The sequence below is a fragment of the Corynebacterium sp. KPL1814 genome, from assembly GCF_000478175.1.
GTDB lineage: Bacteria > Actinomycetota > Actinomycetes > Mycobacteriales > Mycobacteriaceae > Corynebacterium.
Genome location: NZ_KI515774.1, coordinates 360,407 through 416,852 on the forward strand (window position 1 = coordinate 360,407; position 56,446 = coordinate 416,852).

The window sequence follows — 56,446 nt, forward strand, 5'->3', positions numbered from 1 at the left end:
ATCGCTGACCGCATCGCCACCCGCGTGCAGGACGCAGAACTGCAGGCAGGAAAGAAGGATAAGTAAATGACCGATCCCGCACAGTACGATCTCAGCCGCGTCCACCTCATCGGCATTGGTGGTTCCGGCATGTCGGGTCTTGCCCGCATCCTCGCCGCCCGCGGCGCCGTCGTGACCGGCTCCGATGTGAAGGACTCCACCCCGGTGGAGGTATTGCGCTCGATGGGCGCCAAGGTAGCCATCGGCCACGCTGCGGACAACCTCAAGCTTTCTGGCGAGCTGCCCACCACCGTCGTCACCTCCTTCGCGGCGATTCCGCAGGATAACCCGGAGCTCGTCGCAGCGCGGGGTAATAATATCCCGCTCATTCGCCGCTCGGATCTGCTCGCCGCGCTGATGGAGGGCCACACCCAGGTGCTGTTGGCCGGCACGCACGGCAAGACCTCGACAACCTCGATGGCCGTGAGCGCCATGCAGCACGCGGGGCTGGATCCCTCCTTTGCCATCGGCGGCCAGCTCAACCGCGCCGGCACCAACGCGCACGGCGGCACCGGCGAGGCCTTCGTTGCCGAGGCCGATGAGTCCGATGCCTCGCTCTTGCGCTATAGCCCCGATATCGCCGTCATCACCAACGCGGAGCCGGACCACCTCGATTATTTCCACTCCGCGGATGCCTATTTCAAGGTCTTTGCGGACTTCGCGGACCTGGTCACCCCGGATACCGGTTACCTCGTCGTGTGCGCGGAGGACGAGCACGCGGCCGAGATCGGTGAGCAGGCACTTAGCCGCGGCATCAACGTCATCGGCTATGGCGGCGCGGAAAAGGCCCGCACCACCTCCGTTCCGCTCGCCGCGACGCTGACCGCGGAGGAAACCACCGCCGCCGGCATGGCGTGCACCGTGCAGCTGTCCCTGCCCGGCGTGGAGGAATCCGTGAGCTACCAGCTGCAGATTCCCGGCCACCACATGGTGCTCAACTCCATGGCGGCGCTGATCGCCGGCGTGCTATCGGGTGGCGAGCCCAGCACCATCGCGGAGGGGCTTGCGGATTTCAGCGGCGTGCGCCGCCGCTTTGAGTACCGGGGCAGCGTGGACTGGCAGGGCGGCAGCGTCCGCGTCTTCGACGATTATGCCCACCATCCCACCGAGGTCGCCGCGGTGCTGCGGGCCGCGCGCGCCAAGGTCGCGGCCGAGGGCAATGGCGGGCGCGTCATCGCCTGCTTCCAGCCTCACCTGTACTCGCGCACCATGGAATTCGACGCTGAGTTTGCCCAGGCGCTTGCGCTTGCCGATGCCGCCGTTGTACTCGACATCTACGGCGCCCGCGAGCAACCCGTGGAAGGCATTACCTCGCGCATTATCACCAATAAGATGCCAGAAGAGATGGAGGTTATCTTCGAGCCAGACTTTTCCGCCGCAGCCAAGGACGTGGTCTCCATCGCGCAGCCGGGCGATATCATCTTGACTATTGGCGCCGGTTCCATCACCCTCGTGGCCGCGGAAATCCTCGATGAATTGCGGGCCCACTAGTGCGGGTGTCGAAGAAACTCATTTTCGGCATCATCGGCGGCCTGCTCGCCCTCGTGCTGGTGGTGGGCGCCGCGGTATGGGCACTGCCCATCTTCAAGGTGAAAAACTTTGAGGTGGAGGGCGTGCACCAGCTCGATGCCGCCCAGGTACAGGAGGCCGCGGGCGTGCCCGAGGGCGAAAACCTCTTGCGGGTGGACGCGCACGAGGCCGCCAGTGGCGTTGCGAGCCTGGACTGGGCGGATTCGGTGACGGTCTCGCGCGATCTGCCCTCGACCTTGACCATTTCCGTGCAGGAACACAAGCCCGTCGCCTTCGTGAAGCGAGACGACACCACCTACCTCATCGACGACAAGGGCGAGGAATTTACTTCCGCAGAGCCGCCTGAAGGTGCGGTGGAACTTACCGGGGACATCGACAGTGGCTCCTCCGAGGCCCAAGACGCGGTGGCTGCCATTGCCGCACTGTCTGATGACGTGCGCCACCAAGTTGCCACCCTCGAGGTCACCGATTCCTACTCCTTGCAGTTCACCACTAAGGATGATCGCCGCATTTTCTGGGGTGCGAGCGATAAAAATAACGACGATAAGGCCCGCGCCTTCGCCACCGTGCTGAAGATGGAGGGCCAAGAATGGAATATTTCTAACCCCGAACTGGTCACTACCCGCGGATAGGGTAGATACCTCGGTGGAGGCCTCGATAGACCCGAAAGTTTCCCCGCCGCGCCGCGCCCGAAGCGTATGCGCTGCAGGGTCTTTTATTTTCTCTTTTAGGTGGTGTCAATGGTGCGGAAGTGGCGGACAAAACCGCAGGCCAGCAACCCTAAAGTGGTACTTGAGAGTCCCGACACGCGTAAAATGAGCATGAAAATTACAGGTGTGTCGTTAAAGATGGAGGGGAACGCGATTCACGCTCGTGAAGCGCATACAATCCTCGTTTAATGCACGTGCAGACTTAAAGTAGCGAAAGGTGAGACCTGCTCACATGATCTCTTCCAACAACAATCTCGCGGATATCAAGGTCGTCGGCGTCGGCGGCGGCGGCGTCAACGCCGTGAACCGCATGATCGAAGAAGGCCTCAAGGGCGTCCAATTCGTCGCCATAAACACCGACTCTCAGGCGCTGATTTTCTCTGATGCCGATACCAAGCTCGACATCGGCCGCGAGGCCACCCGCGGATTGGGGGCTGGCGCCAACCCTGAGGTGGGCAAGACCTCTGCGGAAGACCACAAGTCCGAAATCGAGGATGCCCTGCAGGGCTCCGATATGGTCTTCGTTACCGCCGGAGAGGGTGGCGGTACTGGTACAGGTGCCGCCCCCGTTGTGGCTTCCATTGCGAAGAAGATGGGCGCGCTGACCGTGGGCGTTGTCACCCGCCCCTTCAAGTTCGAGGGCGCGCGCCGTACCCGCCAGGCCATGGCCGGCATCGAGGAGCTGCGCGAGGTTTGCGATACCCTCATCGTTATTCCGAATGACCGCCTGATGCAGCTCGGTGGGGAAGAGCTTTCCATCGTGGAAGCCTTCCGCGCGGCCGATGAGGTTCTGCACAATGGTGTCCAGGGTATTACCAACCTGATCACCATCCCGGGCATGATCAACGTCGACTTTGCTGACGTTCGCTCCGTCATGTCTGATGCCGGCTCCGCGCTGATGGGCATCGGCTCCGCACGGGGCGATAACCGCGCCATGACCGCCGCCGAGCAGGCCATCAACTCGCCGCTATTGGAATCCACGATGGAAGGCGCCAAGGGCGTGCTCCTGTCCATCGCCGGCGGCTCCGACCTGGGCCTGCACGAGGTTAACTCCGCGGCCTCCATGGTCGAAGAGCGTGCCGACGAAGACGTCAACCTCATCTTCGGCACCATCATCGATGACACCTTGGGCGATGAAATCCGCATCACCATCATCGCCACCGGTTTCGACGCCGAGGCCAATGCCGCCCAGGAAGCTTCCGCACAGCGCGCCCCCGAGCAGCGCAAGCCCGGCTCGCTCTTTGATAACCGCGACCGCGAGTCCGGCAACTCCGCCACCCCGGCACCTGCCCAGCCCGCTGCCGATGACTACGCACCGCGCCACTCCTATGAGCCGCGCGCCGGCCAGGGTGGCGTGGAGGACCGCCGCGCTGATGAGCGCCGCGTAGACGATCGCCGGTACGACGACCGCCGCGTGGAAGAACGCCGCCCCGAGGAGCGCCGCAGCGAGTCCACCGGCCTGTTTACCAACTCCGATCGCTTCCGCGAGGAGCGCCGCGAAGACTACCGCCTTTCCCGGCCAAGCCAGCGCCGCGATGATGATGGCGACGACGATCTCGATGTGCCGTCCTTCATGCGCTAAGCGCAAACCGCTACGCTGGTGTGCATGCCAGTAAACGAGGAACATCGCACCAGCCGCCCCGTCCGCATGGTTTTTACCAGCCGTGCAGGCGGGGCGTCTGCATATCCCTATGAGTCTTTTAATCTTGGCGGCCACGTCGGCGACGATCCCGCCAACGTGGCGGCTAACCGCGAGCGCCTCTTGCGCGTTACCGGGCTCGAGAACATCGTGTGGATGGAACAGCTGCACACCAATACGGTCACCGTCATCGATGGCCCGCAAGAGTCCCCGGTGCCAGCAACAGATGCGATTGTCACCACGCAGCGCCGGCTTGGCCTTGGTGTTCTCGTCGCGGATTGCACGCCCGTGCTGCTTGTCGATGTCCCCGCCGGCGTCATCGCCGCCATCCACGCCGGCCGGCTCGGTGCCCGCAACGGCATCGTGGTCAATACCGTGCGCGAGATGCAGAAACTTGGCGCCCAACCGGAGAGAATCCAGGCGGTCATGGGGCCTGCCGCATCCGGGAAAAACTACGAGGTGCCGGAAGACATGGCCAACGATGTCGAACGGCGCCTTCCCGGTTCGAAATGTAGGACCGAAAAGGGGACGTGGGGCATCGACGTGCGCGCGGGGCTTATCCGCCAATTGATGGGCCTGGGTATTACTAATATCGATTCGGATCCGCGCTGCACCATTGAGGACACGGATTTCTTTTCTTATCGCCGCGAAGGAACCACGGGCCGCCAGGCCGGTGTGATTTGGTTGGAGGCTAATCATGAGTAACCGGAAACAAGAACTGGCAGATAATCTCGCCGCAACGAGGGAACACATCAGCGCCATTGCAGCTGAGCATGACCGACCGGCACCGCAGCTATTGGTCGTGACCAAGTTCCATCCCGCAGAGGATATTGCCCTTCTAGCGGAGCTCGGGGTAGAGGACGTGGCGGAAAACCGCGAGCAAGAAGCCCGGGCAAAGGCGCAGGAGCTAGAGCAGCTGCGCTTCCACATGATTGGCCAGATTCAAACCAAGAAGGCCAACCACGTCGCGCGGTGGGCCGCCAGCGTGCATTCTGTGGATTCGGTGAAGCTGGCCAAGGCACTGGACCGCGGCGTGGGCCTCGCGCACGAGCGCGGTGAGCGAGACACTAACCTTCCGGTATTTATTCAGGTCTCCGCCGATGGCGATACCTCCCGCGGTGGAGTAGTCCGCGAGGAGCTGGATGAGGTCATCGAGGCTGTCGAAGCGGCGGATCACCTAGAATTCGCCGGGCTCATGGTGGTTCCTCCCCTTGATGCCGATGCGCAGGAGGTATTTTCTACGGTGCGCGCAGACGTGGATCGCCTGTCCGAGCGCCTCGGCCGGCAGCTTAAACTATCGGCCGGGATGAGCGCGGATATGGATGCGGCGATTGCCGCGGGCACGGATATTGTGCGTGTCGGAACCAGCATCATGGGAAAGCGCCCAGTAGGTTAAAAATATCGCAAAAGCGCATTTCACAGCGTAAATCACATGAGTCACATCATTCACATTTGCGCGCTTGAACTTGAACAAATTTAGGTCAGAGGGAGACCCAAAAATGTCATTCATTGATAGGACGAAGAATTTCTTCGGGCTTGGTCCGATGGATTTCGAAGAAGACGACGCCTACTACAACGACGAGCCGCGCTACGCGGGCAACGGAGCTGCCACTTCTGCGGCCTACGCCCCGCGCCGCGCCCCGCAGGCTTACGAGTCGGCCCCAGCGCCAGCGCCCGTCGAGGAAAAGTTCGTTCCGACTATCGTGGCAATCTCCCTGACCTCGTTCAACGACGCCGCCAAGGTGGGCGAGCCCTTCCGCGACGGCGATGCAGTGGTCTTTGAGCTTACCGATGCCGAGCGCGGCACCGCCAAGCGCTTCATCGACTTCGCCGCAGGCCTCTGCTTCGGCCTGGAAGGCCGCATGCTCAACCTGTCGAAGGGCATGGACACCCAGCGCAAGGTATTCGCCGTCGTGCCTAAGTCCGCCGATATTGCCAAGCCTGAACTAGAGCGCGCCGCCGGCCTGCGCTAGGACCGCGGGCTAGCTACAACGACGCACATCCCATTAACCCCGTACGGTGCGCAATGCGCACGTGCGGGGGACTATTCGATAGGCTGAGTAATCGTGACTGAAATTGGAATTATTCTCATCTTCTTGGTGAGGGTTTATACATGGGTATTGATCGCCCGGATTATTATCGAGATGATCCAATCCTTCTCGCGGCAATTCAATCCCCCGCGCTGGTTCATGATCATCGCTGAACCCCTTTTCGCCATCACGGACCCACCGGTCAAAGCGCTGCGCCGGGTTATTCCTCCGCTGCAGATGGGTGGAATCGCGCTGGACGTTTCCGTCTTGGTGCTATTTTTTATCCTCTCGTTCCTGACAATTTTCCTGCAGGCCATTTTCTTGTAGGACAACCCCGCATCACCCCGTAACCTGTGGTAGACATTGAGAGTCAGCGTTACGTCCATTATTGTGGACTTTCGGTTACAATAAAATGCGATAACCCGTATTATGAACCACATATAACTTTGTGGGGAAGGTTTAGATAAACTGGAACCGCAGCTCCTAAGGCCCTGGAACCTCCGGGGTTGTATCAACTCGAAGGGGAAGACAAGTCATGCCACTGTCACCAGCTGATGTACACAACGTCGCGTTCAGCAAGCCGCCGATTGGCAAGCGTGGCTACAACGAGGATGAGGTAGATCAGTTCCTCGACCTCGTTGAGGATGCCCTTGCCCAATTGCAGGATGAAAATGAAGACCTGCAGGCGCAGGTGAGCGATCTTAGCTCCGGGTCCAAGGCCGGCGGAGCAGGGGCTGGTGCCGCAGCCGCCGCAACCTCTGGCGCAGATGAAGAAGCTCTGCGTAAGGAGATTGAGGCCAAGCTGCGCGCTGAGTATGAAACCAAGTTGGCAGATTCCAAGTCCGAGGTCTCTCGCGCCAAGGAAGAAACCAAGAAAGCCCAGGAGCAGGTCAAGGCCGCCCAGGCCGAGGCCGCAAAGGCCAAGGAGAGCGGTGCCGATGCCCCGGCAGCTGGCGCCACCGCCGCCGCTAATACCGCCGAGCTCAAGGCGGCTCGCGATGAGGCTGCGAAGGCTAAGAAGGAAGCCGAGGAGGCTCGCACCGAGGCCAAGCAGGCCAAGAAGGAGCTGGAGTCTTCCCAGCGCGAGAACGAGAGCCTGAAGAAGTCCGCTTCCGCCGCTGGCTCCTCGAACTCGGCTGCCTCCAACGCCGCAGCGGCCGCTGCAGGTGCTGGTGTAGCACAGGGCGCAGACGGCCTGGCTACCCCTGATACGCACATGCAGGCAGCCCGCGTGCTGAGCTTGGCCCAGGAGATGGCGGACCGCCTGACCTCTGAGGCTCGCGCCGAGTCTGAGTCCATGCTGTCTGAGGCCCGCACGGCTGCAGAAAAGCAGCTTTCCGATGCTGACTCTCGTTCCAAGGCACAGCTTGCCGAGGCGCAGAAGAAGTACGACACTCAGGTGCAGGACGCAGAAACCCGCTCCAAGAAGCTGGTTTCGGAGGCAGAGTCCAAGGCTCAGCAGACCGAGTCCGATGCTTCCTCCCGTGCCGAGGCCCAGATTCGCCAGGCAGAGGAGAAGGCCGCATCGCTGCAGGCCGATGCCGAGAAGAAGCACACTGAAGTGATGAACACGGTCAAGCAGCAGCAGACCGCTTTGGAGGCACGCATTTCCGAGCTGCGCACCTTCGAGCGCGAGTACCGCACCCGCTTGAAGACCCTCCTCGAGTCCCAGCTGGAAGAGCTCGAGACCCGCGGAACCGCCGCACCAAATGGCGATGCCGGCAAGAACTAAGAAAGCTGGTTGGCAGTAACTAAGCCAAATTAGTTACCCGTAGCGCCCACGCCTCTAGGGGAGTGGGCGCTATTGTGGTTTTATCCCCGCTATGATTGTTCCCATCGCTTCTTTTTAATCCCTGAGAGGAACTGCCATGCTCGTTGCCGCCCTCGTCCTTGCCCTTGTGGCCTTCGTGGCTTTGGTGACGTATGTCTTAAATACCGCCGACTGGGCGTTGTACCTCGTCTTTATCGCAGCGGGTTCCGGCATCGTTTTGTTTATCATCGACTGGGCGCGCAAGCACCGCGCGGATAATAGCGCCCTTGACGAAGACCTGTCCCATGGATGGAAGCAGAACTAGGGCCCCTTCGTCGCTCACATCCGTCTCTGCCCGCTCAGTTTCGGTGTGGTTTGGTTGATGCGGTCAAAGTGAGCGGCCAGAAAGAATCTCCACGCAATTACGGCATGCCAAAGTAGGCGCACGCCTGCGCCTCAACTGACTGGGGTCCGAGCCTCAGTAGCAATTGCGTCACCAGCAACCTCTGCGGTTTATGGGATTGCGGTTTTCTCGGATCGGTCGTCGAATCCCCAAATGGACCCCCAAACGGATCCTCAGGCGGACTCCCAGGCGGACCCCAGCCGGGAATTCGTGACGAGCTCTCAGATGCTCCTGCCTAATCCGGAGGTTCCCACCGGATGGTCCCATTCCTGCGGACCAGGTGTCCGCGCAGTGGTGGGGCATTGGGGTCATCGTCGTTGACCCCGTTGTGGTAGGCGCAGGCTGTGGATAAGTTACCTATGTTGGTCAATCCACCGTGCAACCACGGTTCCAAATGATGGATTTGGCATTCGTCTGCGGGCTTACTGCACCGCGGCCACGGGCAAATGGGATTCTCTGCTGCGGCCATAAGGCGTTGTTTCGCATTGGCAAAGCGCTCCGTGCGGTACAGATTGACCGCTCCCTCAAAGGGGCTAATGAGGGTAATGAGCCCTCTTTCCTTGAGGGCGCGCTCTAGGTACTCGGTGCCAGTAAGAGTTGCGCCGTTGGTCATCTGCAGCTGGATTTCTTCGCCATCGCCATTGATGATGCGTACGTAGTCATCCAGGTTGACCAGGACATTGGTCATGACCGTGGTTCTAACGGCGGTGCCGCCGCCGAAGAATGTCTGTTCCACCGCCTCCAGCGGCTCTTTTCCGCTCTCCTTCAGCGCGGCATGAAGGTCTGCAATGAGCGAGGACCGCGCATCGATGGCCAGCGTCCACGGCGCATTCTTGCGGCGAATGATGCGCACCCCAGGCTTAACTCTTTTCTTTTTCGCAGGTAGCTTGGATTTTGCCAGCTTTTCTAAGTCCCCAGTGCTGGCATTGGTGGTGCAGAGCTGCTCGCGGAGAAGCCAGGCATCGAAAAGCGTGGGCATCTTGCGGGCGTACTTTTCTATGATGGACAACGCCACAATGGAATGACCGTTGCGGCGGGCACCTTCCATGGCGCGCCGGCGCCGACCGGTGAATTTTGTATTCCCGCAATAAGCCTCTTTGAGCAGGATAAGTTCCCGTGCCGTGTGTTCTGTTGCGCCGTGCGCCCGAAGATCGTCCTCAGACATGCCAGCGCACCCGGCGACGATATCCATCCCCGGGGCCACAGATGCTAAGTAATTCTCGAGCGCGTTCATGCTTCATAATCTATGGCTGCACGCAACCGCGTACAACAGTAAATTTTCTACCTGTGGATAACTTTTGTGCACAGCGTTCTTGTGGCGCTATACTGGCGGGCACATGCGATGATCCGGCCATCACCGGGGGAGCAATTCAGAAGAACGGCCAGAAGGCTCAGTAGAACTGAACGGGTGGGACCGTTATCTCCTTCACCGAAACGAAGCGGAGCTTTTAGCTCAAGCAGGGTGGTACCGCGAGCCATTGGCCCGTCCCTGCATCAAGTTACAGCGTGAAGGAAGATAATGGTGAAAAAGATTTATCCCAAGGTCGATATGACCGGCGGCTCAAGCCGTTTCCCGGATATGGAAGAAGAAGTCCAGAAGTACTGGAAGCAGGACGATACGTTCCAGGCTTCTTTGGAAAAGACCAAGGACTGCCCCGAATACATCTTTTATGATGGCCCTCCCTTTGCCAATGGCCTGCCGCACTACGGCCACCTGCTGACCGGTTACGTCAAGGATATCGTGCCGCGCTATCGCACGATGGCCGGAAATTACGTCCCCCGCGTCTTTGGCTGGGATACCCACGGCCTGCCAGCGGAGCTGGAGGCGGAAAAGCAGCTCGGGATCACCGATAAAGCCCAGATCGAGGACATGGGCCTGGACAAGTTCAACGAGTACTGCGCAAAGTCGGTGCTGGAATACACCGATGAGTGGGAAGACTACGTCAACCGCCAGGCCCGCTGGGTGGACTTTGACAATGGCTACAAGACCATGGATATCAACTTCATGGAATCGGTCATGTGGGCGTTCAAGGAGCTCTATGACAAGGGCCTGATCTACAAGGGTTTCCGCGTGCTGCCTTACTCCTGGGCGGAGCATACCTCCCTGTCCAACCAGGAAACGCGCTTGGATGATTCCTATAAGATGCGCCAGGATCCCACTTTGACGGTGACCTTCCCGGTCGCAGGCGCTCGCGAGGGCACCGCGGCGGAAAAGACGTTGGCGGATTACCCCGCGCTTGCCGATGCCTCCTTCCTCGCCTGGACCACCACCCCCTGGACCTTGCCGTCCAACGAGGCGCTGGCGGTTCACCCGGAGGTCTCTTACGCACTGTTTAAGGCCACCGACGGCGAGTTCGCCGGCCGCACGTTCATCATGGCCGAAAACCTGCTGGGCACCCTGGAAAAGGAACTAGGTGAGGCCGAGGTGCTAGACACCTTCACTGGCGCGCAGCTCGAGGGCTTTAAGTATGAGCCGATCTTCGGCTTCTTCCCAGACTTGCGTAATGCCTACCAGGTGCTATTGGCAGACTACGTCACCACCGAAGACGGTACGGGTGTTGTCCACCAGTCACCTGCCTTTGGTGAAGACGATATGAATACCACCAACGAGTATGACATCGAGTTGGTGGTCCCGGTGGATGAGGACGGTAAGTTCACCTCCCAGGTCCCGCCGTACGAGGGCCAGCTGGTCTTCGATGCGAATAAATCCATCATCAAGGATCTCAAGGCCGCTGGGCGAGTGGTGCGCCACGTGACCATCGAGCACTCCTACCCACACTCTTGGCGCTCGGGCGAGCCGCTTATCTACATGGCGCTGCCCGCTTGGTTTGTGAAGGTCACCGAATTCCGTGATCGCATGGTGGAGCTCAACCACAACGAGATCGAGTGGTTGCCAGGGCACATCCGCGATGGCCAATTTGGCAAGTGGCTGGAAGGTGCCCGCGACTGGAATATCTCGCGCACCCGCTACTGGGGCGCGCCCATCCCGGTGTGGATGTCCGATAATGACGAGTACCCGCGCATGGACGTCTACGGCTCTTTGGATGAGCTGGAGAGGGACTTCGGCAAGCGCCCGGAGTCGCTGCACCGCCCGCACATCGATGAGCTGACCCGCCCCAACCCGGACGATCCCACCGGTAAGTCCACCATGCGCCGCGTGCCGGACGTGCTGGACTGCTGGTTCGAATCCGGTTCCATGCCGTTTGCGCAAAAGCACTACCCGTTTGAAAACAAGGAGTGGTTTGAAACCCATTCGCCGGCGGACTTCATCGTGGAGTACTCCGGGCAAACCCGCGGCTGGTTCTACCTGCTGCACGTGCTGTCCACCTCGCTCTTTGACCGCCCAGCGTTCAAGAAGGTCGTGGCCCACGGTATCGTCTTGGGCAACGACGGGCTTAAGATGTCCAAGTCCAAGGGTAACTACCCGGACGTCAACGAGGTCTTTGACCGCGACGGTTCCGATGCCATGCGCTGGTTCCTGATGTCCTCGCCCATTCTGCGCGGCGGCAACCTCATCGTCACCGAGCAGGGCATCCGCGAAGGCGTGCGCCAGGCGCTGCTCCCCATCTGGAATGCGTACACCTTCCTGCAGCTCTACGCCGAGCAGGACGCCAAGTTCGATACGAGTTCCACGCACGTGCTCGACCGCTACATCCTGGCTAAGACCCACGACCTTGTGGCGAATGTCGATGCCGCTCTGGCGGGGACCGATATCGCCACCGCTACCGAAGAGGTTCGCCTTTTCGCCGATGTGCTGACCAACTGGTACGTCCGTCGCTCCCGCGATCGCTTCTGGGGTGGCGAGGACTCCAACCCAGAGGCCTTCAACACCCTCTACACCGTTTTGGAGACCACTACGCGCGTGGTTGCCCCGCTGTTGCCGCACGTCGCCGAGGTCATCTACCGCGGCCTGACCGGTGAGCGCTCTGTGCACTTGGCGGACTTCCCGAAGGCCGAGGACTACCCCGCGGATGCGGACCTGGTGTCTGCCATGGACGCCACCCGCGCGGTGGCATCGGCTGCGTCCTCGGTGCGCAAGGCCAATAAGCTGCGCAACCGCCTGCCGCTGCCAAAGCTCACCGTGGCCTTCGCGGGCTCGCAGAGCCTGGCGGACTTCGCCGATATTATCCGCGACGAGGTCAACGTCAAAGAGGTTGAGCTTACTGATGATGTCGATTCCGTCGGCACCTTCCAGGTGGTCTGCAACGCCAAGGTTGCCGGCCCGCGCTTGGGCAAGGATGTCCAGCGCGCCATCAAGAACCTCAAGGCGGGCAACTACGAGCGCCGCGGCGATGAGGTCGTGGTAGACGGTGACATCGTTTTGAGTCCTGAGGAATACACCGAGCGTTTGCAAGCTGCGAACCCAGACTCCACCGCCCGCATCGAGGGCTTGGATGGCCTCGTCGTCCTGGATACCGAGGTCACCGAAGAGCTCGAGGCCGAAGGCTGGGCCGCCGATGTTATCCGCGGCCTGCAGGATGCCCGCAAGAACTCCGGCTTCGACGTATCTGACCGCATCTCCGTGGTCCTTTCCGTGCCCGAAGATAAGAAGGAGTGGGCGCAGCGCCACGCTGAGACCATCGCGGGCGAGGTGCTGGCAACGGAGTTCTCCGTGGTCACCGAGCCGCTTGCCGATGCCCACGATATCCTCATCGGAGTCACCGCCACCGTAGCCAAGAACTAAGAGCGTATAGCGCCAACCTGAAGCGGCCCGGCCGGATGCTATCTACAGCGTTCGGCCGGGCCGCTGCTTTTATCAGGGTTGCGCTGCATTTTCCTCTAAGCTCCGGAAGGATAGAAGGAATAGGGGAGTAGACTGGCGGCCGAATTCCCCGACGTGAGGAAGGTAGCCGTGACAGAGAGCGATTCTTTAACGCCCGCAGAAATTGTCCGCAGCGGCCGAGGAGTACTCGGCATTGAAGTCGGCTCGACGCGTATTAAAGCGTGCCTCATCGACAGCTCCGGACGGGTCATCGCAACCGGTTCTCATCGCTGGGAAAGCGACTATGTAGATGGCCACTGGAGCTACGCACTAGATGATGTGTGGGATGGTCTGCGTGCCGCCTACGCTGATTTGAACGCAGAGATACGTGAGCTCACGGGGGAAAGGCTCACCCGGCTAGCAGCTATTGGCATATCTGGGATGATGCATGGCTACTTGGCTTTCAATAAGTCCGCTGAACAGCTCGTGCCCTTTCGCACTTGGCGCGATACCTATACGGGCGAAGCCGCGAAGAAACTATCGGAACTCTTCGACGTTAATATTCCAATGCGCTGGTCCGTCGCCCATTTCTATCAGGCTTTGCTGGACGGCGAGCCACACGTTGGCGACGTCGATTTTCTGACAACCTTGTCCGGCTATATCCACTGGCAGTTAACGGGTAAGAAAGTTCTCGGCGTGGGGGATGCCTCTGGCATGTTTCCTATTGACCCTCAAACGGCGTCCTACGATGAGGCGGCGCTCGCGAAAATCCGCGGAGAAATTGGGCGAGACTTCGCAGAGTTATTGCCCGAGTCCTTGTCTGCGGGCGCGGACGCGGGTGCCCTTGAGCACCCAGAACTCCTGGATCCCAGCGGAGCGCTGCAGGCCGGCGCGGTGGCATGCCCGCCTGAAGGCGATGCTGGAACGGGCATGGTGGCCACGAATACCGTCAGCATCAATACGGGCAACGTGAGCGTGGGTACCTCGATTTTTGCAATGCTTGTTCACCAAAAGCCCTTGAGTAAGTCCTATCCCGAAATTGACCCGGTGACCACACCGACGGGTCTGCCAGTGTCGATGGTGCACTGTAATAACGGCGCGCAGGAAATTTCGGATTGGATCTCGCTGTTTAGCGATGTAGCAGTGGCGTTCGGCACCAAGAACATTGACCACATCGACGATGTATATACGGCCATTTTGACCGAGGCATTACGCGGTGAACCGGATGCCGGCGGGGTAGTGGTCTATCCCTACCGGGCCGGTGAACCGATTGCGGGTTTGATTGAAGGGCGTCCCATGGTGGCGCGGACACCCGATGCGAATTTCTCCCTTGCTAACCTCATGCGCGCCAACCTGTATAGCGTCTTTGCATCGCTGGCGCTGGGTATGCGCTTGCTAGAGCAGGAAGGTATTTCCGTGGACGTCGTCCAAGCTCACGGTGGGATTTTCCGCACGGTTGGCGTAGCGCAGCGCTTCCTGGCAGCCGCGTTGAAAACACCAGTGGCCGTGGCGCAGTCCGCTAGCGAAGGTGGTGCCTGGGGAATCGCGTTGCTGGCGAACTACATGGGCTCGGATAAAGACTTTGCGGATTACCTCAACGATGAGATTGCCAGCAGCAATAATACTGGGCGCGTCCGTCAGCCCGATCCGCGCGATGTCGCGGGCTTTGCTACCTACCTCGAGCGATTCATAGAGGGATTGTCCATGCAAGAAGGCGCAGTTTCAGCGTTGCCTACCTCCGTATCTCAAGAAGAAGACTAAGGCACTAGGGAAAGGCCACAATGGTTCAGCATCTATCTGAGTATCGCCCAGAAATCCAACAAGCGGTGTCTAAGACCCGCCAGCGCGTCAGCGACCTTCACGCCGAACTGCCGCGGTGGGGCCTTGTGTCGTGGACTGCGGGCAATGTCTCTGAACGCATTGTCGTCGATGCCTCCGGTACTCCGAGCACACAGGATCTTTTCGTCATCAAGCCCTCTGGCGTGCGCTACGAGGAGCTAAGCCCAGAATCGATGGTGCTCTGCGACTTAGAAGGCGTGCTTGTCGATGGCGCTTATGCTCCCTCCTCGGATACCGCCGCACATGCCTATGTGTATAAACATATGCCGGAGGTTGGCGGAATCGTCCACACCCACTCGAGCTACGCCACAGCGTGGGCCGCCCGCGGGGAAGAGATTCCATGCGTACTTACGATGATGGCCGATGAATTCGGCGGGCCAGTGCCCGTTGGACCCCTTGCGATCATCGGCGATGACTCCATCGGCCGGGGCATCGTGGAGACCTTGCGGGAGTCCCGTTCACCTGCCGTGTTGATGCAAAATCATGGTCCCTTCACCATCGGTGACGATGCTGAAAATGCCGTGAAAGCAGCCGTGATGGTTGAAGAAGTTGCGCGTACCGTGCACTTAGCCAAGGAGCTCGGCGGCCCTAAGCCCATCCCACAGGACATTATCGATAACCTCAATGACCGCTATCAGAATGAATACGGCCAATAAGGCTTCCGGCTGATATTCATTTATCCGTAATGAATATCTTGATGTGCTCTGGGCTCTTCATAGCCTCGAGCGCTTCTTCGTAGCGGTCAACTGGGAAAGTACCGGTGACTAGGCCATCGAGCTTGTCATAAAGGTGAGCCATCCGCTTGGCCGCAGCGGGGTACATATTAGCCAGGGACTGGGCCCCGATGAGCGAGATTTCCTTCTCGAATAGGTCGAGCGGGCGGAAATCTATCGTGGCATCTGGAGAAGGCACACCCATCTGGATTAAGCGGCCGCGCTTGCCGAGGATACGGATGGCATCAGCAATAGCACCTGCATTGCCGGATGCATCCAAGGTGAGGTCATAGGAATCCTGATCCAAATCTGCGGCTGAGTCCACTGCTTGGACGGCGCCCAGTTTCACAGCTTGCGCGCGCCGGGCCGGGTTGGGTTCAACAACAGAGACGCTTGCTGCGCCCTCATCCAATGCGACGACGAGCGCCACCAAGCCGATGGAACCGGCACCGAAGATGACCATATCCTGGTCTTTCCAATCAGGCGCGAGGTCCAATGCGTGTAAAACGCAAGATAGCGGTTCGGTCAGCGGTGCAACATGGTGAGGAATTTCTGTGGAGAGCTTGTAGACGAATTTGGCCGGCATGGCGATGAATTCCGCACAGGAACCATCCTGCATAATGCCGGCGGGTGAGATGTGCTCGCACAGATTCGTTGCGTTTTGCTTGCACCAGGTGCACTCGCCGCACGTCACGTTGGGGTTAGCGCCAACGTAGTCACCGACGGAAAAATCGGTGACCTCTGCGCCGACCTCCGTGATGTAGCCCGCCATTTCGTGCCCCAGAATGAGTGGGTAGTTGCCGATGACATAGTCACCTCTTACTAAGTGCAGGTCAGTGCCACAGATACCGGTGCCCACCGGTTCGATGATTACCTCGTTGGCTTTTGCGTGGGGAACAGGGACGTCTTGGATTTCAATATCGCCGTGACCAGTGGTAACAACGGCGCGCATGGTATCGGTCATGGGGTATGGCTCCTCTCCGGCGCAGATTGGGCTACGCCGGTACCTGGAATTATCCAGTTGTAGGGTGGGAAGAACTTAGTCTCGAGATGTGTTACCTACGATGTTAAGCGTATCACTTGGACTTGAAGATTTAAGGCAAATAAAATTTTAAAGATAGTGATAGCTACATCATAAAATGACTGGCTAAGCCTCACTTCCTCGTAGTGAGCCAGGCGAGCGAAGTCTCATCATGCGTAATGGCCAAAAGTGCGAGGAACATACACCGTAAAGGGGTTTGTCATTCAAATGGTTTACGCATGATCTGATGTACAGGTTGAAAACGCTAAGAGCACGGGAAGTATCGTGCTCTTAGCGTTTTCTGTGGATTGTTCTATCTCTCTATTGGCACTGACAGTGAAGGCGCATTATTGCGCTTATAGCCTGAAGTCCTCACTAACGCCTTGAAAGGTTCGTATGAAATTCAGTAAACGTATTGTCGCTTCTGCAGCTCTGCCTGTATCTCTCGTTGCTCCGGCCGTCACTCTAGTCGCTGGAGCTGCTGACGGTGAAGCTTGCTTTTAAAACTGTGAAACAGGCACTGTTGATCGATCCAAACTCAGGAATGCGGGCGGATTTGCAGTAGTCGAATACCTGCAAAAGCACTGCGGCATGACCCCAGGTGAGATCTAAAAGTTGAGCCTTCGAAGAGCTGAAGGAAGTAGTTCAACGGCCAAATGATGACGAGGGTAATCCGACTTTCACTGAGTTGGAATTTCTAAGGTATCAAAAACCAATCTCGCGCCTCCCTCCCCAATCTTGGCGTATCTGGACACGTCAGATAACCGGGCAGGTATTGTGCCGCAGGAGAATGGGGACCTTATTGGAGCTGCAAGGGTCTCCTGCGGAGGTTTCGGGTGATGTGAACGGCATCCAGCTCGGGGCAAGATGATCACCGGTAAAGTGGGCCTAAATTCAGGGCAGAAAGTTGAATGCGCGGTAACTTTCTAGGCAAGGACCCAGTGAAGACTCTTGTTGGACCGTTGCAAGGTGATGAGACTCAGGACATTCCGTTTCAAATTGGCGTTTCAGAAGGCGTTAACTAAAGACCGGTGATGAGGGATTGGTCACCGCAGTGCCGAACTTTTCAGTCTTCAAGACTGGGAAAGGAAACGGCAAAATCGTTGTTGTGAAGGCCACCGAGGAGGCTGGGGCCAAGAGCAAGATCCTGACAATGCCAAGGACTCTAATGTGCCTGAGGTGTTGCCGCAGCCTGAGTGCCCAGAGCAGCCGACCGAAACTGGGGGCAATGAGCCTTCGGTTGAGTCGTCTGAGGTTGAGCAGTCCGAGTCTGCGGGTAAGCCGACCTTGGAACCGAAGCCGGGAGACACTCCGGGCAACGGCACTGGCGACAAACTGACAAAGCCGTCGGTTACGAGCAACGATGGTGCCTCTGATGGCGTAGAAGTTGGCTCTAAATTTGGCACGGTTTTGGTGTAATTGATGGCCTCGGTGGCTTGGTTGCTCTGGTTGTAGGTGCTACCCCACTGAATGAACCAGAACCACGATGTCGCTCACTTGCTGCAGCCACTCTGTGACTTTTTGGCATCGTTCAACATCAAGTTCTAATCGCGCCCGGTAGCGCGGAATTGCGGGACAGAAATTCCGATTGCTTTTCGGTGTAGAGACGGAAACCGGAGCCCTCTTTTTCGGAGCTACTCCGGCTCCTCTTGGCTAATAGGGGTAGAGAAGTGGACTTTGGTTGTTTTGCTTCAGTCTCGTGCTACATCATGTACCCGGTGACCGCCCCTATTGAGCGGGGCTCGATACTGGTAATCGTTTCGCTGCACTACAGGCGCGGCTATTAAGTGATCTCGCACACTTTTCAGTAGAGGTACTATTGAATGAAAAATCAATATGATTTACTAATCCTGCGTTTAAAAACGTAAATGGCACGATAAAAGTCGTGCAATCCGACTGACTGCGGGGTTCGCTTGTGCCTTCGAATTCTTGAAAGCGCGACTTTGTATATAGATCCCGTAGCTTGTAGCTCCCCTTGGAAGGTTCGTATGAAACTCAAAAAGCGTGTTCTCGCTTCTGCAGCTATCTCTGCATCTCTCGTGGCTACCGCTGTTACCCCAGTTGCTTGGGCTGCTGGTGAGCATCTTAACTGCGCACAGAACTTCCGAGCCGGCGTCGATTTTGATGCTGGTATCAATGCCAACGTTGCGGAGCATCTGCAGCGTAACTGCAAGTTGAGTGTGGAACAGATTACTGAGCTAAGTGTTGACGATATGACACAGACAGCTAGGGGTCTCCTGGGGAAGGACAACACTCCACTTTATTCTGAAGAAGAGTTGAAGCGTATGTCACATTCTGAGGTTGTCAGGGAAGCGCGGATCAATGGTGTTTCGTCTGACGATGATGGAAAGGGTTCTGCTGAAGACGGACAGCAGTCTGAGGCTCCTCTGATGGTGGATGATGTCAAGGCAGGGGACAGGGAAATTACTGGCTCGGTGTTTTTGCTCCCAGGTCAAAAGAAGAGAGTTCAAGTTAATTTCCCAAACTTCAGGGCTTTAACTACGGACGTACAACTAAAGGAAAACTCTGTTGAGGAGGGTGGATCCTCTAAAGGTAAAGCTGTCACCTTTAAATTCGACGTTCCTGAAGGGATTGACCTAAAGGCAGGTGAAACACTATTTTTTAGTTCGCTATATGATTCCTTGGCTACGGACGATAGTAAGAGCAAATCTATACCAGTAGTCGTTAAACCTGCGGATGTGCCTGAGGAAGAGGGCTCAGATTCTGGGGATTCTGAAGGCGAATTCCCGTTTGCTGTTACTGCGGAAGTAAATGACATCAAGGCAGGAGACAAAAAGGTTACCGGTAAGGTTCGTTTGTACCCGGGCCAAGAGGTGGAAATTGAGGCTTATTTCCCCGGCGGAAGGATTCAGACAACTGTCGTGAAGCTAGAGAAAAAGTCTGCACAGGAGGGCCAAGTTCCTGCAGGTGAGTTTGTCCCGTTCGAAATCGATGTACCTGCAGACGTCAAGCTAATGGCAGGTGACAAGGTATCCGTTTCTCCAATTCCTCACGTCACGGATCCGAAAACCGGTGAAAGCAACAGCGTAGAGCTCATCGTGAAGGCTGCTGATAAGAGCAGCGAGTCGCAACCCGAGCAGACCCCTGGTGACGGTAATGGTAAGGAGGGCGGCAGCGGTTCCACAAAGCCGGCACAGCCATCGGTTCCGGGCGCTGAAGGTACCCCTGGTGCTGGAGAGGGCAGCTCTAAATTCGGCAAGGTCTTTGAAGCTATTCCTGGTCTGGCTGCTTTGGTTGAAGGTGTTGCTAAGTTCTTCAACAAGAACTCAGGCCTCGCTCGAATCTTGCAACCACTGCGTAACTTCTTCTCGCTGTTCAAGTTCTAATCTCGCCCCAATTAGCGGATGAGCGGATTAGTGCGGGCTTGAGGCTCGGACTTGGCTACCGGCAGTGATTAAACCGGAGCCCTCCATGAGGGGGTGCTCCGGTTTCTGTGTTTTCTGGTGAAATTTTACGGGACTTGGCCTAGCGCACCGGGCCGGGCAGGTGGGCGCGCCAGCCGTGAATCACGTTGATGAGGCAGCACATGGCGAGCAGGGAGCCGATGAGGAATAGCGCAGTGAAGCCGATATAGGGTGCGAGAGCGCTAAAGGCCATGGGGATAAAGAAGCCGGTATAGGACACGGAATAGAACACGGCGGTAAGGCCAGCGAGGTCATCTTTTCCGGCGATGCGCTGGACCTCGGAAAGGCCGGCGACAAGTGCTAGGCCGTAGCCGGCGCCCATGACGGCGGCGCTGGTGATGCCGAGCGGGAGGGAGAGCGTGCGCGCGGCGATGGCGCCGAAAATGGTGCCGACGGTAATGACGGCCATGGCAACGGCGGAGGCCCGGGCGGAGCGGTGGGTGTCAATGACCTTGCCAAACATTTGGATGCCAACCCCGCAGCCCAGCGTAATGACGGTCATGAGGCCGGAAAAGGCGATGGGGGCATCGCCGGCGGAATCGGAAAGCAGCTGCGGCAAGAGGGCATAGGCCGCACCCGCGCAGCCGAATACCCAGGGGGCGGCGGGAAGGACGATGCGGGAAAAGCGGCGGTGTGCAGCGGATGGAATGTGCAGCATGTGCAGCATATCGCGGATGCTTAAGTCCAAGAATGTGTCTTTGACGGTCTCGCCGCGGGGTGGACGGGTTTCGGGGGTTTTCAGTAGCCAGACCGCGGTGACGACGGTGAGCAGGATGTGCAGGACATAGGCCAGGTGAGTAGGCCACGGGCCCCATTGCGCCAGTACCGAGGCCAGGGCGGCGCCGATGAGGAAGCCCATGGTAAGGCACATCGATGCCTTTCGGGGGCCTGCGGCCGGGTCACCGCCGGAACGGGTGATGAGCTCGGAAATCCAGGTGGATCCGACCGCCATAACGATGCCTAGGGCGAGGCCGCACAGTACGCGGCCGGCGGCAATGATGAGGGGCTCTTCGGGAGCGATGGACAGCAGGAAGGATCCGGCCAGGGAGAGCGGTGCGGCGGGCAGCATCGTGGGGCGGCGGCCGATATAGTCCGAGAGCGGCCCGGAGATGAGCAGTGCGGGCACGATGCCGATGACGTAGGCCGCTAGGAGGCCATTGACGGTGACTTGTGAGAAGTGGGATTGCTCGCGGTACATCACGAGCAGGGGAGTAAATTCATTGCCGCCCCAGGCAACGGCCACCATGCTGCCGGCGACGGGTAACCAATCGCGATTGGCGGTGTCTTGACTCATAGTTGATCCTTCGAATTTTTCAGATGCGAGCGGAGTGCGGAGAGATAGTCGGGCAGGTTGGCGGTGAGGAGGGCATCGGCAAGCGTGCGGTGCTGGTCGACGAACGCGCGGGCCCGTGCCACATTGCGCCCGATGGCGGTGGCGGTAAAGCGCTGCTGGCGCTCGCGCAGCTGGTGGCCAACATTGGCTAGCAGGCTATTGCCGGCGCTATCCATGATGATTTGGTGGAATTGGGCATCTAGGCGCGTGTATTCGCGAAGGTCTTCGGCATCCAGCGCGGCGTCTTGGGCCGCGATGTTTTCTTGCAGGCGCTTGGCGATGCCCCCGCGTTCTTCCTCGCCCAGCTGGCAGATCTTCTCGGCACTGTGGGCATCGACAAGCAGGCGTGCCTCATAGACCTCGCGGATTTCTTGGGGGCTAATCGGTACGACCAGCGCGCCGCGCTTGGGGTAAAGCTGCAAAAAGCCCTCGAGCTCTAGGCGCAGGAAAGCCTCGTGGGCCGGGGTGCGGCTGACTCCTACCTCGGCCGCGAGTGCGGCCTCTGACAGCATCTGCGAGGAATCGATGGTGCCGTCGATGATCCTTTCTTTGACTAATTCATAAACCCGCTCCGCGGCAGGCTGCATGCTTGTATCGCTCATGCATACATCTTGCATACAAGTTAGTTTAAGCGTCAACCTATTCCCAATTCTGGGGTTGGCGTGGCTTAGACTGGAGGGCATGCAACGTTGGGTCTTACACATCGATATGGATGCGTTTTTTGCCTCCGTCGAGCAATTGACCCGACCGACTTTGCAAGGCCGGCCGGTGCTCGTCGGTGGGGTCGGCGGCCGCGGGGTCGTCGCCGGCGCGTCCTATGAGGCGCGCGAATACGGCGCGCACTCGGCGATGCCGATGTATCGCGCCCAGCAGTTGGTGGGCCTGCGCGCGGTGGTGGTCAGCCCGCGCCGGGCGGTGTATTCGGCGGCCTCGCGCCGGGTATTTGAGATCATCTCCCAGCACGTGGAGGTGATCGAGCAGCTATCTATCGATGAGGCCTTTATGGAGCCAGAGGCGTTGGTGGGCGCGACGGCGGACGAGGTACAACAGTGGGCGGATGGCCTGCGCGCGCTCATCCGTGAGGAAACGGGCCTGCCGTGTTCCATTGGTGCGGGCTCCGGCAAGCAATTTGCCAAGATCGGCTCCGGTGAAGCCAAGCCAGATGGCACCTATGTCATCCCGGCGGAAAAGCAGCTGGAGATGCTGCATCCGCTCGCGGTGGGAAAGCTGTGGGGCGTGGGGCCGGTTACGGAGGCCAAGCTTAAGGGCATCGGGGTGGAGACCATCGGCGCGCTGGCCGCCATGACCCAAAAGGAGGTGGAAATCTCCATCGGCAGCGTCGTCGGCGTGCAGCTGTGGCAGCTGGCGCAGGGCATCGACGATAGGGAGGTGGCCCCGCGCGCTATTTCCAAACAGATTTCCACGGAGCACACCTATCCCAAGGACCTGCTCACGGTTGCCGATGTCGATGCGGCAATTACCCGCGCGGCCGAGGGCGCGCACCGCCGCCTGCTTAAAGATGGCCGCGGGGCGCGCACGGTGACGGTAAAGCTGCGGATGGCAGACTTCCATATCGAATCGCGCTCGACCACCCTGGCCTATGCCACCGATGACCTGGAGGTATTGACGGCAGCCGCCTTCAAGCTGGCGCGCTACCCGGATGAATTGGGCCCTATCCGCTTGGTCGGGGTGAGTTATTCCGGGCTGGAAGCCGCGCGCCAAGACGTACTTTTTCCGGAGCTCGACCGCGAAATCGTGCGGCCCGTGCTGCCGGATACCGATTATGAAACGGGCGTGAGCGATGACTCCCCGCCACCGGCGCCGACCACCGTGGTGGTCGAAGACGATGTGGAAGATCAATGGCACGCCACCCAAGACGTCTACCACCCGGAGTTTGGCCACGGTTGGATCCAAGGCACCGGGCACGGGGTGGTCAGCGTGCGATTTGAAACCCGCGCCACCGGACCCGGCCGCACGAAATCCTTTGCCGCCAGCGACCCAGATTTGGTGCCGGCGGACCCGCTCGAGTCCTTAGACTGGCAGGACTGGTTGGAAACCCAAGACTAGATCGCAACGTAGCGCTTGGGGTCAGGGTTCTGCCGGAATACCTTGGCAGGGGCCGTGCCGGTGGCCAGCGCCGCTGCCAACAAGATGCGCGCCTGGCTGGGGCGGAAGGCCCACGCGTTTATCGCGCCCAGGCTATGCAGGTTCGCCCCGCCGCCGTCGCCGCCATAGGACAACGCGGTTTCCCCATACGGGGTGCGGGTGGAAATGACGACGGGGAGGCCGTCGCGGAGGGCGTCGGCAACCGCGCGGCCCATGTCCCCACTCATATTGCCCGCGCCCATGGCCTCGACGACGAGGCCGGCGGCGGAAGCGCGGGCGGCATCGACAAGCACGCGCCCCGCGCCGGGGTAGGCAGGGATGATTTCTACTGGGTGCGGCGCCAAGGGGCGCGGCCGCAGCCGCGGGGTGGCATCCGGGATCCGCAGGGACTCAAAAGCGCGCAGGTCGAAGGTGTGTTGCTTGCGGGCCCCGCGCGCCGGGATGGTCATGCCGCCAAAACAGATGAAGACGCCGGGCTGTCCGCTGAGGGCGAGCTCGCGCGCATCGCGGAGATTGCGCGGGCCATCTGGGCGCGGGTGATCGTAGGAGCGCTGCGCGCCGGTGAGCACGATGGGCGTATCACCGGCGCAAAAAATCTCCAGCGCCATCGCCGTCTCTTCCATCGAATCGGTGCCATGGGTGATGATGACGCCGTCAATATCCGAGCGGGCCGTCTGCTCGTTGACCACAGCAATGAGCTCATCGAGGTCAGCGAGCGTAATAGAAGAGGAATCGAGCTGGCGAAATTCCACCACCTCGGCGTCGATATCGGCCGCGAGCTGCGCGCCGGTAACGGTGGGAACGAGGGAACCATCCTGCACCGTGGTGCAGGCAATCGTGCCGCCGGTGGCGATGAGGGCGAGATGAGTCATGCATCCAGAATAAAAGAAGACGCGCCGAGGCGGCAGGCGCGAACCAGAACAGCTGGGGCAAATGTAAACTGATGGGAGTTTATATCCTAGACGTGAGGAGTGAGAAGTGAAATTCCGCAAATTTGGTGCCGCGTGCCTCGCATTGAGCGCGGCGGCCGCCCTGTCCGCCTGCTCTTCTGATGACGAGCAAGAAGACACCACCAAGAACAGTGAATCCAGCGAATCCGCGTACGCCGACGGCGACTCCGCGGCTCCCGCGCTGCCGTCCGCCGCTGATCTGAACGCCATCCTGGCAAAGGCTACGGATCCGGCGGCATCGCAGGAAGAAAAGACCGCCACGGTGGAAGGCGGCGAATCCGCCCCAGAGATCTTTGACACCATGGCGCGCTCCAAGGAAGAATCCGGCGCGGAGTTTGCGGTCGTGGATCCCGTCCTGCCCGGCTATGACCCGCAATCCGTGCTGACCACGGTGAATTTCACCACGGCCGATGGCCAGGAGCAGACGACGGACCAGGTGGAATTTATTTACCAGGACGACACTTGGAAACTATCGAAGACTTGGGCCTGCACGCTGATTCAAAACACGGTGCCGCCTGAGCAGGTACCGGAGATGTGTGCGGATGCTGGTGCGGGTGTCTTTTCGGATGATGAGGGCGACGGCGCCCCCGCCCAAGGCGATGCCCCCGCGGCCGGCGCAGAGCAGGCGCCCGCCGAGGCCCCCGTAGAGGCCCCCGCCGAGTAGCTCTACTCCGAAAAAGCCAACTCCGTCAGGCTTGATTGCACGACGCGCAGGTCTGAATCGGCGGTGCCGTAGGTTACCTTCGTATCGAAGGACACGTCACCGCCCACGGGGAGCGGCTTAGTCAGATCCACCGTGACGTTGCCCGAGGAATTAGTGGAAGAATCCAGCACGTCGAGTTCCTTATCCTCCAACTCCGTGCCCTCGGCTTGGCCCTCGAAGGATAAAGCGCCCAGGGTAGGGCGTTGTTCCACCTCGACGGATAGCGTGACGCGGTCACCATCGATGGACTTAACCGTATAGCGGGTCGTTTGCAAGAGCGTGGATTCTCCCGTTACGCGCGAATCCACCGTCCACGTCGCGCCGGTGCCCACCTCTTCCTCTGGGAAAACGATGGGCAGCGCGGTCAGCTTCATGATTGCTTGTTCGACGGTGCCGCGCGCCTCATCGCTCGCGTCCTGCGGGGCGGCCAAGCGCAGGGAATTCATCTGGCCATTGTCTTGGCCGCGCCAGCCAAATTGGAACCCGGACGCAGAAGAGATATCGGTATCGCCGGAGTATTCCGGATCGCCTGCGGTGACAAACGCGTTGCGCGAGGCCGGCAATTGATCCTCGACGTCCTCGGTGGCTTTATCCACGGAAGCCGAAAGCGGCAGGGTAGTGGTCTCCTTATCCACATCGGCGGCCTGGAAATCGGCAGCGGCGGATTTATTCAGCAAGTCCTGCGAAAATCCCTCCGTGGCGCGGTAGGTTACCTCCTGCGAGGAGTCGATGTCGTGATATTCCAGCAATTTCTTCTCCCCGGTTCCGGACTCTTCGACGGTCAGGCGCGGGGCATCGATAGTCAGGCCGACGGGCTGTTCCACGGCGGGGCCGGGGGTCTCATAAGAACAGGCGCTTAGCGCTACGGCGACGGCGGAAAGGGTTGTAAAAACTTTGACTCGAAACACGCTTACCAAAATACCGGACGCTCCTGATTAGAATGATGTGGGTGAGCCAAAAACGAAGGAGTCAGACAGGTCTTATCGCCGCGGTGGTCATCGCCGTGGCGGTTGTGGATCAAGCCGTAAAACAACTCATGCTGACCGTCCTGACGGAGGGTGTGCCGCACTATGTCATCGGGGACTGGTTCAGGTTTACCCTGCTCTTTAACCCGGGCGCGGCGTTTTCCATCGGCGGCGAGGGATCGACCTGGCTGTTTACCACCATTCAATTGGCGTTCGTCCTAGGCGTGGCCATCGCCGCCCCGCGCATCCACAATACGGGCCAGGCGCTGGGGCTGGCGCTCATTGCCGGTGGGGCATTGGGCAATTTTGCAGACCGCATCTTCCGCGACCCGGGCTTCTGGTTCGGGCACGTCGTGGACTATATCTCGGTCGGCTCGTTCGCAGTCTTTAATATCGCAGATGCGGCCATTACCTGCGGTGTTGTCATCTTTATCGGCGCCATGCTGCTCGCGGAACGGAGGGCGGAAAATGAATAGGCAATTGCGCAGTTTTCCCATTCCAGAAGGCTTGGAGGGCATGCGTGCCGATGCCGCGCTGGCCAAGCTCCTTGGCCTCTCGCGCTCGGCCACTGCCCAGCTGTGCGCAGAGGGCGGGGTCACCGTGGATTCGCAGGAGCTGGGGAAATCCGAGCGCCTAGCGTCCGGCCAGGTGGTCTCGGTGCTGCTCCCAGAGCCCGAAAAGCCCCTGCTGCCGCGCGAGGAGCTAGTAGAGGGCATGGACGTTTTATATAGCGACGCCGATATCATCTGCGTGCACAAACCCGTGGGCGTCGCCGCGCACCCAAGCGTGGGCTGGGATGGGCCGACGGTCATCGGCGGGCTGCGCGCGGCAGGATATAACGTGGCCTCGCTAGGACCTACCGAGCGGCAGGGCATTGTCCACCGCCTAGACGTGGGCACCTCCGGGGTCATGGTCGTGGCCTCCTCAGGGCGCGCCTATTCGGCGCTCAAGCAGGCATTTAAGTACCGGACCGTGAAAAAGACCTATCACGCGGTGGTCCAGGGCCTGCCCGATCCGATCGAGGGCACCATCGATGCGCCCATCGGCAGGCACCCGAAGTCGGGCTGGAAATTCGCCGTGCTTGACGATGGCAAGGCCGCGGTCACCCACTACCGCCTCATCGAGGCCTTTCGCGAAGCCAGCCTCATCGAGGTGCACTTGGAAACCGGCCGCACCCACCAGATCCGCGTCCACATGTCCGCCACGGGGCATCCCTGCGTCGGCGATCCCATGTACGGCTCGAACCCGCAGCTTTCCGCCCGCCTGGGCCTGGAGCGCCAGTGGCTGCATGCGGTGCAGCTAGGCTTTACCCACCCAGGCACCGGGAAATGGTTCGAGGCCCGCGCGCCCTACCCCGATGACCTGCAGCATGCCCTGGAGCGACTGCAGGGATGAGGAAGTTTTATTGGCGCCGCCGTCTAGCGGCACTGGCGCTGGTGCTGGTGGCTGTCGTGGTGGCTTTGGTGCTTTTTGGCACGCTGGGCACGCAGGCATCCACTCGCGTGCAAGGCGATCAGCTGGGCCCGGACGGCGAATCGCGCGCGGAGTATATTGAACGCGTCAATTCTATGGACATCGATCCGGATGCCGCTACGTATGCGCTGGTCACCTTCGATACCGAGTTGCCACCGGTCGCCGTCGCCGCTGCGTTGACTGATATTCCGCGCATGGATGCCATCCTTATGGGCTCGACCGCGCCCATCGCAGTGCCGGAGCCCGTCGCAGGGGAGGATCGCGCGGCGGTGATCAACCGCACCTTCGACCGCATCGGCGCCTCCTACGGCCAGCGCCCCAGCGCAGTCAGCGCCGCCGTGGTGTGGGGCACGGGCACCCAGCTTTCCGATGTCGCCTCCCTCCCCGCCGTCGCCGCCGTCGAGCCCGCGCCTGCCGATGCCGCCTGGGGTAGTTTCGCCGTGCGCCCACCCAGCTAAATTTGCCATCCTGAACACTCTGGCGCGCGAGGCGTGGGGTGGCGGCCTAGCATCGAGGGCATGGAACACATTCGGGCATATATTGCGGCTTTAAACTCGGCGATGGACATTCTCGCCGAGGCTGCTGATATGCCCGCCTCCGAGCTGACCGCCGTCGGCATGCCGGATGCCGCTGCCGAGTCGATAGCCCACCTTTCCCAGATCTATTTCGGGCCGACCAGCTTTACGCGCCGCCAACGCCGGGCGGTCGAGGGAGCGCGGCGCAATGGGCATTCGCTGCCGACGCTGGAGGTCATCGAAAAGCACGCCCGCCGCGCGCCCACCCAAGCCCGGGCCTGGGCCCTGCGCGCGGAGCTTGCCCAGGTATCGGCCGATACCCAGGCGATGGACAAGCTCGCCCGCAAGAAGGTGCGCGCGCTGCGCCCGCCGCGCGAGCCCAAACCCGGGGTGCGGCTGCGCCGCCGAGCCGCCGGCAAACCATGGACGCTGACGATTACGGGCAGCTCCAGCCTCGTCGCGGAGCTGCATAACCAAGCAGGCACGCTTGCCGATGTCGCCGACCTCTTCCATTCCGCCGCCACCTCCACCGTGCGCACCAATGTGGTAATCCCGCTGGATAAGCTGAGCGCCGTTGTGCAGGGCGATAAAGACGTGACGGTCACCATGACCAACGGCGCGCAGATAAGCGGCGCCGAGCTGGCCCAGCGCGCGATGGCGGAAGAAGGCTTTATCACGCTTATCCATCCCGTGGAGGGGCCGGTGAACCTGTACCGCATGCGGCGCGGGGCAACGTGGAAGCAATTTATGATGGCCGCCGCCGAAAACCCCATCTGCCCGGCGCGCGGGTGCCACCGCCCAGCCGATGAGTGCCAGGTTCACCACATCTATAGCTGGGCCGGCGGCGGCTGGACCAATGCCAAGAACCTCACCGTAGCGTGTCCGCACCACAACGGACGCAATGACGACGACCGCGCGGCCCGCCCCCGCAATGGCCGGTTCGAGCGCGTGCACGGCGGCGTGCGGTGGGTAAATCCCTGGCAGCCGCCACCGCCGGATCTCGTCGATACCGGGCCCAGATAGCCCACAACGTTGAGCCGGGCCCCAACCCTCAGCGGCGACTTTCCCGCCCGCGAATTCCTAAGCGCGGAGCTCATTCGCCGCGCATTTCTGCGTGCCGTTTTCCCGCGCTGCGAATTTCTGCACGCCGGGTTACCTGCGCCGCACACTCCTGCACGCAGCGCTCTGTCGCCCTTCTCCCGTGCCGGCTTACCTGCGCCGCGCACTCTTGCGCGGCGCGTTGCGGCGAACGCGGATGAGATCAGCAATGTAGATGCTGACTGCCACGCCGATGATGCCGAAGCCAATCCACCGGTGCGTGGAGAAGTGCTCTTGGGTGACAAAGAGTGCCCACAGCATCTGCATGATAGGGGTGAGGTATTGGAGCATGCCGATCGTCGACAAGCGCAGCGTCTGCGCGCCCTGGGCAAAGCACAATAGCGGCAGTGCGGTAATAAGGCCGGCACTGATTAAGAGCATCATGTGTGGCGTGCCTTCCGTGACGAAGGTGCCGTGGCCTGCCTGTTCAATCCACACGATATAGGCAATGGCAACGGGGGAGACCACCAAAGACTCTGCCGCGACCGAGACCGCCGCCGATACCCGCACCTGTTTCTTGATGAGGCCGTAAATGCCAAACGATGCCGCCAACAACAGCGAGATATACGGCGCCTGTCCGGTAAAGAAGGTCAGATACAGCACCGCGATTGCCGCCACGGCGACTGCGGTCGCCTGCCATGGGCGGAGCTGCTCCTTTAAGAAGATCATGCCGAGTGCCACCGATACCAGGGGATTGATGAAATATCCTAAAGCGGCATCGGCTACGTGATCGGTATTAATCGCCAGCACATAGGTCCCCCAATTGACCGTGATGAATACGCCCCCGGCGGCAAGCCAGCCCCACGTGCGCTTGTCCAAGCGCACCAATTCCCGCCAGCCGCCGCTGCAGATTAAAAACGCCGTGACGATAACCGCGGTCCACAACACGCGATGGGCGAGGATTTCCAGCGGCGTGGCCGGCAGCAGGAGCGGGAAGAACGCGGGGAAGAACCCCCACATGATGTATGCGGCGAGAGTGTAGATCATCACCGCATAATATCGTCATCTTGACCGCCCCGCTAAGATGACCGCATGGCCAAAAAATCCTCCTTCGTCCACCTACATAACCATACCGAGTTCTCCATGCTGGACGGCATGGCCAAGGTCGATATGTTGGCTGATGAGGTGGTCAAGCAAAACATGCCCGCCGTGGGCATGACAGACCACGGCAATATGTATGGATCCGATGCCTTTTACAAGCGCATGACCAGCGCCGGGGTGAAACCCATCATCGGCATCGAGGCCTACATGGCCCCGGAATCGCGCTTTAATAAAAAACGCGTGCTGTGGGGTACCCCGGATCAAAAGCGCGACGATGTCTCCGCCTCGGGCGCATATTTGCACCAGACGATGATCGCAGAAAACGCCACCGGTCTGCGCAACTTGTTCACGCTGTCCTCGCTCGCCTCCTACGAAGGACAGCTGGGCAAGTGGCCGCGCATGGACGCAGAGCTCATCGCCGAGCATGCCGATGGCATCATCGCCACCACCGGCTGCCCCTCCGGCGATGTGCAGACCCGCTTGCGCCTCGGTCAATTCAACGAGGCCCTCGAGGCCGCGGCCATGTGGCAAGACATCTATGGCAAGGACAACTTCTTCTTGGAGTTGATGGACCATGGGTTGGACATCGAAAAGCGCACGCGCGATGGGCTGCTCGAAATCGGCCGCAAGCTGGACCTGCCACCGCTGGTAACCAATGACTGCCACTACGTGCTGGAATCCCAGGCGCCCGCGCACGAGGCCATGCTGTGCGTGCAGACCGGTAAGACGTTTATGGACCCAGACCGCTTCAAGTTCGGCGGTACCGGCTACTACATCAAGTCCGCCGCGCAGATGCGCGAGACCTGGGACGACCTGATTCCGGATGGCTGCGATAACACCCTGTGGATTGCCGAGCGCGTCCAGGACTACAGCGAGGTGTGGGAAGAACACACCCACGACCGCATGCCCATTGCCGATGTCCCTGAGGGCCACACGCCCACTTCCTGGCTGACGCACGAGGTAATGGAGGGGCTGCAGCGGCGGTTCCCTGGGCGCGAGGTGCCGGAGGACTACATTGAGCGCGCCAAGTACGAGATTTCCGTGATTGAGATGAAGGGCTACCCGTCCTACTTCCTCATCGTGGCGGAGCTTATTAAGTACGCGCGGTCGGTAGGCATCCGCGTGGGGCCCGGCCGTGGTTCTGCGGCGGGCGCGCTCGTGGCCTACGCGCTGACCATTACCAATATTGATCCGCTGGAACACGACCTGCTCTTCGAGCGCTTTTTGAACCCCGAGCGGCCGTCCGCGCCCGATATCGATATCGACTTCGACGACCGCCGCCGCGGCGAGATGATTACCTACGCCGCCGAGCGCTGGGGCGAGGACAAAGTCGCTCAGGTCATTACCTTCGGCACGGTGAAAACCAAGCAGGCCATTAAGGACTCCGCCAAGGTGCACTTTGGCCAGCCCGGCTTTCAGATGGCCGACCGCATCAACGGTGCGCTGCCGCCGGCGATTATGGCGAAGGATATTCCGCTGCGGGGCATTACTGACCCCGACCACGAGCGCTATTCCGAGGCCGCCGAGGTCCGCCAGATGGTGGAAACCGACCCGGATGTGAAAAAGATTTATGACACCGCGCGCGGTTTGGAGGGCGTCGTTCGCCAGGCTGGTGTGCACGCCTGTGCGGTGATTATGGCCTCCGTGCGGTTGATGGACCACATCCCGATGTGGAAGCGGCCTGCCGATGGCGCCTATATCACTGGCTGGGATTACCCCGCCTGCGAGGCCATTGGCCTGCTGAAGATGGACTTTTTGGGCCTGCGCAACCTCACCGTTATTGGTGATGCCATCGAAAACATCAAGCGCAATCGCGGCGAGGAAGTGCAACTCGAGCAGCTGCATGCCGATCACCCCAAGGTCTCCAAGGTCTATGACCTGCTCTCGCGCGGGGATACCTTGGGCGTGTTCCAGCTGGACTCCGGCGGTATGCAGGAGCTGCTCAAGCGCATGAAGCCTACCGGCTTCAAAGACATCGTGGCCTCCTTGGCCCTGTACCGCCCCGGCCCGATGGGTGTGAATGCCCACTGGGACTACGCCGACCGCAAGAACGGGCGCAAGGAAATCACCCCGATTCACCCTGAGCTCGAAGAGCCGCTGAAGGAAATCCTGGATGAGACGTATGGTCTCATCGTCTACCAGGAACAGATCATGCGTATCTCGCAGAAGGTGGCGAACTACACCGCCGGTGAGGCAGACGGGTTCCGTAAGGCGATGGGTAAGAAAAAGCCCGAGGTCCTAGCCCAGCAGTACGATAAATTCTGGGGCGGCATGCAAGAAAATGGCTACTCCAAATCCGCCATGGATGCGCTGTGGGGGACCATCGAGCCCTTCGCGTCGTACGCGTTTAATAAGTCCCACGCCGCGGGCTACGGGTTGGTCTCGTTCTGGACGGCCTATCTTAAGGCCTACTACGCGCCGGAATACATGGCAGCGCTGTTGACCTCTGTGGGCGATAAGAAGGATAAATCCGCCATCTACCTGTCGGACTGCCGCCACTTGGGCATTAACGTTTTGCCACCCTCGGTGAATGAATCCGAAGAAGACTTCCAAGCTGTGGGCGAGGATATCCGCTTCGGTATGGGCGCTATCCGCAATGTGGGCTCGGAAGTCGTTGAATCCATCATTGCCTCCCGCAAGGCTAAGGGAGCGTTTACGTCCTTTAGTGATTACCTTGACAAGATCGACTTGGCTGCGTGTTCCAAGCGTGTGACCGAGGCGCTGATTAAGGCCGGTGCCTTTGATGATTTCCAGCAGCCGCGCAAGGGGCTGATGCTTATTCACGAGGACGCCGTCGATGCCGTGCAGACCACCAAGAAGGCGGCGGATAAGGGGCAATTCGACCTCTTTGCCGGATTCGGCGGCGGCGATGATGCCTCCTCTGAAGGTGCCTTTGCCATTGATGTTCCGGACGACTCGTGGGATCGCAAGCACGAGTTGGCACTCGAGCGAGAGATGCTGGGTCTCTACGTTTCTGGCCACCCACTCGATGGTTTCGAAGAGGCCCTAGCTGCGCAGACCAATACGCCGTTGACCAAGATCCTCAACGATGAGGTACACAATGGCCAAGAACTCATCATCGGCGGCATCATCTCCGGTGTGGACCGCCGCTTTTCTAAGCGCGATGGTTCCCCGTGGGCGATTGTCACGGTAGAAGACCACAACGGCGCGCAGGTAGAGATCTTGGTGTTCAATAAGGTCTATTCGCTGGCGGCGCCGCATATTGTGGAAGACAACATTATCTTGGCGCGCGTCAACGTGAAGGTGCGCGATGAGCGCCGGTCGCTGTTTTGTTCCGATATTCGCGTTCCCGAGCTGGGCCCAGGCGGTGGCGCGAGCCTGCCGCTGCGCCTGACCATGCGCACGGACCAGTGCACGATGGAAAATATCGCCCGACTCAAGCAGGTCTTGGTTAAAAACCACGGTGAGTCCGATGTCTATCTTGAGCTTGTCGAGGGCGACCAATCCACCACCATGGTCCTCGGTGAGCACCTCCGCGTGGAACGATCGGGCAACCTCATGGGAGACCTGAAGGCCACGATGGGTGCAGGTATTTTGGGATAGAAACTCTCCTGCACCTTCTATGGACACTGTTACCGCCGCTCAGAGAAAGCAATTTCGCTGCACCTGCGGTAACGGTGGGCCAATTGTGAAGACCGCTCGCGTGCAGAGGAATAATCGCGTCTGTCTCAGAAGTTGGCGTGCCGTCCACGACTCGGATTTGTGAAATCGCACAAGCTCCCGCGCGATTACCGCTGGCAATGCAGTACAAGCGGAGCAAGTAGGCGGTGGCTGAAGAGCTGATTGCTCGCCCCAATCGCCACCGCTTTAATACCGAAATCTACGGAAGTAGCTGGCGGACCGGTTCTGGAAGCATCTTATAGAACTGATCGGCTACCTGCGGCATGAAGTGCAGAACACCACTCAACATGGCGCCGAGTGCAATGATGCCAGCGATGATTCCAACGCCCTTCGCGATGCTGCTGGAGCCGTCATCAGGCAGCCATGCCCCGAGGGCATCGTCAGGAGCCTCGCCGTCTTCATCCTGGGAGCCACCGACAAGATCGGCGACAGAAAAGATCGTAGTGGTCCCGGACACCTCGTTGCCGGCGATAAGGAGGGCATCGTCAGTAGGCGAGTCTTCCTTGCCAACGAACGCCAACCCCTCTGGGCCCAAGTCGCCGGCCAAGCTGGTGGCGGCAACATTGTCCTCGTCGTAGTCCACGGCGAAATCGCGGTTGTTGGTATAGGTGACGAACTCGGCATGAGCCGGGTCGGTGACGTCGTAGACGAAGATGCCGCCCACGCGCTCCATGCCGATGAAGGCATAGGTGCGATCGCCAACTGTTCCAATCGTCAGGGCTTCCGGTTCGGGGCCTTTATTATTCGAGCGATCGTCAAAGTCGGGGTCTTCGTTATCGGCATTGAAGTTAAGTCCCTCGATGTCCTTGGTGATTTCCTCGAAGTCGGAACCGGAATCGAAGACGACGTTGCCCTCAGCATCGTAAATGCTAAAGGAGCGGGACCCGAAGGAATACAGGCCATCGAAGCAGCCCTTTTCCTCATTCCACCCAGAGGCATTGCTCAACTTGAGGTTGCCGGCGTATTTCTTGTCCTCGATGCCTTCTGGCAGATCGACGGAATCACAGACCTGGCCTTCTTCAACGAGCTCTTTCAGTTTGACCTCATCGGTGTAGCCGCCCCAATCGCGGGCATCGCCCTCATTGGCGGTGGCGAAGTAGGTCTGGCCGTTGGTCTGAAAGGCACCGATCGAATCCGGCATGGATAGCCCATGCACAGGGATCGTGCGCAGCTTTGCCTCGCCGTCCTTATTGGAGGGATCGATGGGGACAACGGAGTGATCCGCGATATGGGCGGGCAGCACCTTTTCTACAGTGGCGGAGGCGATATCGACCACGCCGATGGCGTTATTTTCTTGCAAGGTGACATAGGCCTTGCCATCGGCGGAAGAAATATACTCCGGCTCGAAGTCGAGCGAAGGCTTATTGTGGTGGTTTTCTGGGCCAAAGACGCGAATGGACGGGTCGAGTTCTGCATCTGGGCCGTCGAAGGCGCGGAAATCAGCGGTGCGGACATCCGCAGCGGAGGGGGCCTGGACGCCGTCTGGCAGGGAGATGACCGATACAGTACCTTCTGGATCTTTTGCGTATTCGGTGCCATCAGTGGTGAGTTCATCGGAGGGCTCGCCCTCATTCGCGGTCAATGCATAGGCACCGTCTTTGGTGATGTGCACGTTATCTGGCAGCGCGCCGAGCGGTACGCGGCCGAGCTCGTTGCCGGAGGAGGCATCGAAAATCAAGGCTTCACCGTTTTCGGTCTTGTCTGCCTGCTGCACGGCGGCGATGGCGAGGCCATCGGGGCGCACGGCCACGGAGTTGATTTCCTTATCGCCGCCGGCGGAAACCTCAGCAACCTTGGTGGGGTTGGCGGGATCGGAGGCATCCAGGATATCCACCTTGCCCGATTGCGCATTCACCGTGAGAATGCGCTGGGAGTCGGCGTGGTAGGCCACGATTTCCGCTGCTGATTTGCCCATCACCCCAGCCTCATAGGAGCCGATGGGGCTTAGTTTTACCGCAGCATCGTCGGCGGAGCGTTCTAAAACATTATCGACGATATGCGCGTTGGCGGCCGGGGCGCAGCTGAGCGCAAGGCAGGCAGCCACGCCGATGGAGGTGCGCTTAAACATAGAGAGAGTCCTTTCTTGTGGAGCACTCCATTGTCTCCAAACCACGTAACAGTGACGCTAAACCGGAATGAAATCTAGGTGAATCGGTCGAGCACTAGGTAGGGCGGGTAGACTCTGCAATCATGACTGAATCGACCATCCACGCATCCGATATCCAGCAGGCACAGGCACGCATCAGCTCCGAAATCGCGCCGACGCCGCTGCAGTATTGCCCCCGGCTTTCTGCGGAAACGGGCTGTGAGGTCTATTTAAAGCGCGAGGATCTCCAGGACGTGCGCTCGTATAAGATACGCGGCGCGCTCAATAGCATCTCCAGCTTGTCGCAGGAGGAGCGGGAGCGGGGCATCGTGACGGCATCGGCAGGCAACCATGCACAAGGCGTGGCCTATGCGTGCCGCACCATGGGGATTCCGGGCAAGATTTTCGTCCCGGAGCCCACGCCCATGCAAAAGCGCGACCGCATCCACGTGCACGGCGGAGACCAAGTGGAACTCGTAGTAGTGGGTGCCAACTTTGACGAGGCCGCGGCCGCCGCGCATGCCGATGCCTCCGAGCGCCACGCCACCTTCATCGAGCCCTTCGATGCTCGCGATACCATCATCGGCCAGGGCACCGTCGCCGCGGAGGTCTTGGCACAGCTTTCGGCAAAGGGCGCCTCGGTCGATACCATCGTCGTTCCCGTCGGCGGCGGCGGGCTGATTTCTGGCATCACCTCCTATATGGCGGATATGGCACCGCACGCGAAGGTGGTGGGGGTGGAGCCGGAAGGGGCGGCATCGCTAAGAGCAGCCTTCCGCAATGGCGGGCCGGTGGCGCTAGAGAGCGTGGATCCGTTTGTCGACGGCGCGGCGGTCAAGCGCCTGGGCTCGCTGCCGTATGAGATTTTGGAGGCCAACCAATCGCGCCTGCACTGGGACACGGTCTCTGAGGGGGCGGTGTGCACGGACCTGCTCAACCTGTACCAAAATGAGGGTATTATCGCCGAGCCCGCCGGTGCGCTGTCCGTGGCCGGGCTGCAGCGGGTGCCGCTAGAGCCGGGTTCGACGGTGGTCTGCGTGATTTCTGGGGGCAATAATGACGTGTTGCGCTACGCCGAAATCATGGAGCGCTCGCTGGTGCACCGCGGCCTGAAGCACTACTTCTTGGTCAATTTCCCGCAGGAACCGGGCCAGCTGCGCCACTTCCTGTCTGAAATCCTGGGCCCCAGCGATGACATCACGCTCTTCGAGTACCTCAAGCGCAATAACCGCGAAACTGGTGCCGCGCTGGTGGGCATTCAGCTTAGCCGCGCCGAGGACCTGGCGGGGCTGAAGGAGCGGATGGCCGAGTCCAAGATCTCGGTGCAGCACCTGCAGCCGAATACCCCCGAGTACGATTTCTTGGTGGCCTAATGCGCGATACCTATCGGCGCCCCACCGGCCAGGTGGAACACGAAATTGAGATCAAACGCTCGCGGTTTATTACCCTGATCGGCCGAGTCACGAACGAGGAAGAAGTACGGGCGTTTATCGATGCCGCCCGCCAGCGCTTTCCCGATGCCCGCCACCATTGCTCCGCCTATGTCTACCACGTCGACGATGCGAACCCCGTGGAACGTTCCTCCGATGATGGCGAGCCTTCCGGGACGGCCGGAAAGCCCATGTTGGATGTGGTAAAGGGCTCTGGAATGCTCGATATTTGCGCGGTGGTCGTGCGCTACTTCGGCGGCATCAAGTTGGGTGCGGGTGGACTTGTGCATGCCTATGGCGGGGCGGTCAGCGAGGCCATGGAAAAGGTCGAGGCGGTCATCCGGGCGCGCCGGGAGCTTTATACGGTGGAATGCCCACACGCCACGGCCGGGCGCTTCGAAGCGGATTTGCGCGGGCGCGGCATCGATATCACCGATACCGAGTACGGTGCAGCCGTAACCTTTACCGTCGCCGTGCGCCCGGGAAGGCTCGATGAGCTCCAGGCGATGCTCGCCGCGCTTTCCCAAGGCGAAATCAGCGCGCGCGAAGCAGGCTCTGCCTGGGTTGAGGTAGGATCTGGGTCATGACTATGCAGCAGCGACCGAATAACCCCATTGCGCAGCGCAAGCAGCAGGTGCGCAAGCACTCCCGCAACGCCGTTATTTCCGTTGCCGGTGGCCTCGGCGCAGGAGTTGTTTTAGGTGTGCTATCTGCTAATTTGGCCGCTTGGATGGTTTTGGGCCTTATCATCGCCGTGGTGGGTGGCGGATATAACTGGTTGAAGATCCGCAAAATCGTCAACGAGAACCATAATAATTATTAATGCCTACCCCGCAGCCAAGCGGCCGCCCCGTCCGCATTGATGCTTGGGTATGGGCGGTGCGCATGTTCAAAACCCGCTCCGCCGCGGCCACTGCGGTGCGCGCCGGGCACGTGAAAATCAACGGTGAAGCGGTCAAACCGGCGCAACAAGTCGTGCCAGGCGATAGGGTGCGCGTGTGGCGCAACCACCATGAGCACGATTTGGAGGTGCTGGCTACCGTCGCCAAGCGCGTGGGCGCGCCGGTGGCGCGCACCTGCTATACCGATCACGCGCCTCCGCCACCGCCCAAGGAGTTCATGCCGTCCGTGCCGGTGCGGCCCCGCGGCGCGGGCCGGCCGACGAAGAAGGAGCGCCGCGATATGGAAAAATTCCGCGGCGGGTTCCGCTAAGAGTTAGCGCGCAACGCCTTAAGGCGCGCATTCAGGCGGCGCCGGCGGCCGGCGCGGTCGCCGGATTCAGCGGTGGCCTCGATGTGCTGCTTGCCAAACTTATTGAGCAGCAGATCATCGATAAGGCGCACTTGGCCGGGCCGAAAGCGATAGCGCATGGTGTCGTGGACGTGGGCAATGGCGTCATCGTCAAGCAGCTGCTCGAGCTGGTCCAAGGACCGGATATCGTTTGCCTCCAAGATTTCCGCGAGGAAGCGGTAGTGCTCCGAGCGCGAAAGCGGGAAGCGGTTGCCCAAAATGATGGCCAGGACGCCAGGTAAGGTTTCCGGAGTGAGCTCCACGTCCGTATCTGCCTCCGTGCGCGGGGCCTTGAGCGCGGCGATTTCATCGAATTGCTGATCTGCTAGCTCGATCAGGCCGGCGGCCAGCGTAAACAGGCGGTCCACCTCAGGCGAGGGCGGCGTAGGTCCCTGCTTATAGCGGATATCGTGCTCGAATTCCGCCCACGCGTGCTGCAGCACGGTGCGGATTTGCACCTCAAAGGTCCAGCCCACGAAATCGGCGAGCTCTTCCATGGCCGCCGCGCTATCGTCCGTCACTGTGAGCACCAGGTGGTGGGAACCGTAACCAAAACCGCCGGAAATGCGGGTCTCGGCCGCCTTATCTACAGAGCGCACGACCTTAAAGGACTCGCCGAGCACGTCTAGTGCATTGGGAATGATGGTGGAGTGGTACAAGGTGACGCGCACGCCCATGACATCGTGGATATCGTCCCACGGGGTGGGGTAGATGAAATCACCGCCCTCGCCCCGCTTCTTGGCCTTGCGCTTGAGTGAGGACCACGTTTTAACGCGGGTCGATACCCGGTCAAAGATGATGCCGGCGTCATTGAGCAGGTCCTCGATGGCGGTGCGAAAATCCTCCGCCGCCGTGGGGTGGCTGCGGGTCCAGGCATGGTACTGATTGCTCAGCCGCGACATCCTGCTTTCCGCCATGGTGCTCCTCTCATAATTCGCGGGGAAATCCGTTAGACCATACTAGCGGGCGCGAATGTAAAACGGTGCGATGGCGGGGAAGTTGTTCGGCGGCGGCGCGGGCGAGGTCGCGGGCATACTCATCGGGCAGGTGGGCGAAGACAAAAACCGTCGCGGAATCCGGCACCAGGTAAGTTAAAGAATGCGAGCGCATGAGGCGGCGCATGTGTTTATCCAGCACGGTGAAGGTTTCTGGGTGGGCCAACCACGAAGAAATCGGGGCGCCGTGGGAGCGAACTTGCAGGCCGCCAAAAGGCGCTGCGGCAGGCAGGGTGCAGTGGGCCGGGCGCGTCCAAAAGCGCAGGCCCTGCGAATCGAGCGCGGCGCGCTGCAGATTCAGTGAGGCACAATTCCACGCTTGGCGGGTTGAGACATCCAAGTCCGCGAGGCCGCGGTGGCTGAGCCTGCGAAAAGTGCGCTGCCCGGGAAAGACCAGCGCCATCGACAGGTTGGGTGAAAGCTGGATGGTAGCAAGGGAGTCGCAAAAGCCGTCATCGGAAAGCCGCTGGTGTTTAATCCACGACCGCGCGAAAAGCGCCGGCAGTAAATTAGTGGTGGTGGGGCGGGGTGCGTCGAGCGTAAGGGTCATGGCGATTTCTCCAAGGTAGTGCGTATCCGCCCCTATTGGACTGGAGAAATGGCCGGGTGGTTCCCTGCGGGTTTAAAAAGGCGGCTCGGCATCGAGCTCCAGCTCAGAAAAGAGCTGGGCGCCGGACCACATGGTGATGTCCTGGCCCTTTTCTTGCAGCTCTTCGGCGCGCTTTTCTTTGGAGGTCTTCTTTGCCCATTCGCCGACGACGAGCAGCGTGGTCTTCTTGGTGACGTTTTTGCCCACTTGCCCGCCGCGCTTGGCGATTCCCTGCCACAGCAGCCCCTTATCGTACGGCTCGAAATCGCCGGTCAGGGTGACGTGCTGGCCGTAGAGCGCGCCCTTTGGATCGGCATCGGGATTGGGATCTGGGATGGTATCCGGGGTGGCCACGGCCTGCCACGGCGCCCGGCCGGAAGAGGCGGGCTTTTTGCTGGTTCCCGCGGACCGGGTGGAATCGCGGAAATCGGTACCGGCGCCCAGATCGTCGCCGGAGGTGGGCGCGGTATGCGCGCGCAGGACCGGCAGGATGGCCGAGGATTCGAGGCGGCCGAGGCTAAACTCCCGGCTGGTAAAGAGATCAGTGATGCTTCCGGTATGCCCGAAGCGTTGGGCCAGCCCGGTGATGATGGTGCCGGCGGCGCGGGCGTCCTCGGTGGCATCGTGGTGGGTAAAAGAGGCGCCGCCAAGGTGTTTCACCACGGTGGGAAGCTTGTGGTTGGCCACCGAAATAACACCTTGCTTTGAAGCGTCGCGGGACAAAGCGAGCGAGCAGGCCAGCGGGATGGTGGGGACATCGGCGCCGGCGGCCAGCAATCCGGAGCGCAGCGCGGAAGAGTCGAACTGGACATTGTGCGCGACGATGACATCGCTGCCGATGAAGTCAAAGAGCTCTGCAGCCGCTGTGGCAAAGGGCATGGCTCCTTCGACATCGGCGGCGGTAATCCCGTGGATGGAGATATTGATCTCGGCAAAGTGCTCCAAGCCTGGGGGAGGGGTGCACAGCCACGACTGGGACGCGGTTTCTTGGCCATCGCGGTAACGCACAGCGCCGATCTGGCAGATGGAGCCCCAATTATCATTGGCGGTTTCCACATCTACCGCGACGAAATCAAGCCCTGGGTTTTCTTCTTTAGCGGATGCGCTTGCGGCCGTGGCTGCCGCGGGTTCGGGTGCGGCTTCCGTCGGTGCGTCGCCCTTTTGTGCCGCCTCGATGGCGAGCGCCACGCGGTGGGGATCCTGGTGCGGCGCGAAGGCAATGCTGCCGGCGCTGCCTAGGGACAGCGAGCCAAAACCGGTGGCGGTGGGTTCGTGGGCACGCAGGTCATCGATGGCATCAAGCGCAATTTCTGCGGTGGCAGGCTCGCCCAAGCTGCGGGAGAGCAGGCTGCGGTGAAGCACTATTTTTTCCGCAGTGACATCGATGAATACGCCATGCGCGGGATACGACACGAAAATGGCCTTTCTTCTGAGGTGACAATCTAGGGAGGGCTGCTGCACAGAGATCGTACTCGCTTGTGCTCGGCGGAAATCCGCCGCGGGGGTGAAGGGTTTTAATCCGCCCCGCTGTGTTGCAAACCGGCATTGATAATCTGCACGCCATGCACCAAATCGGCGCGGTAGTCGGCCGCGGTGGTCCCGCCGGTGGTTTCTAGCAGTTGGCGCTGGGACTGTTCGAGCAGCGTGGCGCCCAAGACGAGGTGAACGGCAGTAAGGGCGGCGGCCTTGCGGGCAGTATCATCGAAATCGGGACAGGTGGCGGAGCTAAACTGCGCGACGAGGTGCTCCCAAGCCGGGGAATCAGGCTGCGAGAGCCCAGCTATGGCAACCTCCGCTCCATCGCGCCGGGCCAGGAGCAATTCGCGCAGGTGCAGGCTAATTTCTTCCAGCGTGGAACCGGCAACAGGGGCGATAATATCTTCGGCAAGAGCGGCAATGAGCGCCTGCTTATTGGCGATGTGCCAGTACAGTGCGCCTGGAGCAACGCCGAGGGAAGAAGCGACGCGGCGCATGGTGACATCGGCAAGCCCATAAGTATTCAATAGGGTCGTGGCGGCCTCGATGATGCTCTCGCGATGTAGTTGCACAGTGGAAATTGTACGTGCTTCAGCGCGGCAAGGAATAGCTCACAGGTACTTTTAAGACTGCAATAATGTCCCTTGCAAACTTGTATTGTTAAGATTGCGGGGACAAAAGAACCCGTCGTGAGGCGGCTTCGCATTCGAAAGATTGATTCAGGAGCTCTCCCTTGTCCTTTTTGACCCCTGCAAAGAAGTCCCTTTTCGCGGTCGCAATGGTTGCCCCGCTTGCCTTAGCTGCATGTAGCTCGGACGATGAGGACGATTCGACGAAGACCACGTCGTCTTCGTCTGCTTCCTCGTCTTCTGAGACCTCTGCGAAGGAATCGACGAAAAAGTCTGAGGACAAAGACGCAGATAAGGACAAAAAGAAGGAAAAGGAAGAAAAGGACAATAAAAAGGCCGCCGAGGACACTAAGGAGAAGGACGAAGAAGGCGGCGATGAGGGCACCGACGCGAACCCCATGCAGAATGAGGATGATCCCTTCGCCAACGCACAGGACATCAAGCCCATTGAGGGCGGTCAAGAAGCAAACGACGGCGATAAGCAGGCCATTGAGCAATTGGTGCGCGGGCAGCATGAGATTGACAATGTCAAGGACTACTTTGGCTACATGCCTGCCCATGCTTGCAAGGCCGTGCGCGAAGGCGAGTCCGGGGATTTCCAGCAGTACCTCAACTACGTCGATAGTCTTCCCAGCCAGTCCTTTTCGGAATACGCAAACTCCATGCGCCAGCAAAGCCAGGGCAATGCCAAGGTCAACGAGTTCGCCAACCAGCTAGAGGCTATCCCTACCTCCACCAAGCTGGAATCGATCAATGACGTTGTGGTCAATGGCGATGATGCCTCCGCTACCGTGAGCGTGTCGAACCCTGAAGGCACCGATACCTCCACCGTTCGTTTCCGCCGCGAGGGCGACAACTGGACCTTCTGTAACTAAATTGTCTTCCCGCCAAGCTCGCTTGCCCCGCACCCTCGGTTTCGGTGCGGGGCTCCTCGCGTGTTCCCTGTTCGTTTTTGGCATCTGTGGTGCGCTCTGGGGTTTTATGCGCCCCACGATGACCGGCCATGCTGTCGACGGTGGGGGCTATGCCATTGAAGCCGTGAGTAACGCGCAATTTGTCGCATTTATGACCTTTGCGCTAGTCACGGGTTTCTTGGGGCTGTGCCTCGGACTGGCCGCATTTTCCCAACGCCGCGGGCGCGGTCTCACGATGTTGCTGTGGGTAGGGCTATGCGCGCTCGCGGGTGCTGCTTCCTTCTACGTCTTTGGTGGCATCACCGCAACGCACCCGCCGGAGAACCCAGGGGACGTCGTGGAATTTGCGCCGAATTTTTCTCCCGCCGTTGCCTGGGCGGTAGCCCCATTTTTGGCCATGTTTTCCTACTGGTGTACCGCGTTTATTAGTTCCGACGCGGACTGGGAAGCTGTTGGCAAAGAGTCTGCTCAAAACGGCAGTGCGCAACAGCAAGTAATTACGCCCACTTAACCGGCGAGCTGCCACAGAATTTCCGCGCGATGTCATCGATTGCGTGCAGGACCGCATCGAGGCTGTGGCTTAAAACCCGCAGCAGCTGGCCTTGGTTAAGGCCCGCTCCAGTCAGGGTCGGCACATCGACATGGACATGGATGCCGTCGTCGGTGGAGCGGCAGTAGGCCGTGGCGCCGTGGCTCGCTAGGTTCCAGTCATTGCAGATCAGAAACAAGCGGGTGAACTCGTCCTCATCCGCATTCAGATCCCACCGGCCAGTGATGATGAGGCTCGGCCCAGAATCGAGAGTAAAGGTGCAGGCGATGGAATTGACTAGGGCAAATAGGCAGATTTCACCATCGCTATGGAAGCGGTCGATGCCTATTTGCGGCAGTGCCGCGGCGAGGAAATCCAAGGTGAACACCGGCGGTGCGGCGGTGCCGTCTGGTACCAGCAGAAGCTCGGGTTCTTGGGCCAGGGCCGGAAATTCGCGCGTCACTATGCTAATTAGCACCTCTGCGCCGTTAAGTGCGGCGGGCACGAACGCGGCTAGTTGATCGTGCGTTGGTGCAGACCCGGTGGTGAAGTGGCTTTGCCCGCTCAGTACTAGCGACCCGGCCTCGTCATAGTCCAGCACGGCGGTGGGGTAGAGGCAATCGGCGTTCCAAGTGGTGATAAACCGGGACAGCGCGGCGGCCTCGCCCAAGTCAACCGCGCCGCGCAGAGTGGTGTGCAGGTGGACGATCGCATCGTCGGCCTGCGACACAAACACCAGCGTGGACCCCTCCTGCCCATGGGAAATAACGAGTTCTCCAGAAGGTAGCGCCCAATAGGAAAAATCAAGCTCGCGGACGATGGCGCGCAGGTGCCGCTCAAGACTGGTGGATTCAAATTCGATCATCATGCACCGCACACTCGCCTTCGCTGGAAGTTGATTTGAGTCTATCGCTCAAGAGGGTGTCCCCGCGGCGCTTTGGGCGATAGTATATTGGTTTATCTACAGATATAGCCCACGGTGATCAACCAGAAAGTGAGCCAGGAATGCTTCGAACCATCGATCTCCGCGGTCAACAGCTCCGCCCCGCCACGCTGCGCCGCGTTCTTCCGCGTGGCGGCACCGATGTCAATTCCGTCATGGGAACCGTCGTACCGATGGTGAATAAGGTGCGCGACGAAGGCGTCCAGGCGGCGTTGGATTATGGGGAGCAATTCGATGGGGTGCGCCCGTCGTCACTGCGCGTGCCCCAGGCGAAACTGGAGCGGGCTGCCGAAGAACTTGATCCCCAGGTGCGCGCGGCCATCGAGGTCTCCATCGCGCGGGTGCGCCGCGTGCATGCGGACCAAAAGCCGGATTCGCACACCACTCAGCTGGCCCCCGGCGCCACGGTGACCGAGGTATTCCGCCCCATCGAACGCGTTGGCCTCTATGTTCCCGGCGGCAAGGCGGTCTACCCGTCCTCAGTCATCATGAATACCGTGCCCGCGCAAGAGGCCGGTGCCTCCAGCTTGGTGGTGGCCTCCCCGCCGCAAAAGGAACACGGTGGCTTGCCACACCCTACGGTTTTGGCTACGTGCCACATGCTGGGCGTGGAAGAAGTATGGGCCGTAGGCGGCGGCCAGGCGGTCGCGCTTTTGGCCTACGGCGATGCGGAAGAGGACGTAGAGCCCGTGGACATGATTACCGGTCCGGGCAATATCTTTGTCGCGGCGGCCAAAAGGGCGGTGCGCGGGGTGGTCGGTACCGATGCGGAGGCCGGCCCGACCGAAATCGCCATCTTGGCGGATGAGACCGCAAACCCCGTCTACGTTGCCTATGACCTCATCTCTCAGGCGGAGCATGATCCGATGGCGGCAAGCGTGTTAATCACGGCATCGGAAAGCGTGGCCCAGCAGGTGAAACAAGAAGTCGAGCGCCGCTATACGGCAACGGAGAACTCCGTCCGCGCCGCTGAGGCCTTAACCGGCGAGCAATCCGGCATCGTGCTGGTGGATTCCGTGGACGCGGGCATCGCCGTGGCGAATGCATATGCCGCCGAGCACTTAGAAATCCACACCGCGCAGCCGCACGCGGTGGCAGAGCGCATCAACCACGCCGGCGCCATCTTCGTCGGGGCGTATTCCCCGGTGCCTTTGGGGGACTATTCGGCCGGTTCCAACCACGTGCTGCCTACCTCGGGTACGGCGCGGTTTTCCGCCGGGCTTTCCACCCACACCTTCCTCCGGCCGGTCAATCTCATCGATTATGACCGCGGCGCCCTGGAAGAAATCGCCCCCAACGTCATCGCCTTTGCAAATGCCGAGCGCCTTCCCGCCCACGGGGAGGCTATCCGCGCCCGATTCGAGGAGAAATAAATGGCCCAGCTACATGACCTACCGCTGCGCGAGGAATTGCGCGGCGAGACCGCCTATGGCGCCCCGCAGCTGCGGGTGGCCTACCAGCTCAATACCAACGAGAATCCTTTCCCGCCCTCGCCCGCGCTTGTCGATGCCCTCGTGGACGAGGTCCGCCGCTGCGCCAGCTCGCTGAACCGCTACCCAGAGCGCGATGCAGTCGAGCTGCGCACCGAGCTGGCCCGCTATGTTTCGCAGCAAACCGGGGTGGATGTCACCTACGAGCAGATCTGGGCAGCCAACGGTTCCAATGAGATCCTGCAGCAGCTTTTGCAGGCCTTCGGCGGGCCCGGGCGCAGCGTGCTGGGATTTACGCCGTCGTATTCCATGCACCCGATCCTTTCTGCCGGTACTCACACGCGTTTTATCGAGTGCCCGCGCGATGAGAACTTCGCCATCGATATGGACCGCGCCTTGGCAGCAGTGGCCGAGCACCAGCCCGACGTCATCTTTGTTACCACCCCGAATAATCCCACCGGCGGGGTTACTAGCCTGGAGGATATTGCCGCGCTTGTCGATGCCGCCCCCGGCATCGTCATCGTCGACGAAGCTTACGCCGAGTTTTCTGACTCGCCGTCCGCGACGAGCTTGTTGGAAAAATACCCCACCAAGCTCGTGGTCTCCCGCACGATGTCGAAGGCCTTCGACTTTGCCGGCGGGCGCCTGGGCTACTTCGTGGCGGACCCGGCCTTCGTGGAGGCCATCATGCTGGTGCGCCTGCCGTATCACCTGTCCGTCTTATCCCAGGCAGCGGCTACTGTGGCCCTGCGCCACAGCGCAGATACCCTCGCCACCGTGGTGACCATCGCCGCCGAACGCGACATGGTGGCAGGGCGCCTGCGCGAGATGGGTTATACCGTCATGCCGAGCGAATCGAATTTCCTTTTCTTTGGCAATTTTGCGGACCAGCACCGCGTGTGGGAGAAGTTCTTGGATGAAGAGGTGCTCATCCGCGATGTAGGAATTGATGGGTACTTGCGCGTGACCATTGGCCTGCCGGAAGAAAATGCGGCCTTTCTGGCTGCGGCGGAAAATCTAGCGACTACAGTAGGAGCGGATACTTCAAAGGAGTGAGATATGACAAACCGTGTGGGGCGTGCCCAAAGAGCAACATCGGAATCGGATATCACCGTTTCCATCGACCTTGACGGCACCGGGAAAAGCGATATTTCCACCGGGCTGCCGTTCGTTGACCATATGCTTACCGCATTTGCCACACACGGTCTATTTGACCTGCAGATAAAGGCCACTGGTGACGTGGAGGTTGACGCCCACCATACCGTGGAAGACACCGCCATCGTGCTCGGCCAGGCCCTGAGTGAAGCCGTGGGGGATAAGGCCGGGATTCGCCGCTTCGGCTCCCAATTACTACCCATGGATGAAGCGCTGGTTGAAGCGGTCGTAGACTTTTCGGGCCGCGCATACTTCGTGATGAATGGCGAGCCGGAGCACCTGCAGTGGCAGGTCATCGGCGGGCACTATGCAACGGTGATTAACCGCCACTTCTTCGAATCCCTGGCCACCCACGCAGCCATTACCCTGCATGTCAACGTGCGCTACGGCCGCGATCCGCACCACGTGACCGAGGCGGAATACAAGGCAGTAGCCCGCGCGCTGCGTGCTGCCGTGGACCAAGATCCGCGCCAGAATGGCATCCCTTCGACGAAGGGAGCCCTGTAGCCCGTGCAGTTTATGATCCTTATCCTGTTTTTGGTGGCGGGCCTCTTGGTAGGAGGGGCCTGGTCCGCGTATCAGCAGGACTCGAAGTTTTTTACGGTCGTCGCCGCGCTTTTAGCCGTTATTACCGTGGCCGCGGCCATTGCCTGGATGGTTGGAGGCTTTAGCAAATGAGCGAATCTCAAGCGACCAATATTTGGAAGGTGCCCGGCTATACGCCGACGATGGTAGCCATCGCAGCCGCCTTTGGCGCCTGGTCCATCCTGCTTCCCGTAGTCCCGCTGGCCGTCATTGACTCCGGCGGTTCCGCGACTTTGGCGGGTGGATCCACCGGTATCTTCATGGCCTTTACCGTAGCCACGCAGATCATGTCCCCGTGGCTATTGCGTCGCTGGGGCTACCGGCGCGTGATGGCGCTATCCGCCTTTACCCTAGGCGTTCCGGCCTTTGGCCACCTGCTGGGCACCGACGCCTGGATCGTCTTGCTATTTTCCGCCATGCGCGGGGTGGGCTTCGGCGCTCTCACCGTGTCCGAATCCGCGCTGATTGCAGAGCTCTCCCCGGTGCGTCTGCTGGGCAAGGCCACCGGCATGATTGGTGTATTCACAGGCTTGGGGCAGATGATCTTCTTGCCGCTCGGCCTGTTCATGGCGGATTCGTTAGGATACGCCTCTACCTATATCACCGCCGGTCTCATCGGCTTCTTGGGCTTTGCTATGTGCCTGCGTATCCCCAAGATCAAGGTCACCTTGGCCGAGGATAATGACGAGGAAGTCAATATCATCCGCGTTCCCACCTGGAAGCTGGTACTGGTCCCGGCCCTGGCCTTGACTACCTTTTCCATGAGCTACGGTGCCATTTCCTCTTTCTTGTCCCCCGCAATGCAAGAACTCGATGCCGCAAAGGGTGCCAGCCTGGCCGGCGTCATGCTGTCCATCGTGGGCGGTGCGGCGATGATCTTCCGGTATTTCGCCGGCGTGGTGGCAGACCGCACCGGGGCCCCAGGTAGCCTGTACATTCCAAGCCAGATCATGGCAATCGTCGGCGTCGGGACGATTTCCCTGACCCTGTTTATGGAAAGCTCCATCTGGTGGCTGGTGCTCGGCGCCGTTCTTTTTGGTGGCGCCTTCGGTATCGCACAAAACGAGGCCTTGCTATCCATGTTTGACCGGCTGCCCCGCGAGCGGGTTTCGGAGGCTTCGGCCATTTGGAATATTTTCTACGATAGCGGCACCGGCTTAGGCTCGACCTTGCTCGGCGCCATGGTGGCAGGCTACGGCTACGACGGCGCCTTCGGAGCGGGGGTTGCGATCCTCATCGCCGGGCTGCTCCTCACCACGGCGGACTTCATCTTGGGCCGGACTCGCATCAGCGAGACCAACGATATCCGCACCCGTTTGCGTCGAATGCGTAAGGTATAGCCCATGACAAAATCGGTGGTGTTATTGGACTACGGCGCGGGTAATATTCGCTCCGCGCAGCGTGCCCTTGAGCGCGTCGGGGCGAAGGTAACCGTCACGGCGGATCCTTATCAGGCCCTCGAGGCTGATGGGTTGCTGGTTCCCGGCGTGGGCGCGTTCGATGCCTGCATGAAAGGGCTTAAGGCAGTAAATGGGCCGAGGGTCATCGGCCAGCGCCTAGCAGGCGAGCGGCCGGTCATGGGCATTTGTGTGGGCATGCAAGTGCTTTTCGATGCCGGCGTCGAGCACGGCATCCACTCCACAGGCTGCGGCGAATGGCCGGGGACGGTCGAGCGCCTGCAGTCCGATGTTTTGCCGCACATGGGCTGGAATACCGTCGAGATGCCGGATGACAGCGCCATGTTTGCCGGGCTTAGCGCTGACGAGCGGTTTTATTTTGTGCATTCCTACGGCGTGCGCCGCTGGGAATTAGAAACCGTCATTACCCGCCCGCCGCTGGTGAGCTGGTCCACGCACGCCGGTGATTCATTCGTGGCGGCAGTGGAAAATGGCGCGCTCTGGGCTACGCAATTCCACCCCGAAAAATCCGGGGATGCGGGCGCGCAGCTATTGGAAAACTGGATGCAGACTCTCTAGGTAGGATGAAACCATGACTTTTACGCTTTTGCCCGCAGTCGATGTTGCCGGTGGCAAGGCCGTGCGCTTGGATCAGGGAGAAGCCGGTACCGAAAAGGTCTACGGTTCCCCGCGGGACGCCGCCCTTGAATGGCAGCGCCAGGGCGCCCAGTGGCTGCACTTTGTTGACCTCGATGCTGCCTTTAATCGCGGTTCCAACCACGAGCAAATGGCGGGAATTACTAAAGCACTTGGCATTAATGTCGAGCTTACCGGTGGCATCCGCGATGATGCCGGGGTAGAGCGCGCGCTGGCTACCGGCGCGAATCGCATCAATATTGGCACCGCCGCCTTAGAAAACCCAGAGTGGATAGAAAAAATCCTTGGTCAGTATGGCGAGAAAGTCGCCGTGGACTTGGCGGTGCGCTTAGAAGATGGCGAATGGCGTACGAAGGGCAACGGCTGGGTCTCCGATGGCGGGGATCTCTGGGAGGTGCTCGAGCGCCTCGATGCCGCAGGGTGCCAGCGCTTCGTGGTCACGGATGTGTCCAAGGATGGGACGCTGACTGGGCCCAATGTGGAATTACTGCGCGAGGTAGCAATGGCAACCGATGCCAAGGTCACCGCCTCCGGTGGTATTTCCTCCCTGGCGGATCTTAGAGAGCTGGCCCGGTATGAAAATGAGGGCATCGATTCGGCCATCATCGGCAAGGCGCTGTATGAAGGAAACTTTAGCCTGGAGGAGGCGCTCGCGGCGGTGGCAGAGGTAGAACCGCTGCCTGCAGAAGTTGCCATCGATCTCTATGACCCCGAGGAAGAGTAACCGATGATGGATCCGCGCGAGTTGGTGGCCTTCGCGGAGGCGGCCGTGGACCAAGTCGAGCCCATCTTTCGATCCGGCATCGGGGCGCCACCGGCCCACTTTAAAAGCCGGGGCGATTTTGCTACAGAGGTGGACTTGGCCATCGAAAAGCAGCTGCGCGATATCTTGCAGCAGATGACCGGCATCCCGGTCTACGGGGAGGAATCCGGCGGAAGCATCCACGACACCGTGTGGGTTGTCGATCCAATCGATGGGACCGCGAATTATTCCGCGGGCAATCCCATGGCCGGCATCCTGGTGGCCCTGGTTCACGAGGGCCAGCCTGTCGCGGCCATTTCAGATTTTCCTCTTTTAGGCAGGCGCTTGGTTGCTAACGACGGCTCGCCGCTGCGCTCTGCGGGTGGGCCGGCAGGTGGATTCGGTGGCGGGGAGGAGTCCCCAGAATTCGATGATGCGCGCGGGCACGTGGGGTGTTTTTCCAGCCTGCCCACTGCAGCTTTCCACGAATTGCGCGAAACCGGCTTGCGCCCGCGCATCACAGGCTCGGTGGGGCTAGATAATGCCTTCGTGGCCCAGGGAGTTTTTGACGGTGCCGTTAATTTCTCGCCGCACCCGTGGGATAACGCGGCGGGAGCGCTCCTTATCAAGGCGGCCGGGGGCATCGTCACGGATCCGGAGGGCAATCCGTGGACCGTGCAGTCGCGGGGTATGGTCTCTGGTACCCCGCAGGTGCACGAGACAATCCTGGAAATCCTATCTCACCACTCAAATTAACCCTGACCGACTTGTGAAGGAGTAAGCCCCGCATGGCTGTAGCCGTACGCATAATCCCGTGCCTTGATGTGGATCAAGGCCGCGTAGTCAAGGGCGTGAATTTTGCGCACCTGCGCGATGCAGGAGACCCCGTGGAATTGGCCGCGCGCTATGAGGAATTGGGCGCAGACGAACTGACTTTCCTCGATGTCTCCGCGTCCAAGCATGGCCGGTCCACCATGCTCGATGTGGTACGCCGCACCGCCGATCAAGTCTTTATTCCGCTGACCGTGGGCGGGGGAGTGCGCAGCGTTGACGATGTCCGCGAGCTCCTGCGCACTGGCGCGGATAAGGTATCGGTCAATACCGCCGCGATAGGCAATCCCGGCCTGCTGCGCGAATTGGCGGAAGTCTTTGGCTCGCAGTGCATCGTCTTATCCGTGGACGCGCGGCGCACCGACGCGGCGCACGCACCGTCGGGGTTTGAAGTTACGACACACGGCGGGACGACATCGGCCGGCATCGATGCAGTGGAATGGGCCCAGACCGGCGCCGAGCTGGGTGTGGGGGAGATCCTTTTAAACTCCATGGATGCAGATGGCACGAAGGCCGGATTCGACCTCGAACTTCTGCGCGCGGTGCGGGAAACGGTGAATATTCCCGTCATTGCCTCCGGCGGAGCGGGCGCAGCAGCGGACTTTCCACCCGCCGTTGAAGCAGGTGCCGATGCTGTCCTAGCAGCCAGCATTTTCCACTTTGGGGAGGTAGAAATTGGCGAGGTTAAAAAGGCCTTGGCAGATGCCGGACACGAGGTGCGCCGATGAGCAATCCCGCAGACTATGAGCTAGACCCACAGATTGCTGCGCTACTCAAGCGCAATGAGCAAGGGCTCGTGCCAGCTATTGCCCAGGCCGATTCCGGCGAAGTGCTGATGCTTGCCTGGATGGATGACCATGCGCTTGCCCACACGCTGGCCACGCGCAAGGGCACGTACTTCTCGCGCTCGCGCGGCGAGTATTGGATTAAGGGTGAGACCTCAGGACATACGCAGGAGGTGCTCGGTGTGCGCCTTGATTGCGATGGCGATACCATCTTGCTGACCGTGCGGCAGCGCGGCGCCGCGTGCCACACCGGTGACCGGACATGCTTCGATGCGAAAGTTCTTTTAGGGGATGATTCCTAATGACGAGGCGACTTGGCCCGCTCCTTATTGCGGTGGGCACGGCGGTGCTGTGGTTTTCTTCCCGTAGCACTTGGGTCAAAGCGGTAAGCGAGGACGATAAGTCGGGCTCGGCAACCAATGAGATCGTGGGTTCCGCGTGGTCCCTAGAACTGATGGCATTGACGCTGGTCCTCCTCGCCGGTGTACTCGCGGGGATTGCGCTTCGCCGAACGGGGCGGCGCATCGTGGCCATTGTGTGCGCCCTCGCCGCGGCAGGCGCCGCGTGGAGCCCTATTAGTCTGCTGACCAGCGGCGCTGATGCCGAGCGCGCGCAAAAAATATTGCAGGGCGCGTCCGCAAATGAAAACGCGGTGGATTCTGCCGCAATTTCTGATTGGGCTACCGTCATTTCCACGGAGGTCACTAAGCTGGGCCCCATTGTCGCCATTATCGGGGCCGCGCTGGCATTTTTCGGCTCCGTACTCTTGGCCCAGAACCCGGGCAAGGACAAGGTCAAGGCGTCGAGCAAATACGAAACCCCTGCCGCCCGCCAAGAAAAGCTGGCGGAAGATTTGGAGACCTCATCCGATTCCGGCCGTGTGATGTGGGATGCGCTCGATAGCGATATCGACCCGACCGATGTAGGCCGTAAATAGCCCCGTTCGCGCAGCACAATTTCCGGAAACGCCCCGAATAGCGTTAATCTAAGTGTGATTTTAATCGCGCTTGGAGGGAGGTGCTCATGCCCACACCCATTGCCGTCGATCACCTGGTCGCTGGGGTGCTAGAGGATGTCGCCGCGCGTGAAGCACGCATTTCTTTCCAAGATATAAAGGCACGCTCACGGGATATGGAGCCTCCCCGCGATGCCCGCGCGGCCCTCTTAAAACCAGGGTGTTCAGTCATTACTGAGCTCAAGCGCGCCGTTCCTTATACCGGGGAAATTGCCCACGTGGGCTCGGCCGAGCAGATGGCCGAATGGGCGCGCACCTTTGAGGACTGCGGCGTGCATCTGATGGCCTGCCAGACGGATACGCGGCGCTTTAACGGATCGCTTGAGGATATGGCGGCTGCGCGCGCTGCCATCGATATCCCGATGATGGCGCGCGACCTTATCGTGGATCCGTACCAGATTCACGAAGCCCGCTGCTTTGGCGCCGATGCGATCCCGCTGCAGGTCGAGCTTTTAGAACAAGCCCGATTGGAAGCCCTCCTGGACCGCGCGGAATCGCTGGGGATGACTGCCATCGTGGAGGTGCGAACCTGCGGGGAGGTCAACCGCGCCATCAAGGCCGGCAGCAGCGTCATCGCGATCAATGCGTGGTCGCTTGCCTCGGATGAGATCAACCGAGAGGCCTTCAATGATATCGCCCCGGGGCTGCCGGAATCGCTCCTGCGCATCGCCGTGGGCGGGGTGAATAATGCCCGCAACCTTTTCCACTATGCCTCCCGCGGAGCGGATGCGGTACTGGTCGGCGAATCCGTCATGGCAGCCCAGGATCCCACCGCCTTGGCGCGCTCTCTCGTGGCTGCGGGCCAACACCCAGCGTGCCCCTCGCGTAAAAGTTCCTAGGAAAACTACCCCAAACTAGCTCACGGCCACTCTGATAAGGCACACTATCTACGTGCATACTCAGAATCTTGCAAATATCCCCTCTCCGCCGCAGGGCGTGGTGTGGCATCTTGGCTCCATTCCAATCCATGCGTATGCGCTGTGCATCATCGCCGGCATCCTCGTGGGCATGTGGATGACGCTGAGGCGATACACAGCCCGAGGCGGTAATCCCGATACCGTGTGGGATGCGACCATCGTCGTTATCCCCGCGGGCATCGTGGGCGGGCGGCTCTATCACGTCATCACGGATAACCAGAAGTACTTCTGTGATACCTGCAACCCAGTCGATGCCCTTAAGGTCACCAATGGTGGTCTCGGCATCTGGGGTGCGGTCGCCTTAAGCGCCGTAGCGCTGTGGGTAATGTTCCGGATCAAAAAGATCCCCTTGGCGCCGTTTGCGGACGCGGTGGCGCCTGGCCTCATCCTTGCCCAGGGCATCGGCCGGTTGGGAAACTGGTTTAATCAGGAGCTCTACGGTCGACCGACCGACGTTCCGTGGGCGCTGGATATTTACTACCGCGTCGATGAGGCAGGGGAGTACGCGCCGGTTTCCGGGCATTCTACCGGTGAGGTCATCGCTTCGGTGCATCCGACGTTTTTGTATGAGCTCATCTGGAACGTCCTGGTCTGCCTGTTCCTGTTGTGGGCGCACAAGGCATGGAAGTTGGGGCGCGGACGAGTATTCGCCCTCTACGTCGTGGGCTACACGCTGGGCCGCTTCTTTATCGAGGGCATGCGTTCAGACGAAGCCACCCATATCTTCGGTGTCCGCGTGAACCTCATTGTTTCTGCCGTTGTGTTTATTGCCGGCCTCATCGTCTTTTTCTTGCTGGACAGGCGGCGCAAGGGCCCCGAAACTCCAGAAGAAGTCGATCCGCGTTACTACCGCGAGCAGGCCGAAGGCGCTGCAGAAAATGGCGGCGAGGACGACGATAAACGCGTGGGAACCCCTCGTACCCAAGGCATCTCGGGCACTGCTAGCGGCCGCGAATGACCGGTTATGTGTGATCGTGTCCGATTGCCGTAGTTAAAGCGCCAAAAAATTGTGGCCTGTTGGCGCGCGAGGGAGTAGGTTGGGGGTTGTTCAATTTCCCCGATGGAATAGGCCAATAATGCTGGATAGAAGAACCAAAATTGTCTGTACTCTCGGCCCCGCTGTAGCCAGCGGGGACGGAATTTTGCGCCTTGTAGAAGACGGCATGAACGTCGCGCGCCTTAACATGTCGCACGGCGAGCATGCGGATCACGAAGCCAATTACAAGTGGGTCCGCGAAGCCACCGAAAAGACCGGCAGGAACGTAGGCATCCTGGCCGATCTCCAGGGCCCTAAGATCCGCCTCGGCCGCTTTAAGAACGGCAAAGAGCAGTGGGATAACGGTGAAATCGTCCGCATCACTGTAGACGATGTCGAAGGCACCCACGACCGCGTATCCACCACCTACAAAGGCTTGGCAGAAGACGCGAAGCCTGGCGATCGCTTGCTTATCGATGACGGCAAGGTCGCCGTCGTCTGCAAGGAAGTAGACGGCAACGACGTGGTGTGTGAGGTCACCGAGGGCGGCCCCGTATCCAATAACAAGGGCGTCTCCCTGCCCGGCATGAGCATTTCTGTGCCGGCCCTGTCTGAGAAGGACATCGAAGACCTGCGCTTTGCCCTGCAGCTCGGCGTGGACTACATCGCGCTGTCCTTCGTGCGTTCGCCTGCCGATGTCGACAAGGTCCACGAGATCATGGACGAGGAAGGCCGCCGCGTGCCGGTCATTGCCAAGCTGGAAAAGCCCGAGGCCGTCGATGCCCTCGAGTCCATCATCTTGGCCTTCGACGCAGTGATGATTGCCCGCGGTGACTTGGGCGTTGAGGTTCCGCTGGAAGAGGTGCCGCTATTCCAGAAGCGCGCTATCCAGATTTCCCGCGAGAACGCAAAGCCGGTCATCGTGGCCACCCAGATGCTGGATTCCATGATCGAGAACTCCCGCCCGACCCGTGCGGAGGCTTCCGACGTGGCCAACGCCGTGCTCGACGGCGCCGATGCGGTAATGCTGTCCGGCGAGACCTCCGTGGGCGCGGATCCGCACAACGTGGTGCGGACGATGTCGCGCATCGTCAAGCGCTCCGAGACCGATGGCCAGGTCCCGCCGCTGGCGCACGTCCCGCGTACCAAGCGCGGCGTGATGTCCTATTCCGCCCGCGATATTGCAGAGCGGCTGAACGCCAAGGCCATTGTTGCCTTTACCTCTTCCGGCGATACCGCAAAGCGCGTTGCTCGCCTGCACTCTGACCTACCACTGCTGGTATTCACCCCGCATGAAGATGTGCGCTCCCAGCTGGCGCTGACCTGGGGTGCGGAGACCTTCTTGAGCCCCGACGTCAAGTCCACGGATGAGATGATGGAGGCCATCGATAAGTACCTGCTGGACTTGGACGAGTACGACGAGAATGACTTGGTCGTCGTCGTTGCAG

55 protein-coding genes (2 of these 55 cut by a window edge) are annotated in these 56,446 nt (G+C 60.2%); 42 read left to right on the forward strand and 13 right to left on the reverse strand.

The features are described from left to right. The 10 genes from murG to HMPREF1257_RS01710 form a co-directional block, all read left to right on the forward strand. Nucleotides 1–66, forward strand: partial view of an undecaprenyldiphospho-muramoylpentapeptide beta-N-acetylglucosaminyltransferase gene (murG, locus tag HMPREF1257_RS01665; RefSeq protein WP_023023071.1) — the final stretch only. 1,044 nt of this gene lie to the left of the window's left edge; 66 of the gene's 1,110 nt are visible here — the last part of the coding sequence; the start codon falls outside the window, past its left edge; its stop codon occupies nt 64–66. Further along, complete coding sequence (gene murC, locus HMPREF1257_RS01670) at nt 67–1,530, forward strand: UDP-N-acetylmuramate--L-alanine ligase (protein WP_023017235.1); 1,464 nt, start codon at nt 67–69, stop codon at nt 1,528–1,530. Continuing rightward, nucleotides 1,530–2,201 carry a cell division protein FtsQ/DivIB gene (locus HMPREF1257_RS01675; protein ID WP_023023069.1) on the forward strand — a complete coding sequence of 224 codons (672 nt, stop codon included), beginning with the start codon at nt 1,530–1,532 and terminating at the stop codon, nt 2,199–2,201. The genes murC and HMPREF1257_RS01675 overlap by 1 nt, the downstream gene beginning before the upstream one ends. A gap of 310 nt (nt 2,202–2,511) precedes the next feature. Continuing rightward, nucleotides 2,512–3,861: a cell division protein FtsZ gene (gene ftsZ / locus HMPREF1257_RS01680; RefSeq protein ID WP_023023067.1), complete on the forward strand. Its 1,350-nt coding sequence runs from the start codon at nt 2,512–2,514 to the stop codon at nt 3,859–3,861. A gap of 24 nt (nt 3,862–3,885) precedes the next feature. Beyond that, nucleotides 3,886–4,623 carry a peptidoglycan editing factor PgeF gene (gene pgeF / locus HMPREF1257_RS01685; protein WP_023023065.1) on the forward strand — a complete coding sequence of 246 codons (738 nt, stop codon included), beginning with the start codon at nt 3,886–3,888 and terminating at the stop codon, nt 4,621–4,623. After that, nucleotides 4,616–5,314 (forward strand): YggS family pyridoxal phosphate-dependent enzyme, encoded by a 699-nt coding sequence (locus HMPREF1257_RS01690; protein WP_023023063.1) that lies wholly within the window; start codon nt 4,616–4,618, stop codon nt 5,312–5,314. The genes pgeF and HMPREF1257_RS01690 overlap by 8 nt, the downstream gene beginning before the upstream one ends. 103 nt (nt 5,315–5,417) lie before the next feature. Beyond that, entirely contained in the window at nt 5,418–5,891 is a 474-nt protein-coding gene (locus HMPREF1257_RS01695; RefSeq protein WP_023023060.1) for a cell division protein SepF, read from the forward strand. A 93-nt stretch (nt 5,892–5,984) separates the two neighbouring features. Beyond that, on the forward strand, nt 5,985–6,275 hold the full coding sequence (locus HMPREF1257_RS01700; RefSeq protein ID WP_023023058.1) for a YggT family protein: 291 nt from the start codon (nt 5,985–5,987) through the stop codon (nt 6,273–6,275). A gap of 208 nt (nt 6,276–6,483) precedes the next feature. Further along, on the forward strand, nt 6,484–7,680 hold the full coding sequence (locus tag HMPREF1257_RS01705; protein ID WP_023023056.1) for a DivIVA domain-containing protein: 1,197 nt from the start codon (nt 6,484–6,486) through the stop codon (nt 7,678–7,680). A 136-nt stretch (nt 7,681–7,816) separates the two neighbouring features. Continuing rightward, a complete protein-coding gene (locus HMPREF1257_RS01710) occupies nt 7,817–8,023 on the forward strand; it encodes a hypothetical protein (protein WP_023023054.1) in 207 nt (68 codons plus the stop codon). 313 nt (nt 8,024–8,336) lie between these two features. Here HMPREF1257_RS01710 and HMPREF1257_RS01715 read toward each other — a convergent pair whose 3' ends face one another. Beyond that, nucleotides 8,337–9,335: an HNH endonuclease signature motif containing protein gene (locus tag HMPREF1257_RS01715; protein ID WP_023023052.1), complete on the reverse strand. Its 999-nt coding sequence runs from the start codon at nt 9,333–9,335 to the stop codon at nt 8,337–8,339. A gap of 285 nt (nt 9,336–9,620) precedes the next feature. Between HMPREF1257_RS01715 and ileS the strand changes: the two genes are divergently transcribed. The 3 genes from ileS to HMPREF1257_RS01730 all read left to right on the forward strand — a co-directional run bounded on the left by ileS (nt 9,621) and on the right by HMPREF1257_RS01730 (nt 15,298). Further along, the gene (gene ileS / locus HMPREF1257_RS01720; protein ID WP_023023050.1) at nt 9,621–12,785 is read left to right on the forward strand and encodes an isoleucine--tRNA ligase; all 3,165 of its coding nucleotides are present in this window, start codon (nt 9,621–9,623) and stop codon (nt 12,783–12,785) included. Nucleotides 12,786–12,953: 168 nt separating this feature from the next. Then, nucleotides 12,954–14,564, forward strand: coding sequence for a xylulokinase (locus HMPREF1257_RS01725; protein ID WP_023023048.1), 1,611 nt, complete (start codon nt 12,954–12,956; stop codon nt 14,562–14,564). A 20-nt stretch (nt 14,565–14,584) separates the two neighbouring features. Continuing rightward, nucleotides 14,585–15,298: an L-ribulose-5-phosphate 4-epimerase gene (locus tag HMPREF1257_RS01730; RefSeq protein ID WP_023023045.1), complete on the forward strand. Its 714-nt coding sequence runs from the start codon at nt 14,585–14,587 to the stop codon at nt 15,296–15,298. Between the two features lie 16 nt (nt 15,299–15,314). Here HMPREF1257_RS01730 and HMPREF1257_RS01735 read toward each other — a convergent pair whose 3' ends face one another. Further along, nucleotides 15,315–16,319 (reverse strand): zinc-binding dehydrogenase, encoded by a 1,005-nt coding sequence (locus HMPREF1257_RS01735; protein WP_023023043.1) that lies wholly within the window; start codon nt 16,317–16,319, stop codon nt 15,315–15,317. 1,227 nt (nt 16,320–17,546) lie between these two features. Here HMPREF1257_RS01735 and HMPREF1257_RS12350 point away from each other — a divergent pair. Together HMPREF1257_RS12350 and HMPREF1257_RS01745 are read left to right on the forward strand one after the other, a co-directional pair. Then, on the forward strand, nt 17,547–17,795 hold the full coding sequence (locus tag HMPREF1257_RS12350) for a hypothetical protein (protein WP_023023041.1): 249 nt from the start codon (nt 17,547–17,549) through the stop codon (nt 17,793–17,795). A gap of 569 nt (nt 17,796–18,364) precedes the next feature. Continuing rightward, the gene (locus HMPREF1257_RS01745; protein ID WP_023023038.1) at nt 18,365–19,723 is read left to right on the forward strand and encodes a hypothetical protein; all 1,359 of its coding nucleotides are present in this window, start codon (nt 18,365–18,367) and stop codon (nt 19,721–19,723) included. Between the two features lie 139 nt (nt 19,724–19,862). Here the strand turns inward: HMPREF1257_RS01745 and HMPREF1257_RS01750 are convergent, their stop codons facing one another. Beyond that, entirely contained in the window at nt 19,863–21,095 is a 1,233-nt protein-coding gene (locus tag HMPREF1257_RS01750) for an MFS transporter (protein WP_023023035.1), read from the reverse strand. Further along, nucleotides 21,092–21,736, reverse strand: a complete 645-nt coding sequence (locus HMPREF1257_RS01755) for a GntR family transcriptional regulator (protein ID WP_034659114.1) — start codon at nt 21,734–21,736, stop codon at nt 21,092–21,094. Before HMPREF1257_RS01755 ends, HMPREF1257_RS01750 begins: the two co-directional genes overlap by 4 nt. Before the next feature lie 79 nt (nt 21,737–21,815). On the opposite strand from HMPREF1257_RS01755, the gene HMPREF1257_RS01760 reads away from it, so the two are divergent. Continuing rightward, entirely contained in the window at nt 21,816–23,201 is a 1,386-nt protein-coding gene (locus HMPREF1257_RS01760) for a DNA polymerase IV (protein WP_034659115.1), read from the forward strand. On the opposite strand, the gene HMPREF1257_RS01765 is transcribed toward HMPREF1257_RS01760, so the two are convergent. Continuing rightward, complete coding sequence (locus tag HMPREF1257_RS01765; RefSeq protein ID WP_023023029.1) at nt 23,198–24,112, reverse strand: asparaginase; 915 nt, start codon at nt 24,110–24,112, stop codon at nt 23,198–23,200. The two genes, HMPREF1257_RS01760 and HMPREF1257_RS01765, sit on opposite strands and share 4 nt — an antisense overlap. Nucleotides 24,113–24,218: 106 nt before the next feature. On the opposite strand from HMPREF1257_RS01765, the gene HMPREF1257_RS01770 reads away from it, so the two are divergent. Then, nucleotides 24,219–24,854 (forward strand): hypothetical protein, encoded by a 636-nt coding sequence (locus HMPREF1257_RS01770; RefSeq protein ID WP_023023027.1) that lies wholly within the window; start codon nt 24,219–24,221, stop codon nt 24,852–24,854. Between the two features lie 2 nt (nt 24,855–24,856). Here the strand turns inward: HMPREF1257_RS01770 and HMPREF1257_RS01775 are convergent, their stop codons facing one another. Then, nucleotides 24,857–25,801 (reverse strand): hypothetical protein, encoded by a 945-nt coding sequence (locus HMPREF1257_RS01775; RefSeq protein ID WP_023023025.1) that lies wholly within the window; start codon nt 25,799–25,801, stop codon nt 24,857–24,859. Nucleotides 25,802–25,833: 32 nt separating this feature from the next. Between HMPREF1257_RS01775 and lspA the strand changes: the two genes are divergently transcribed. From lspA to HMPREF1257_RS01795, 4 genes are read left to right on the forward strand one after another with little or no spacing between them, the layout of a single operon-like run. Then, nucleotides 25,834–26,334, forward strand: a complete 501-nt coding sequence (gene lspA / locus HMPREF1257_RS01780; protein WP_023023023.1) for a signal peptidase II — start codon at nt 25,834–25,836, stop codon at nt 26,332–26,334. Next, nucleotides 26,327–27,253, forward strand: coding sequence for an RluA family pseudouridine synthase (locus tag HMPREF1257_RS01785; protein WP_023023021.1), 927 nt, complete (start codon nt 26,327–26,329; stop codon nt 27,251–27,253). Before lspA ends, HMPREF1257_RS01785 begins: the two co-directional genes overlap by 8 nt. Continuing rightward, nucleotides 27,250–27,789: a hypothetical protein gene (locus HMPREF1257_RS01790; protein WP_023023019.1), complete on the forward strand. Its 540-nt coding sequence runs from the start codon at nt 27,250–27,252 to the stop codon at nt 27,787–27,789. The genes HMPREF1257_RS01785 and HMPREF1257_RS01790 overlap by 4 nt, the downstream gene beginning before the upstream one ends. Before the next feature lie 60 nt (nt 27,790–27,849). Beyond that, complete coding sequence (locus HMPREF1257_RS01795) at nt 27,850–28,869, forward strand: HNH endonuclease signature motif containing protein (protein ID WP_034659118.1); 1,020 nt, start codon at nt 27,850–27,852, stop codon at nt 28,867–28,869. A gap of 186 nt (nt 28,870–29,055) precedes the next feature. On the opposite strand, the gene rarD is transcribed toward HMPREF1257_RS01795, so the two are convergent. Further along, nucleotides 29,056–29,931, reverse strand: coding sequence for an EamA family transporter RarD (gene rarD / locus HMPREF1257_RS01800; protein ID WP_023023015.1), 876 nt, complete (start codon nt 29,929–29,931; stop codon nt 29,056–29,058). Between the two features lie 45 nt (nt 29,932–29,976). On the opposite strand from rarD, the gene dnaE reads away from it, so the two are divergent. Beyond that, nucleotides 29,977–33,549, forward strand: a complete 3,573-nt coding sequence (dnaE, locus tag HMPREF1257_RS01805) for a DNA polymerase III subunit alpha (protein ID WP_023023013.1) — start codon at nt 29,977–29,979, stop codon at nt 33,547–33,549. Nucleotides 33,550–33,826: 277 nt separating this feature from the next. On the opposite strand, the gene HMPREF1257_RS01810 is transcribed toward dnaE, so the two are convergent. Beyond that, nucleotides 33,827–35,695 carry a choice-of-anchor I family protein gene (locus HMPREF1257_RS01810; protein ID WP_023023011.1) on the reverse strand — a complete coding sequence of 623 codons (1,869 nt, stop codon included), beginning with the start codon at nt 35,693–35,695 and terminating at the stop codon, nt 33,827–33,829. A gap of 122 nt (nt 35,696–35,817) precedes the next feature. Here HMPREF1257_RS01810 and ilvA point away from each other — a divergent pair, with 122 nt between their 5' ends. The 4 genes from ilvA to HMPREF1257_RS01830 are packed head-to-tail and all read left to right on the forward strand — an operon-like array spanning nt 35,818 to nt 38,355. After that, nucleotides 35,818–37,086 carry a threonine ammonia-lyase IlvA gene (gene ilvA / locus HMPREF1257_RS01815; protein ID WP_023023009.1) on the forward strand — a complete coding sequence of 423 codons (1,269 nt, stop codon included), beginning with the start codon at nt 35,818–35,820 and terminating at the stop codon, nt 37,084–37,086. After that, on the forward strand, nt 37,086–37,730 hold the full coding sequence (locus HMPREF1257_RS01820; protein ID WP_023023007.1) for a YigZ family protein: 645 nt from the start codon (nt 37,086–37,088) through the stop codon (nt 37,728–37,730). The genes ilvA and HMPREF1257_RS01820 overlap by 1 nt, the downstream gene beginning before the upstream one ends. After that, on the forward strand, nt 37,727–37,966 hold the full coding sequence (locus tag HMPREF1257_RS01825) for a hypothetical protein (protein ID WP_005278507.1): 240 nt from the start codon (nt 37,727–37,729) through the stop codon (nt 37,964–37,966). The genes HMPREF1257_RS01820 and HMPREF1257_RS01825 overlap by 4 nt, the downstream gene beginning before the upstream one ends. Continuing rightward, entirely contained in the window at nt 37,966–38,355 is a 390-nt protein-coding gene (locus tag HMPREF1257_RS01830; protein ID WP_005283779.1) for an RNA-binding S4 domain-containing protein, read from the forward strand. The genes HMPREF1257_RS01825 and HMPREF1257_RS01830 overlap by 1 nt, the downstream gene beginning before the upstream one ends. Here the strand turns inward: HMPREF1257_RS01830 and HMPREF1257_RS01835 are convergent. The 4 genes from HMPREF1257_RS01835 to HMPREF1257_RS01850 all read right to left on the reverse strand — a co-directional run bounded on the left by HMPREF1257_RS01835 (nt 38,352) and on the right by HMPREF1257_RS01850 (nt 42,065). After that, nucleotides 38,352–39,350 (reverse strand): GTP pyrophosphokinase family protein, encoded by a 999-nt coding sequence (locus HMPREF1257_RS01835; RefSeq protein ID WP_023023005.1) that lies wholly within the window; start codon nt 39,348–39,350, stop codon nt 38,352–38,354. The two genes, HMPREF1257_RS01830 and HMPREF1257_RS01835, sit on opposite strands and share 4 nt — an antisense overlap. A gap of 10 nt (nt 39,351–39,360) precedes the next feature. Then, the gene (locus HMPREF1257_RS01840) at nt 39,361–39,978 is read right to left on the reverse strand and encodes a hypothetical protein (protein WP_023023002.1); all 618 of its coding nucleotides are present in this window, start codon (nt 39,976–39,978) and stop codon (nt 39,361–39,363) included. A 72-nt stretch (nt 39,979–40,050) separates the two neighbouring features. Next, nucleotides 40,051–41,430 (reverse strand): exonuclease domain-containing protein, encoded by a 1,380-nt coding sequence (locus HMPREF1257_RS01845; protein WP_034659120.1) that lies wholly within the window; start codon nt 41,428–41,430, stop codon nt 40,051–40,053. 101 nt (nt 41,431–41,531) lie between these two features. Next, the gene (locus tag HMPREF1257_RS01850) at nt 41,532–42,065 is read right to left on the reverse strand and encodes a TetR family transcriptional regulator (RefSeq protein ID WP_023022998.1); all 534 of its coding nucleotides are present in this window, start codon (nt 42,063–42,065) and stop codon (nt 41,532–41,534) included. Nucleotides 42,066–42,226: 161 nt separating this feature from the next. Here HMPREF1257_RS01850 and HMPREF1257_RS01855 point away from each other — a divergent pair, with 161 nt between their 5' ends. Next, nucleotides 42,227–42,997: a hypothetical protein gene (locus tag HMPREF1257_RS01855; protein ID WP_023022996.1), complete on the forward strand. Its 771-nt coding sequence runs from the start codon at nt 42,227–42,229 to the stop codon at nt 42,995–42,997. 1 nt (nt 42,998) lies between these two features. After that, the gene (locus HMPREF1257_RS11595) at nt 42,999–43,547 is read left to right on the forward strand and encodes a hypothetical protein (protein ID WP_051138366.1); all 549 of its coding nucleotides are present in this window, start codon (nt 42,999–43,001) and stop codon (nt 43,545–43,547) included. Here the strand turns inward: HMPREF1257_RS11595 and HMPREF1257_RS01865 are convergent. Further along, entirely contained in the window at nt 43,534–44,433 is a 900-nt protein-coding gene (locus tag HMPREF1257_RS01865; RefSeq protein WP_023022992.1) for a YbjN domain-containing protein, read from the reverse strand. The genes HMPREF1257_RS11595 and HMPREF1257_RS01865 overlap by 14 nt on opposite strands. 137 nt (nt 44,434–44,570) lie before the next feature. On the opposite strand from HMPREF1257_RS01865, the gene hisD reads away from it, so the two are divergent. The 14 genes from hisD to pyk all read left to right on the forward strand — a co-directional run. Next, on the forward strand, nt 44,571–45,881 hold the full coding sequence (gene hisD / locus HMPREF1257_RS01870) for a histidinol dehydrogenase (protein WP_023022990.1): 1,311 nt from the start codon (nt 44,571–44,573) through the stop codon (nt 45,879–45,881). After that, nucleotides 45,882–46,994, forward strand: a complete 1,113-nt coding sequence (locus tag HMPREF1257_RS01875) for a histidinol-phosphate transaminase (protein ID WP_023022988.1) — start codon at nt 45,882–45,884, stop codon at nt 46,992–46,994. A gap of 3 nt (nt 46,995–46,997) precedes the next feature. Then, on the forward strand, nt 46,998–47,600 hold the full coding sequence (hisB, locus tag HMPREF1257_RS01880) for an imidazoleglycerol-phosphate dehydratase HisB (protein ID WP_023022986.1): 603 nt from the start codon (nt 46,998–47,000) through the stop codon (nt 47,598–47,600). Between the two features lie 3 nt (nt 47,601–47,603). Continuing rightward, nucleotides 47,604–47,771: a hypothetical protein gene (locus HMPREF1257_RS12150; RefSeq protein WP_023022984.1), complete on the forward strand. Its 168-nt coding sequence runs from the start codon at nt 47,604–47,606 to the stop codon at nt 47,769–47,771. Next, nucleotides 47,768–49,018: an MFS transporter gene (locus HMPREF1257_RS01890; protein ID WP_023022982.1), complete on the forward strand. Its 1,251-nt coding sequence runs from the start codon at nt 47,768–47,770 to the stop codon at nt 49,016–49,018. Before HMPREF1257_RS12150 ends, HMPREF1257_RS01890 begins: the two co-directional genes overlap by 4 nt. 3 nt (nt 49,019–49,021) lie before the next feature. Further along, complete coding sequence (gene hisH, locus HMPREF1257_RS01895; RefSeq protein ID WP_023022980.1) at nt 49,022–49,654, forward strand: imidazole glycerol phosphate synthase subunit HisH; 633 nt, start codon at nt 49,022–49,024, stop codon at nt 49,652–49,654. A gap of 13 nt (nt 49,655–49,667) precedes the next feature. Beyond that, a complete protein-coding gene (gene priA, locus HMPREF1257_RS01900; RefSeq protein WP_023022978.1) occupies nt 49,668–50,456 on the forward strand; it encodes a bifunctional 1-(5-phosphoribosyl)-5-((5-phosphoribosylamino)methylideneamino)imidazole-4-carboxamide isomerase/phosphoribosylanthranilate isomerase PriA in 789 nt (262 codons plus the stop codon). 3 nt (nt 50,457–50,459) lie between these two features. Next, nucleotides 50,460–51,230 carry an inositol monophosphatase gene (locus HMPREF1257_RS01905; protein ID WP_023022977.1) on the forward strand — a complete coding sequence of 257 codons (771 nt, stop codon included), beginning with the start codon at nt 50,460–50,462 and terminating at the stop codon, nt 51,228–51,230. Nucleotides 51,231–51,262: 32 nt separating this feature from the next. Then, nucleotides 51,263–52,033: an imidazole glycerol phosphate synthase subunit HisF gene (gene hisF, locus HMPREF1257_RS01910; protein WP_023022975.1), complete on the forward strand. Its 771-nt coding sequence runs from the start codon at nt 51,263–51,265 to the stop codon at nt 52,031–52,033. Then, entirely contained in the window at nt 52,030–52,392 is a 363-nt protein-coding gene (gene hisI, locus HMPREF1257_RS01915) for a phosphoribosyl-AMP cyclohydrolase (protein WP_023022973.1), read from the forward strand. Before hisF ends, hisI begins: the two co-directional genes overlap by 4 nt. Next, nucleotides 52,392–53,027 carry a TIGR02234 family membrane protein gene (locus HMPREF1257_RS01920; protein ID WP_023022971.1) on the forward strand — a complete coding sequence of 212 codons (636 nt, stop codon included), beginning with the start codon at nt 52,392–52,394 and terminating at the stop codon, nt 53,025–53,027. The genes hisI and HMPREF1257_RS01920 overlap by 1 nt, the downstream gene beginning before the upstream one ends. 86 nt (nt 53,028–53,113) lie before the next feature. Further along, a complete protein-coding gene (locus HMPREF1257_RS01925) occupies nt 53,114–53,944 on the forward strand; it encodes an indole-3-glycerol-phosphate synthase (RefSeq protein WP_023022969.1) in 831 nt (276 codons plus the stop codon). A gap of 52 nt (nt 53,945–53,996) precedes the next feature. After that, on the forward strand, nt 53,997–54,980 hold the full coding sequence (lgt, locus tag HMPREF1257_RS01930) for a prolipoprotein diacylglyceryl transferase (protein WP_023022967.1): 984 nt from the start codon (nt 53,997–53,999) through the stop codon (nt 54,978–54,980). A 121-nt stretch (nt 54,981–55,101) separates the two neighbouring features. Then, nucleotides 55,102–56,446: the 5' portion of a pyruvate kinase gene (gene pyk / locus HMPREF1257_RS01935; RefSeq protein ID WP_198010487.1), read on the forward strand. It continues 74 nt past the right edge of the window; the window shows 1,345 of its 1,419 coding nt (coding positions 1–1,345); its start codon is at nt 55,102–55,104; its stop codon lies beyond the right edge, outside the window.

What these genes read in the sequence shown, in the direction of transcription:
- murC (WP_023017235.1), top strand. Translation starts at nt 67, where the DNA reads ATGACCGATCCCGCACAGTACGATCTCAGCCGCGTCCACCTCATCGGC.
- ftsZ (WP_023023067.1), top strand. Translation starts at nt 2,512, where the DNA reads ATGATCTCTTCCAACAACAATCTCGCGGATATCAAGGTCGTCGGCGTC.
- pgeF (WP_023023065.1), top strand. Translation starts at nt 3,886, where the DNA reads ATGCCAGTAAACGAGGAACATCGCACCAGCCGCCCCGTCCGCATGGTT.
- HMPREF1257_RS01690 (WP_023023063.1), top strand. Translation starts at nt 4,616, where the DNA reads ATGAGTAACCGGAAACAAGAACTGGCAGATAATCTCGCCGCAACGAGG.
- HMPREF1257_RS01695 (WP_023023060.1), top strand. Translation starts at nt 5,418, where the DNA reads ATGTCATTCATTGATAGGACGAAGAATTTCTTCGGGCTTGGTCCGATG.
- HMPREF1257_RS01705 (WP_023023056.1), top strand. Translation starts at nt 6,484, where the DNA reads ATGCCACTGTCACCAGCTGATGTACACAACGTCGCGTTCAGCAAGCCG.
- HMPREF1257_RS01710 (WP_023023054.1), top strand. Translation starts at nt 7,817, where the DNA reads ATGCTCGTTGCCGCCCTCGTCCTTGCCCTTGTGGCCTTCGTGGCTTTG.
- HMPREF1257_RS01715 (WP_023023052.1), bottom strand. Translation starts at nt 9,335, where the DNA reads ATGAACGCGCTCGAGAATTACTTAGCATCTGTGGCCCCGGGGATGGAT.
- ileS (WP_023023050.1), top strand. Translation starts at nt 9,621, where the DNA reads ATGGTGAAAAAGATTTATCCCAAGGTCGATATGACCGGCGGCTCAAGC.
- HMPREF1257_RS01730 (WP_023023045.1), top strand. Translation starts at nt 14,585, where the DNA reads ATGGTTCAGCATCTATCTGAGTATCGCCCAGAAATCCAACAAGCGGTG.
- HMPREF1257_RS01735 (WP_023023043.1), bottom strand. Translation starts at nt 16,319, where the DNA reads ATGACCGATACCATGCGCGCCGTTGTTACCACTGGTCACGGCGATATT.
- HMPREF1257_RS01745 (WP_023023038.1), top strand. Translation starts at nt 18,365, where the DNA reads ATGAAACTCAAAAAGCGTGTTCTCGCTTCTGCAGCTATCTCTGCATCT.
- HMPREF1257_RS01750 (WP_023023035.1), bottom strand. Translation starts at nt 21,095, where the DNA reads ATGAGTCAAGACACCGCCAATCGCGATTGGTTACCCGTCGCCGGCAGC.
- HMPREF1257_RS01755 (WP_034659114.1), bottom strand. Translation starts at nt 21,736, where the DNA reads ATGAGCGATACAAGCATGCAGCCTGCCGCGGAGCGGGTTTATGAATTA.
- HMPREF1257_RS01760 (WP_034659115.1), top strand. Translation starts at nt 21,816, where the DNA reads ATGCAACGTTGGGTCTTACACATCGATATGGATGCGTTTTTTGCCTCC.
- HMPREF1257_RS01765 (WP_023023029.1), bottom strand. Translation starts at nt 24,112, where the DNA reads ATGACTCATCTCGCCCTCATCGCCACCGGCGGCACGATTGCCTGCACC.
- lspA (WP_023023023.1), top strand. Translation starts at nt 25,834, where the DNA reads ATGATGTGGGTGAGCCAAAAACGAAGGAGTCAGACAGGTCTTATCGCC.
- HMPREF1257_RS01785 (WP_023023021.1), top strand. Translation starts at nt 26,327, where the DNA reads ATGAATAGGCAATTGCGCAGTTTTCCCATTCCAGAAGGCTTGGAGGGC.
- HMPREF1257_RS01790 (WP_023023019.1), top strand. Translation starts at nt 27,250, where the DNA reads ATGAGGAAGTTTTATTGGCGCCGCCGTCTAGCGGCACTGGCGCTGGTG.
- HMPREF1257_RS01795 (WP_034659118.1), top strand. Translation starts at nt 27,850, where the DNA reads ATGGAACACATTCGGGCATATATTGCGGCTTTAAACTCGGCGATGGAC.
- rarD (WP_023023015.1), bottom strand. Translation starts at nt 29,931, where the DNA reads ATGATCTACACTCTCGCCGCATACATCATGTGGGGGTTCTTCCCCGCG.
- dnaE (WP_023023013.1), top strand. Translation starts at nt 29,977, where the DNA reads ATGGCCAAAAAATCCTCCTTCGTCCACCTACATAACCATACCGAGTTC.
- HMPREF1257_RS01810 (WP_023023011.1), bottom strand. Translation starts at nt 35,695, where the DNA reads ATGTTTAAGCGCACCTCCATCGGCGTGGCTGCCTGCCTTGCGCTCAGC.
- ilvA (WP_023023009.1), top strand. Translation starts at nt 35,818, where the DNA reads ATGACTGAATCGACCATCCACGCATCCGATATCCAGCAGGCACAGGCA.
- HMPREF1257_RS01820 (WP_023023007.1), top strand. Translation starts at nt 37,086, where the DNA reads ATGCGCGATACCTATCGGCGCCCCACCGGCCAGGTGGAACACGAAATT.
- HMPREF1257_RS01825 (WP_005278507.1), top strand. Translation starts at nt 37,727, where the DNA reads ATGACTATGCAGCAGCGACCGAATAACCCCATTGCGCAGCGCAAGCAG.
- HMPREF1257_RS01830 (WP_005283779.1), top strand. Translation starts at nt 37,966, where the DNA reads ATGCCTACCCCGCAGCCAAGCGGCCGCCCCGTCCGCATTGATGCTTGG.
- HMPREF1257_RS01835 (WP_023023005.1), bottom strand. Translation starts at nt 39,350, where the DNA reads ATGGCGGAAAGCAGGATGTCGCGGCTGAGCAATCAGTACCATGCCTGG.
- HMPREF1257_RS01840 (WP_023023002.1), bottom strand. Translation starts at nt 39,978, where the DNA reads ATGACCCTTACGCTCGACGCACCCCGCCCCACCACCACTAATTTACTG.
- HMPREF1257_RS01865 (WP_023022992.1), bottom strand. Translation starts at nt 44,433, where the DNA reads ATGATGATCGAATTTGAATCCACCAGTCTTGAGCGGCACCTGCGCGCC.
- hisD (WP_023022990.1), top strand. Translation starts at nt 44,571, where the DNA reads ATGCTTCGAACCATCGATCTCCGCGGTCAACAGCTCCGCCCCGCCACG.
- HMPREF1257_RS01875 (WP_023022988.1), top strand. Translation starts at nt 45,882, where the DNA reads ATGGCCCAGCTACATGACCTACCGCTGCGCGAGGAATTGCGCGGCGAG.
- hisB (WP_023022986.1), top strand. Translation starts at nt 46,998, where the DNA reads ATGACAAACCGTGTGGGGCGTGCCCAAAGAGCAACATCGGAATCGGAT.
- HMPREF1257_RS01890 (WP_023022982.1), top strand. Translation starts at nt 47,768, where the DNA reads ATGAGCGAATCTCAAGCGACCAATATTTGGAAGGTGCCCGGCTATACG.
- hisH (WP_023022980.1), top strand. Translation starts at nt 49,022, where the DNA reads ATGACAAAATCGGTGGTGTTATTGGACTACGGCGCGGGTAATATTCGC.
- priA (WP_023022978.1), top strand. Translation starts at nt 49,668, where the DNA reads ATGACTTTTACGCTTTTGCCCGCAGTCGATGTTGCCGGTGGCAAGGCC.
- HMPREF1257_RS01905 (WP_023022977.1), top strand. Translation starts at nt 50,460, where the DNA reads ATGATGGATCCGCGCGAGTTGGTGGCCTTCGCGGAGGCGGCCGTGGAC.
- hisF (WP_023022975.1), top strand. Translation starts at nt 51,263, where the DNA reads ATGGCTGTAGCCGTACGCATAATCCCGTGCCTTGATGTGGATCAAGGC.
- hisI (WP_023022973.1), top strand. Translation starts at nt 52,030, where the DNA reads ATGAGCAATCCCGCAGACTATGAGCTAGACCCACAGATTGCTGCGCTA.
- HMPREF1257_RS01920 (WP_023022971.1), top strand. Translation starts at nt 52,392, where the DNA reads ATGACGAGGCGACTTGGCCCGCTCCTTATTGCGGTGGGCACGGCGGTG.
- HMPREF1257_RS01925 (WP_023022969.1), top strand. Translation starts at nt 53,114, where the DNA reads ATGCCCACACCCATTGCCGTCGATCACCTGGTCGCTGGGGTGCTAGAG.